This window comes from Glutamicibacter sp. NPDC088483, from assembly GCF_044753145.1.
Lineage (GTDB): Bacteria > Actinomycetota > Actinomycetes > Actinomycetales > Micrococcaceae > Glutamicibacter.
In genome coordinates this window covers 112,663-169,032 of record NZ_JBIVMP010000001.1, presented here as the reverse complement: position 1 = coordinate 169,032, position 56,370 = coordinate 112,663, and the positions used below count along the sequence as shown (strand labels likewise).

Genomic DNA, 56,370 nt, shown 5'->3' with positions numbered 1-56,370 from the left:
CAAAACAAGGTGATCGGTGTTACAGTTGCAGAGACAGAATTTGTTGCTGGCAAGCGCCTCCCGAAGCCTGGAACCGAACGCGTAATCAAAGCGGATCTGGTTCTGCTTGCCCTCGGGTTCACCGGTCCGGAAGTTTCCGGATTGGACGAACAGGTCAGTATCGAATTCGACAACCGGGGCAACGTCGCCCGAGATGGCTACTACATGACGAACACCGAATCGGTATTCGTCGCCGGAGACGCCGGTCGGGGACAGTCGCTGATCGTGTGGGCTATCGCCGAAGGACGCGCTTGCGCGGCCGCGGTCGACAAGTTCCTCATGGGTTCGACTACCCTTCCTGCACCGGTTGCTCCAACCGATAGGGCCATCAGCATCATTTGAGTGACATAGGCTTGAATGCGGCGCACCCGGATGCCGGGTGGGCCGCATTTTGCCTATGTGAACATGAAAGGCATTTGGCTGACGGAATGAGACGCGCAAAGATTGTGGCAACCTGGGGCCCGGCCCTGGCAAGTTATGAAAATACTGTAGCGGTACTGAAGGCGGGCGTAGACGTAGCCCGCCTGAACATGAGCCATGGAGACCACTCCATGCACGCACAATCCCTGGCGAATGTGCGCAATGCGGCCGCGGAGATCGGCCGCGCGGTTGGCATCTTCGCCGACCTGCAGGGTCCGAAGATCCGCCTTGGCCGCTTCAAGGACAACGCCAAGTACATCCTCGAGGCTGGTGAGGAATTCACCATCACCATCGAGGACATCGAAGGTACCCGCAACCTGTGCTCCACCACCTTCAAGGGCCTTCCCACCGATGTCCAGCCGGGCGATTTCCTGCTGATCAACGACGGCAAGGTCAAGCTCAAGGCGCTGGCAGTTGACCAGACCTCGGTGCGTTCCGAGGTCGTCGTCGGAGGCGAGGTGTCCAATAACAAGGGCATCAACCTGCCAGGCGTCGCGGTGAACGTTCCCGCATTGAGCGAAAAGGACGAGGACGACCTGCGTTGGGCACTGCGTGCCGGCATCGACATGGTCGCGCTGTCCTTCGTGCGCAACGCCGAGGACATCGAGCGCGTGCACGAGATCATGGACGAAGAAGGCCGACGCGTGCCGGTGATCGCCAAGATCGAGAAGCCGCAGGCCGTGGCCGCGCTGGAAGAAATCATCAATGCATTCGACGCCATCATGGTCGCCCGCGGGGACTTGGGCGTGGAGCTGCCGCTGGAAGAAGTTCCGGTCGTGCAGAAGCGTGCCGTGGAGCTGGCACGCCGCTGGGCCAAGCCGGTCATCGTCGCCACCCAGGTGCTCGAATCGATGATCGAATCGCCGACCCCGACCCGCGCCGAGGCTTCGGACTGCGCCAATGCGGTGCTCGACGGCGCCGACGCGGTCATGCTCTCGGGGGAGACCTCCGTGGGCGCGTACCCGGTGGAAACCGTGGAGACCATGTCGCGCATCATCTCCTCGACCGAGCAGCACGGCCTGGATCGCATTCCCCGCTTGGGTTCCCAGCCGAAGACCCGCGGCGGCGCGATCACCCGTGCCGCGGTGGAGATCGCCGATCAGCTCGACGCGAAGTACATCGTCGCCTTCACCCAGTCCGGCGACTCGGCACGGCGCCTCTCGCGCCTGCGCCCGAAGAAGCCGGTCCTGGCTTTCACCCCGCTGCAGCAGACCTACAACATCATGACCCTGATGTGGGGTGTGCAGGCACGCCTGGTGGCCTACGCCGACCACACTGACAAGATGACCGCCCAGGTGGACGAGGCGCTGCTCTCCGAAGGCCTGGCGGAGCTCAACGATATCGTGTGCATCGCCGCCGGGTCCCCTCCGGGACAGGCAGGGTCCACCAACTCGCTGCGCGTGCACAAGGTCGGCGACCTCGCCGATGCCGGCCAGCTGGTCAATGGCAAGCCGATGCCTGCTCGCGAGAAGGTCGGTCCGTGGGCACCGGAAAACGTCTCCACGCCGAAAAACCTGTAGACGCTCTTTCGCGCACTAGCTGAAGCAAGAAAATCTGCCCTGCTCCAGAATTCTGGAGCAGGGCGGATTTTTTGCCTTGGCGCCCGCAAAGCGCGATTGTGAACTCGAGCACGTGCCCTGTGGTTGCGCGCGCAAAAAAGGCCGTTGAACCGGAAAATTTCCGATCCAACGGCCTTCATGCTGGTGCCCAAGGTGGGACTCGAACCCACACATCTTTCGATACCGCATTTTGAGTGCGGCGCGTCTACCGATTCCGCCACTTGGGCTGGCACTTTGACTACTTTACTAGAGGTTTTCCAGATTTCCTAATCAGGAACCTCGCGTCTTCGCCTCAACAAGAGTACATGCCAGTAGGCTTAGATGTGAAACCGAGGCAACGTGGCTTCGCTGAACTGAAACCATCTAGATACTGCCCATTCAGCGGGCAGGATTTCTGACCATGGAGGAAGGCGCCAATGAGCGAACTACCTGAAATCACCCGCATCCCATCCGAGGTGCAATCCACTCCGCGTCGAGTGGTCGTTGCCGAGGATGAAACCCTGATCCGCTTGGATATCGTCGAAATTCTCCGTTCCGAAGGGTACGACGTCGTCGCCGAAGCCGACAACGGCCAGACCGCCCTGGAGAAGGCGCGCGAATTGAAGCCCGATCTGGTGCTCATGGACGTGAAGATGCCGGTCATGGATGGCATCACCGCCGCCGAAGCCATCGTCAAGGAACGCATCGCCCCGGTCGTCTTGCTGACCGCCTTCAGTCAGAAGGAACTGGTGGAGCGTGCCCGAGAAGCCGGTGCCATGGCCTACGTGGTCAAGCCGTTCACCCCGGCAGACCTCACCCCGGCCATCGAAATCGCGATTTCCCGCAATGACGAGCTGCGCGCGCTGGAGGAAGAAGTCAGCAACCTGGCCGAGCAGTTCGAAACCCGCAAGCTGGTTGATCGCGCCAAGTCGCTGCTCATCACCAAGATGGGCTTGACCGAGCCGGAAGCGTTCCGCTGGATCCAGAAGACCTCCATGGATCGCCGCCTGAGCATGCGCCAGGTAGCCGAGACGGTCGTCGACCAGGTCAAGTAGGGACCGCCAAGCACTGGATTGTGCGCCAAGCCACTTATGGTTTGGCGCACATTTTTTATGCCTGCGATGCGCCGATACCGCGCTTGGAGGCTAGTTAACCCTCTGGTAACCAGTTGTTCATCCGAGTTTTCCCCGGATGGGGTTGAAGTTCCGGATTGACGTACTGCGCCGTACGCCTAAGATGGAAATTGCGCTTAGAACGAAGTCCTGCACGCCAATGCCTTTCGCAGGATCCTATTTCTGGCCCGTTCTCTTTTTCCTTGCCGTTCGACCCCTCAGGCTGGTATTCAATGGATTTGACGCTTATCGTCGTCCTGGTCATTGCCTTGGCGTTGTTTTTCGACTTCACCAATGGTTTCCATGACACGGCCAATGCGATGGCCACCCCAATCGCAACCGGAGCAATTTCCCCTAAGAAGGCAGTTGCCCTCGCCGCAATTCTGAACCTGGTTGGCGCATTCCTCTCCACCGAGGTAGCGAAGACCATTTCAGGTGGCATCATCAACGAAGACCCGACCTCGGGCGTGGCTATTGGGCCGGCGATGATTTTCGCCGGCCTGATGGGCGCCGTGATCTGGAACCTGTTCACCTGGTTGCTGGGACTGCCTTCGAGCTCCTCCCACGCATTGTTCGGCGGCCTGGTAGGCGCCGCGATCGTCGGTGCAGGCTTCGCCTCGGTGAACTACAGCGTGCTGCTCTCCAAGGTGCTGCTTCCGGCCCTGTGCGCGCCGGTGATCGCCGGCATCTCCGCGTACCTGTGCACCAAGCTGGCCTACGCGATCACCAAGCGCGAGAATGGCGCGGCGCCCAAGCGCGGCGGCTTCCGCTACGGGCAGATCTTCTCTTCCTCGCTGGTCGCGCTGTCCCACGGCACTAACGATGCGCAGAAGACCATGGGCATCATCACCCTGACCCTGGTGGCTTCTGGCCTGCAGGATTCCGACTCCGGCGTGCAGTTCTGGGTTGTTGCCACCTGTGCCTTCGCCATCGCGCTGGGTACCTACACCGGCGGCTGGCGCATCATCGCCACCATGGGTTCGGGCCTGACCGACGTGAAGCCCGCGCAGGGCTTCGCAGCCGAGATGTCCACCGCTTCGGCGATCCTGACTTCCTCGCACCTGGGCTTCGCGCTGTCCACCACCCAGGTAGCTTCCGGCTCCGTGATCGGTTCGGGCATGGGCCGCAAGGGCGGCGAAGTCCGCTGGGGCACCGCGGGACGCATCGCGTTGGGCTGGCTGTTCACCCTGCCAGCAGCCGCGGCCGTCGGCGGCGTGGCCGCAGCGATCACCCACCTGGGCACCATCGGCATCGTGATCGTCGCGATCGCCGGCACCGGCGCCATGCTGACCATCTGGTTCCTCTCGCGCAAGCAGCCGCATGACCACGAGTCGAACATTTCCGACATCGATAACTCGGGTGCAGCGGTGAACATCCTGACCAAGAAGGAGCGCCGCGCCAAGGCCAAGGCGGAAGCCAAGCTGGCCAAGGCTGCCGCAGCGCAGAAGGAAGCCGATAATTCATGATTGACTGGACAGCCTTTCTCATCGTCGCCGCCATCACCTGGTTTTCCGCGATGGCGATCGTGGCGGCCTACTCCTTCGGCGTCCGCCTGTTGGCAGTTGCCAAGGACGAGGGCCGCAACCAGAGCCTGAGCAATGCCGGAGCCTACGCCTGCTTCGCGATTTGCGGCCTGATCGTCCTCTTCGGCGTGGTGCTGATCGTGCCGCAGCTGAGCGAAGCGATCCTGGGCTTCTCCTCGAGCCACTAGGAACTGCTCGCGGCTGCGGGCGGATCCGACACGATTTTCGGGTCCCTCGACAACTTGATATTGCCTTCGATGGAGGCACCCCTAGACTGGAGCCATGACTAGCTTCAAGTACTACGTGGGTGCCTCCATCGATGGTTTTATCGCCGATCGCAGCGGAAGCGTCCAATGGTTCATCCCCTATGCCACGCAGCCGGGAGTGAAAAAGCATTTCGACGAGTTCTTCGGGAGCGTCGGCGCCGTAGTGATCGGAGGCAAGACCTACGAGAACATCGTCCGCGATGCTGCCGAGGGAACCGTGCCGTGGGTGTTCGGCGAGAAGCCGGTGTGGGTCTTCACACACCATGAACTGCCGACACTGCCCGGAGCGGACCTGACCTTCATCCGCGGCGAGGTGGGCTTCTGGAGCCGGGACATCGCCCAGAGCGCGGGGGCCGGGGACGTGTGGGTGGTTGGCGGTGCCGACCTGGCTGGGGCGTTCGTCGAAGCCGATGCGCTCGATGAGCTGCTTCTGGTCACCGTTCCGGAGGTGCTGGGCGACGGGGCCAATATCTTTGGCCGCGGGATCAGCACGCGGCTCTCGGCCCTGGGGATCACCGAGCTCGGCGCGGATATCTTCCTCTCGCGCTACGCGATCGGCTAAACGGCCAGGGGGACCTGCTGGCCAGGGCCAGCGTTCCGGAAAAGCCGGATCCGCCGCGCTTGGCGCGAACGGCGCCTGCGGGGATCAGTTTTCGACCGGCAGCAGCATATTGGTGATGCGAGCGGTCGCGACACGCTGGCCCTGCTCATTGCTGATCACGATCTCATGGCAGGTGCTGCTGCGGCCCAGATGCACCGGCGTGCATACCCCGGTGACCAGCCCGGTGCGCCCGGCCTTGTGGTGGGTGATGTTCAAATCCACGCCGACCGGGTTGGCCCGGCCGGCACCGTGCAGCGCAGCGGCCATCGAACCGAGGGTTTCGGCAAGTGCCGCCGAAGCGCCGCCATGCAGGATGCCGTAGACCTGGGTGTTGCCCGCCACCGGCATGGTGGCGGCAACGCGCTGGGGTTCGAACCCGGTGAAGATGATTTCCAGTTTCTCCACGAGTTCGCCCACGCCATTGTGGAGCAGGTAGGGCCACATGGATTCGGGAATACCGTGGCGGGCCAGCTGCGCGTCAAACGGATGTGCCGAAGATTGCGTGGTTCGAGAAGTGAAATTGTCGCTCATGGCAACTAGGCTTTCAGGTGTGAGCGAAACTACCAAACCGACTGCCTCGTCGGACAAGAGACTGCTGATTATTGACGGACACTCCATGGCCTTCCGCGCGTTCTATGCGCTGCCTGCAGAGAACTTCGCAACAAGCACCGGCCAGCACACCAATGCCGTGCACGGATTCGTATCGATGCTGCTGACGATGATCCGCCAGCAAAAGCCCACCCACGTTGCGGTGGCCTTCGACTTGGACACCCCGACTTTCCGCTCGCTGGAGTACACCGAGTACAAGGGCGGACGCAATAAGACGCCCGAAGAGTTCTACGGGCAGATCGATCTGATCCAGGAAGTCATGAAGGCGATGAACATCCCTTCGATCACCCTGGAGAGCTTCGAGGCCGATGACATCCTGGCCACGCTGGCCACCCAGGGCGAAGCGGCCGGTTTCAACGTGCTGGTGGTGTCCGGCGACCGCGACGCCTTCCAGCTGATCACCGACAAGACCCTGGTGCTGTACCCGAAGAAGGGCATCAGCGATATCCCGCCGATGGATGCCGCAGCGGTGGAAGCCAAGTACTTCGTGCGTCCCGAGCGCTACTCGGATTTGGCGGCTCTGGTCGGCGAAACCGCGGATAACTTGCCCGGTGTGCCAGGTGTGGGGCCGAAGACCGCCGCCAAATGGATCAACCTCTACGGGGACCTGGCTGGCATCCTGGAGAATGTGGAGAACATCAAGGGCAAGGTCGGCGAGTCGCTGCGCGAGCACGTGGACAACGTGACCCGCAACCGCCGGTTGAACCAGCTCAAGCACGACCTGGAACTCCCGGTCACGCTCGATCAGATGGAACTCGAAGCCCCGAACCGCGAAGAGATCGAGAACCTGTTCGACGCGCTGGAATTCAACACCCTGCGCAAGCGCCTGTTCGACCTGTTTGCAGCCCAGGAAGAGGAAGCGGCACCCGAAGTTGCCGAATTCTCCCGGGTGCTCGGCGCCGATGCCGACGCACTGGACGGATTCATCGGGGCCGGGAAGGGCGCGCCGATCGCAATCCAGCCTGCTGCGGTTGACGGCGAAGCCGTGGGTCTGGCCCTTTTCCGCGGGTCGGAAGCCCTCTGGCTGGAACTGGCCGAACTCGATGAAGCCACCGAAGGCGTGCTTGCGCAGTTCCTGGCCGATGAGAACGCGCCGAAGCTCTTCCACGATGCCAAGGCCGCCATGCACCTGCTCATCGAGCGCGGGCTGCGGATCGCCGGCATCAAGGACGACACCTTGATCAGCGCCTACCTGATCCAGCCCGATCGCCGCAGCCACGACCTGGTGGACGTGGTGCAGTACCACCTGAAGTACGCCGTGCCGGTGCATCAGGCCAAGAAAGGCGAACTGGATCTGGGGCTCACTTCGGATCTTGCCGAGCCAACGTTGGCCCAGGCGCAGGCCATCCACGACCTCTCCGCCTACCTGGCTACCAAGCTGGCCGAGAAGCACGCGGACAAACTGGCTGCCGAGATGGAGCTGCCGCTGATTCCGGTGCTCTTCGAGATGGAACGCGCCGGCGTGGCAGTGGACGTGGATCGCCTGAACGAACTGCGTGCCCACTTCACCGAGCAGGTGGACCAGGCCACCAACGACGCGTTCGCCGCGATCGGCCACGAAGTCAACCTCTCCAGCCCGAAGCAGCTGCAGGTGGTGTTGTTCGAAGAGCTGGATCTGCCGCGCACCAAGAAGATCAAGACCGGTTTCACCACCGATGCCGAGTCGCTGCAGGATCTGCTGATCAAGACCGGGCACCCGTTCCTGGTCGCGCTGATGGCCTACCGCGACGCGATCAAGCTGCGCCAGACCGTGGACGGCCTGCTCAAGGCCACCCACGATGATGGCCGGATCCACACCACCTATGCGCAGACCGTGGCCGCGACCGGGCGCCTCTCCAGCCTGAACCCGAACCTGCAGAACATCCCGGTGCGTTCGGAAGAGGGCCGGCGCATCCGCGACGTCTTCATGGTCGGGGCCGGCTACCAGAGCCTGCTGACAGTGGACTACTCGCAGATCGAAATGCGCATCATGGCGCACCTGTCCGAAGACGAGGGGCTGATCGAGGCCTACCAGAACGGCGAGGACCTGCACCGCTATGTCGGTTCGCGCGTGTTCAACGTCGAGCCGGAAGAGGTCACCTCGGAGATGCGCTCGAAGGTCAAGGCGATGAGCTACGGCCTGGCCTATGGGCTGAGCAGCTTCGGGCTGTCCAAGCAGCTGAAGATCGGCGTGGACGAGGCCCGCAAGCTGATGAAGGACTACTTCGACCGCTTCGGTGCCGTGCGCACCTACCTGCGTTCGGTCGTCGACCAGGCCCGCAAGGATGGCTACACCGAAACCATTTTCGGACGCCGCCGCTACCTGCCGGAGCTGAACAGCTCGGATCGCCGGCTGCGCGACATCGCCGAGCGTGCCGCGTTGAACGCCCCGATCCAGGGTTCGGCCGCCGACCTGGTGAAGGTGGCCATGCTGCGCATCGATGAGGGACTGCGCGCCGGGCAGTACAAGTCCCGGATGCTGCTGCAGGTCCATGACGAACTCATCCTGGAGATCGCCGAGGGGGAGCTGGAGGCAGTGCAGGAGCTGGTGACCCGCGAAATGGGACAGGCCGCAGATCTGCTGGTGCCGCTGGACGTCCAGCCGGGCATCGGCCGGACCTGGCACGACGCCGCGCACTAGGGGCGGCAATCGAAAGGGGCAGGGGCACCGCGGGTGTTCCTGCCCCTTTCGGCAGGATCGAATGGGCTTGGGGAAAGAGACGAACTTGGAGCACTACTCGCGCCGTTGGGCGCTGAAAACCGGAAGCCTGGGGCTGGGGGCGCTGGCCGCCGCGCTGGTCTCCGGTTGCAGTACCGGCGGACCGGCGGAACGAGCCGGGTCCGCGTCGGCCTCGGGAACGGCGAGTCCTTCGCCCACCGCCACTGCTTCGCCCCGGCCTACCGCCAGCCTCCAGACGGTGTATCCGAGCCGGAGCCAGGTCATGGCAAAGTTCAAGAATGTTCCTGCAGGGCAGTTCGGGCTGGAAGTCCCGGGCATCGAGCTGGGCCTGCCCAAGGGCAATGCCGCCGCGGCGTTGACCTTCGATGCCTGCGGGGGACCCCGGGGCTCGGGGGTGGATGGGGCCCTGCTGGACGCGTTGCGCGCCAAGCAGGTGCCCGCGACCCTCTTCGTGAACCAACGCTGGGCACGCGCCAATGCGCGGCTGATGGACGAGCTGGTAAGCGACGAGCTGTTCGAGATCGCCAACCACGGAACCAGCCACGCCCCGCTGGCCACTTCCGGGCAGGCAGCCTACGGCATCGGGGGCACGGAGTCGATCGGCCAGGCCTACGACGAGGTGATGGGCAACCAGCGGTATCTGGCCGACCAGTTCGGCATCACCGCGAAATTCTTCCGCTCCGGCACCGCCCATATGGACGAAGCCGGCGCGGCAATGTGCCGGGACCTGGGCGTGGTGCCGATGAACTTCACCGTCAACCTGGACGCCGGGGCGACCTTTGGCGCGCAGGCCGTGGCCGCCCAGGTCCGCCAGCTGGCCGCCGGGGACGTCGGCATCGGGCACTTCAACCAGCCCGCCTCGGGTACTGCCAAGGGCGTGGCGCTCGGGCTGGGGCAGGCGCTGGATTCCGGCCTGCGGTTCACCACGCTCTCCGAAGCCTGGTGAATGCACCCCTTGCGCCGGCCGGACAGGCGCATAGACTGTGATCAGCCGATTTCCTCGCCAAGGAGCACGATGAGACCAGAGACCCCGCCGCAGCTGGAAACCCGGACCTGCCAGGCTGCGATCCGCAGTCCTGAACTCGACGAATCGATCAAGTTGTTCCATCAGGCCACCGGGATCGGCTTCTACGAGCAGCTGCCCGAAGAGCCCAATTGGACGCACTACCTGGACCTGACTTATGCGCAGAAAATGCGCTTCTCCCTGGTGTTCGATCAGCAGGCCGAACCGCACTCGCGCCATGCAACCTACCCGGTGCACACCTATGGAGCATTCCCCGGGCTGCTCAATGCCGGCGGCGAGGCGCCGGTGGCAACGCACAAGATCTCCGCGGTCACCGTCGCGCCGAGCTATCGGCGCCGCGGCATCCTGTCCAGGCAAATCACCGCAGACCTGGCCTATGCCCAGCAGGCGGCTTTCCCTATTGCGGCTTTGACCGCGTCGGAAGCGACGATCTACGGGCGGTACGGCTTCGAGCCAGCTACCTACCAAAGCCGGTTCACGCTCAAGTGCGCCCACGGGGTGAAGCTGCGCGTGCAGGTACCCGGCCGGGTGGTGGACGCCGATCCGCAGCATTTCGGGCCCGGCTATGCCGCGCTGGCCGTGCGCGCGCTCGAGCAGACGTTCGGATCCGTGGACAGCACCGAATTCGACAATGGCTTTGCCTTGGGCCGCTGGGACACCTGGGAGACTCTGGAGAAGCCGAAGAACCTGCGTTTTGCCGCCTACTACGATGACGCTGGCCAGCTCGGCGGATTCGCCACCTACAAGTTCGGCGGGTGGGACGAGCCCAAGGCGAAGCTGGTGGTGCATAAGCTGGTGGCCACCAGCGACGCCGCGCGCATCAAGCTCTTCGAGTACCTGGGCAACCATGATCTGGTCGAAGAAGTGCATGGCCAAGGCCCGGTGGCCGATCCACTGCGCCAAGTGCTGGAGAACGTGCGGGACTACCACGTGCGTTCCATTGACGATGTGCTGTGGCTGCGCGTGCTCGATGTTGTTGCCGCCTTCCAAGCGCGCGGCTACCAGCGCGATGCCCGGCTGCTATTGAGCGTGAGCGACCGGCTGGAGCTGATCTCCGGAACCTACCTCTTCGAGGTGTCCGATTCCCGCGCCACGGTGAGCCGGATCGAGGACGGGCAGGCCGACTCCGGGCTGCCGCGTGTGGCGCTTTCGGAGCGGGAGCTGGCGGGACTGTACCTGGGCACCGTGCAGCTGGACCAATTGCTGGATTCGGGACGCGCCGAACTGGTCGGCGGGGGAACTGCGGGGGACTGGGTGCACTTGTTCAACGTGGCTCGCGAGGGTTTCACGCCGCACGGTTTCTAGTGGGACGGGTCGCATTATCCGGTTGATATGACGAAGTTCACAAAATGCTGGCGAGGATGTTAGCGGGTTACGCTTTGACCCGCGGTGTGCTAGGCGCGTAGACTTGAACAGCGTGCCATGGCTTCGTCATGTCCGCATTCATGTTCTACCCCCTTCGAAATTCCGGGACTTCCGGGGTTTCGACTGATCAAATCTATCCACATCGGAGTCCCTACTACATGACCATCACCTCGAACGAGAACAACAGCGCACCAGTCGTCGCAATCAACGACATTGGATCTGCTGAGGACTTCTTGGCCGCAGTCGACGCCACCATCAAGTACTTCAACGATGGTGACCTCGTCGAAGGCACCGTCGTCAAGGTTGACCACGACGAAGTTCTGCTCGACATCGGTTACAAGACCGAAGGTGTCATCCCTTCCCGCGAGCTTTCCATCAAGCACGACGTTGACCCAGGTGAAGTTGTCACCGTTGGCGACAGTGTCGAAGCCTTGGTCCTGACCAAGGAAGACAAGGAAGGCCGCCTGATCCTGTCCAAGAAGCGTGCGCAGTACGAGCGCGCTTGGGGCGACATCGAAAAGATCAAGGAAGAGGACGGCGTCGTTACCGGTACCGTCATCGAGGTTGTCAAGGGTGGCCTCATCCTGGACATCGGCCTGCGTGGCTTCCTGCCAGCATCGCTCGTCGAGATGCGCCGTGTGCGCGACCTGGCTCCATACATCGGCCAGGAAATCGAAGCCAAGATCATCGAGCTGGACAAGAACCGCAACAACGTTGTGCTTTCCCGCCGTGCATGGCTCGAGCAGACCCAGTCCGAGGTTCGCTCGACCTTCCTCAACAAGCTGGAAAAGGGCCAGGTTCGTCCGGGCGTTGTTTCCTCCATCGTCAACTTCGGTGCATTCGTGGACCTGGGCGGCGTAGACGGCCTGGTACACGTTTCCGAGCTGTCCTGGAAGCACATCGACCACCCATCCGAGGTTGTCGAGGTTGGCCAGGAAGTAACCGTAGAGGTTCTGGAAGTCGATCTGGACCGCGAGCGCGTTTCCCTGTCGCTGAAGGCTACCCAGGAAGATCCTTGGCAGACCTTCGCCCGCACCCACGCACTGGGTCAGGTTGTACCGGGCAAGGTTACCAAGCTGGTTCCATTCGGTGCGTTCGTACGCGTCGAAGACGGCATCGAAGGCCTGGTTCACATCTCCGAGCTTGCAGTTCGCCACGTTGAACTGGCTGAGCAGGTTGTCTCCGTTGGCGACGAACTGTTCGTCAAGGTCATCGACATCGACCTGGAGCGCCGCCGCATCTCGCTGTCGCTCAAGCAGGCTAACGAAGGTGTTGACCCAGAGGGCACCGAGTTCGACCCAGCACTCTACGGCATGGCTGCAGAGTACGACGAGGCCGGCAACTACAAGTACCCAGAGGGCTTCGACCCAGAGTCGAACGAATGGCTCGAGGGCTTCGACACCCAGCGCGCTGCATGGGAAGCACAGTACGCTGCTGCCCAGGAGCGTTGGGAAGCACACAAGAAGCAGGTTGTTGCCGCTATCGCTGCCGACGCAGAAGCAGAGCCTGCTGCTGCCGGTGGTTCCGAGCCAGCTCCAGCTTCGTACTCCTCGGAGGCGCCAGCCACCGATGCAGGCACCCTGGCTTCGGACGAAGCACTGGCTGCACTGCGCGAGAAGCTGACCGGCAACTAATTCCGGCTTCTGCCTCGTGCAGAGATCGTGATTAGCTTTAGCTGATTCACGAAGGTCCAACCCTGCAAGGGTTGGACCTTCGTTTGTTTAACTGGTTTTTTGCTTGCCGGCATGGCTGGCGCGTCATTATTTCTGCTGACATCCGCCGGGCAGGAATAGCTCCGAAGGAGCACTGCTCTTAATACTTGCTGAGGTTAGACTAAAAGTGCACCGATCAGGTGGACTCACTAACGGCAGGTAGTAGCACATGGCAACGACAGGAAATTCGCCGGCAGACTATGCGGCAGGCGCAACTGCCGGGCAGCAGATCCCGGTGCGCCAGGTCAGCCACGAGGAGTGGGAGACTGTACCGCGCACTATTCCCAATTTCTGGGTTGCCGCAGCGACCTGGCTTCCGCTGGTTGCACTGGTGGTCCTCGTCCGTTCGGATCTTCTGCATTCCCCGTACCTGGACAAGGGCTTCATGGACATCCTCTCCTTCTCCATGGTCGCTACCGTCCTGGCCATGATCTTTGGCGGCGGACGGCAATCACCCTGGATGGGCTTGGGCGTAGCCGCCGGAATCTATTTCCTGCTGGCTCCGGCCGGGGACCTGCAAAGGATCCTGATGCTGGCGCTGGGCTATTTCCTGCTGCTCGCACTGTCCGTAGGTCTCATGGACGCACGGTTTCGACGCCTGCTGAGAACCTGGAAGCGTGAAGCCTCAGGAGGCATCGCCTTGGCGCCGGGGCAAGAGAGCGATTTTGGAATCACCAAGCAAATGTCGCCCATGGTATGGGAGCTTGCGGTAGGAGCACTGATCTACCCGCTGCTCCGGCTGGGCTGGGAATTGGTCAGCACGGAAGTTCATTCGCTGCATGACTTGGATGAAGGCTACCGTCTTGACGTGTACGCCGCGGCCGTTCTCCTGGGCATCAGCCTGCTGCTGAGCATGCTGCGCTGGATGCGCTTGAAATCGATGGGACTTTTCGCACTCGAAGTTCCAGCGGACCACCGAATTGGTCCAACGTCATTGCGGGCCTATGGCAACGCGATCCTCATCGAAACGGAAGAAACCGGGGCCTGCCTGTGCCGCAACGACGACAAGAACGGGTCCAAGCAGAAATTTGAGGATCCGCGATTCATTTTCTGCTCAGAGGTGTGCCCGGTGCACGGGGTGCATGCGGTCAACCAGCGCTCTGCCGAAGAGTTCCTGGGCATCGCGTCCCAGCCCTGGGTCTATGGGGAGAACCTGAATGGGAAACTGCTAGAGGCAACCGGCCAGCGCTTGGTCATTGCAGGGCTCAGCGGCTGGGGCTCACGCCCGGTCGCGGTGCGCGCTTCATGGCTCTACGGCGGAGGGAAGCAGGCCAGCGCCTACTACGTCCCGGCATCGGCACGCGAGCCTCTGGCCAGAACCAAGCGCCGCCTGGCGGTCCAGACCCCTGCCGGTGATTCGGTTACGGCTGATACTTTCGAGAATAATGAGCGGGGCGAGATCGACCGGATCAACCTTCGTCCATTGGGGATCAACGCCCAAGCCGTCCGCGTGCACGGTGGACGCCCTTTCTTGATCTAGCCGGATGGCCCCGGCGCATTGCCGCGAACTAGGCGGCCTTGGCCATGTGGTAGATGTTGCGCACCGGGGTCTGGGTGGGATCGACGAAGCTGGGCAGGATGACCTTGGGTACGCCATCGTCGGCAATGACCTTGATCAACCCGGCATGAACGTCATGATGATGCGTGTCGCAGAGCATCGCGCTCCAGTAGACCGCAGTGACACCGCCCTCGGACCAGAACCAGATGTGGTGGATGTTGCAGCGTTCGGGATCCATGGTGCACCCGGGAACTATGCAGCCGCGATCGCGCACCGCAACACCCAGGCGCATGTAGTTCGGATGCTTGCGCTGGCTGCGCCCGATATCAAGGAGCTCGCCCCTGCCGCCGAGCACCATCGGGATGATGCGTGCCCTGGCCAGGGTCTGGCGCAGGTCAGTTGCATCGAGCTTGAAACCGTGCTGGGTGATGCCATGGGTTCTCGCGCGGCCTTCCAACTCGTCCAAGGTCAGCATGACCACGACCTGCGGGGTGATGGTGGGGACATCCACGGTGCCTGCATCATTCCCATCGGCGCCCTTGGGGGTCCCGCCATTGCGCGCGGCATCCAGCAGCTCCTGGAGCCGCTTCGTGTTGATCTCCAGCAGATTCATCAGGCCATTGAGGCGGCGTGCCGCGGGAGAAAGCGGTGGGGAAACAGGATCTTCGCTGGCGGCAGCTTCCTCATCGGTCAAGAAGTCCGGATGGCCTCCGGCGTCGGCCTGGTAGGAAGTGCCAGGGGCAGCATCCTGCTCTGTACGCTGTCCCGGAGACTGGGCAAAAGCCTCCCGTGCGGCTTGGCCGGAACCGGAGCGGGGATTGTCGCTTTGCGAAATGCCCGATTCGAAGAGTTCTGCCCGCGTAGGGCGCAGGGCGAGGTCGTAGTGGACCAGGCCGCCGCGTTCGCCCCGCCGGTACAGGCCTTCCTGGGCTTCGGGCCGCTTCTTGCCCAAGCGTTCCTTCTGGGATTTCAGGAAGCTGTTGACCAATTGCCTGCGGGTGCCGGGGTCGGGCTGGTCCAATTGCTGGTTGACGATGGATTCAAGCAGCTCGCCATCTTCGGTGAGCGCCGAGGCGGTGGCCGGTGCGGCGTATTCGTCGCGTTGGGGTTCCAGAGCGCCCAGGCGGCGGGCCGCGCTGAGCACTTCGGCTGGCGGCTGGCGCAGATCGGCAAAGCGCCGCGCCAGCAGCGGGAACTGTGCCTGGTGCCGCTGATGCTGGTAGTCGTATTGCGCGAAGACATGGTTGGCGGACTGGATGCGGCGCTTGGCCTCGAAATGGTCGGTGCGCAGCCAGGATGCCAGCAGTGCCGCAGGGCCGGTGAAGCTGGGCCGCTTTCCGGTGCGCTGGGCAGGGACGGAGAAATCGGTGGTGCCCTGGCGGGCCGCGGCGAGTTCAACCTGGGCCAGGGTGTGCGCCGCGGTGTCATCGACCAGGTGGGCTGCGTAGATCTGGGTGCGAAGGGCCTGGTGGGCCGAAGCTTCAGCCGCGGTGGCCAGGGCCAAGGCGTAGCGCGGATCGTGCAGGTAGTGGGACTCGGGGCCGGTGGCTGGATCGGCGCAGAGCAGGGTCTGGTGCAGGACGGGGATGAACGCGGCGACGGCCAGGGCGTCGTCCACCGCGAGGGCCGGCGCGTCCTTCATCGCTTGGGCAAGCCCGGCTAGCGCCTGGCTGACAGTTCTGTTCATGGCCCCAGCATGCGCCAGGCGGTGCGCGGCGTGCCGGCCGGCAATACGGCCTGTGGAAAAGCCTAGTGCGCGCGGGTTGATGCAGTCACGGTGAAGGTCCTGTCGCGGGCCAGCTGTTCGGTGGGGCCAACGCGGCGGGCCAATTCGCTGCGGTAGCGCAGGTGCGAGTTGAACACGCACAGCAGGGTGCCTCCGGGAGCGAGCACGCGGGCGGCGTCGTCGATCAGCTTGAACGCGATGTCGGCGGTGACGGTGTTGCCGATGTGGAAGGGCGGGTTCAGCGTGACCAGTGTGGCGCTGGCGTCGGGCAGGCGGCCCAGGGCGTCATCCTGCACGGCGGTGATGCGACCGGCCAGGTTGTTGCGTTGTGCGGCGGCCAGGGTGGAGGCGACCGCGGAGGCCGAATGGTCCGAGGCGTCCACGCGCAGCTGCGGGTTTTCCAGTGCTGCGCAGATGCCGATCGCGCCGTTGCCGCAGGCCAGATCGACCAGCGTGGCGTGCCCGGAGAGATCCGGAAGGTTTTCCAGCAGCAGCCGGGTGCCCGGATCCAGCCGGGCGGCACCGAAGGTCCCGGCACCGGCATGCAGCGTGAAGCTGGTGCCGCGCACCTGGTGGGTGGCAGAGGCCGGGAAGCTGCTGACGGGCTGTTCGGCGCGCGGGGTGCTGGCGGTGAGCACCCGGGATTTCTGCCGGGCCAGCGAGACATCGACGCGGGTGAAATGCGCCGCGAGCACCTCGTTCATGGAACGGCTCATGTGCTTGATGCGGCCACCGGCGAAAAGCTTCGCGCCGGGATCGGCGACGGCAGCTGCCGCGGCGGCCTGTTCTCCCAGCACGTCCAGTCCGCGAGGCAGGGCCAGCAGGATCGAACTGGCGCCCTGGGCGACCTGTTCCAGGGTGCAGAATTCGAGGTCTCCGGCCCGCTCGGGCATGAGCCGGGCGAGGTTGGCCTCGATGGCCCGGCGGGCGGTGAGCGAATCGGTGTGCACGCGCACGCTCGTGCTGCCTAGTGCCAGCGCGCCCAGGGCCAGCGCGCCGTAGTGGTCGCCGATGACCGCGATGGCGGCCGGCCAGCGGTCCGAGGGGCCGGCCGCGGCGGCGCAGGTGTCCAGGATGAGCCGGTCGCAGGCGTCGGCGGCGTAGAGGTTGGCGGCTTCGACATCGGGCCAGCGGCGCAGGGCGGGGAGCAGGGCCTGGAGGCTGCTGGCGGCAGCGGGCGTGCCTTCGGGATTGGCGGCGGAGTTCAAATCAGATCAACCCATTGCGTGTTGGCGGCGGCCAGTTCCCCGGCGCCGGAGGTGAGTGCGGCGATGCCGGTGCGCAGCTGCGCGGCGGCTTCGGGAGTGTCCGGGATGCCGATCTGCACGATTGCGGCATCGGCCTGCCAGAGGGTCGGTTCGACCTGGTAGCCGGCGGCGCGCAGCTCGTTCTCGTAGCGGGCCGCGTCGGCGTGGGCGGCGGCGAAGGTGAAGATCCGCATGCGCTGGCGCAGGTGCAGCTGCGCATTGTCCAGCCCGGAAGATACCGCCTCGGAATATGCGCGGACCAGTCCGCCGGCGCCAAGCTTGATCCCGCCGAAGTAGCGGACCACCACGGCCAGCACGTCCGAGAGCACGCTGCCGTCGGCGATTTCGCGCTTGGCCAGGGCATCGAGCATCGGGATGCCGGCGGTGCCCGAGGGCTCGCCGTCGTCGTTGGAGCGCTGGGCCATGCGATCGGGGCCCAGGATGAACGCGCTGCAGTGGTGGCGGGCATCGAAGTGGGTCTTGCGCAGGGCCGCGATCTGCGCGCGGGCGGCGGCCTCGGTTTCGACCCGGTAGAGGTAGGTGATGAATCGCGAACGCTTGATTTCCAGCTCGTGCACGCAATCGCTGGTCAAGGTCGTGTACCGTGTCGCGGCCGAGTCGTTGGTGTTCATCCCTCTTAGTTTATAGGGTGGGAACATGATGCATGTGGGACTGACCGGGGGAGTGGCCTCCGGAAAATCTGCGGTCGCGGCCAAATTGGCCGCCCTGGGAGCCGTAGTCATCGATGCCGACGCGTTGGCGCGCAAGGTGGTCGAACCCGGCACGCCCGGGCTGGCTGCGATCAAGGACACGTTTGGCGAAGCCGTTTTGCTGGCCGACGGGTCGCTGAACCGTCCCGCATTGGGCGCGATAGTCTTCGCCGACGAGGCGGCGCGGGCCAAGCTCAACGCGATCGTGCACCCGCTGGTGCGGGAGCAAGCGGCGAAGTTGCGCCAAGGAGCGCCAGCCGGCTCGCTGGTGGTCGAGGACATCCCGCTGCTGGTCGAGACCGGCCAGCTGGACAGCTTCGACGCGGTGGTCGTCGTGGCCGCCCCGCACGCCGAACGCATTCGCCGCATGGTCCAGGACCGCGGCTGGACCCGGGAAGACGCCGAGGCCCGGATGGCCGCGCAGGCCACGGATGACCAGCGGGCGGCCGTAGCCGACTACCTGCTGGATAATTCCGGTACCTTGGAAGAACTGGAGGTGCAGGTTTCTGCCCTCTACCGCCAATTGGCGCCAGCACAGGAGTAGGAATGTACAAGATCTGCAAGTGGAGCACCCTGATCGCTTTCGCCGTCGCCTTGGTGCTGTGGCTCGGTTTTGGCGGCCGCGCCGAATTCGTTGCCAGCGAATCCGGGCCGTATTCGCCGGTGGTCTACATTTCCGGCTGCCTGGCCTTGCTGGGGCTGATTGCCGCCACCATCATGACCGTGGGATTCTTCGGCAGCAGCATCCAGCGCACCGTCAAGCGCAATGCGATCCGCTACGGGATGCGCAAGTAGCACCCCGGATTTAAGCTGAAAGCTGGCTAGGGCGCAGCCCCAACGGTCGGGGCAAGTGGATATGCTGGAAGCATGAGTCTTGCACAGCCGATCAAGCGCGTGGTCGCCCCCTTCGAAGTCATCAGCGAGTACCAGCCTGCCGGCGACCAGCCGCAGGCCATCAAGCAGCTGACCGAGCGGATCAACGCCGGCGAGAAGGACATCGTGCTGCTCGGTGCCACCGGTACCGGCAAGTCCGCGACCACCGCCTGGCTGGTGGAGCAGGTGCAGCGCCCCACCCTGGTGCTGGTGCAGAACAAGACCCTGGCCGCCCAGCTGGCCAACGAGTTCCGCGAGCTGATGCCCAATAACGCGGTGGAGTACTTTGTCTCCTACTACGACTACTACCAGCCCGAGGCCTACGTCCCGCAGACCGATACCTTCATCGAGAAGGACTCCTCGATCAACGAGGAAGTCGAGCGCCTGCGGCACTCGGCCACCAACTCCCTGCTCACCCGCCGCGACACCATTGTGGTCGCCACCGTCTCGTGCATCTACGGCCTGGGCACTCCCGAGGAATACGTGGCCGGGATGGTCACCGTGCGCACCGGCGAGGAACTGAACCGCGACGCGATGCTGCGCCAGTTCGTGGCCATGCAGTACACCCGCAACGACATGGACTTCCACCGCGGCACCTTCCGCGTGCGCGGGGACACGGTGGAGATCATCCCGATGTACGAAGAGCAGGCCGTGCGCATCGAGTTCTTCGGCGACGAGGTGGAAGCGATCCACACCCTGCACCCGGTCACCGGCGAGGTGATCCGCGAGGAGACCGAGATGTACATCTTCCCGGCCAGCCACTATGTGGCCGGTGCCGAGCGGATGCACAAGGCGATCAAGCGGATCGAGGACGAGCTGGCGGTGCGCCTGAAGGAGCTGGAATCGCAGAACAAGCTCGTCGAGGCCCAGCGGCTGCGCATGCGCACCACCTACGACCTGGAAATGATGGAGCAGATGGGTTTCTGCAACGGCATCGAGAACTACTCGCGCCATATCGACGGCCGCGATGCCGGCAGCGCCCCGCACTGCCTGATCGACTATTTCCCCGATGACTTCCTGCTGGTGATCGACGAGTCGCATGTCACCGTGCCGCAGATCGGCGCCATGTACGAGGGCGACATGTCCCGCAAGCGCACGCTGGTGGAACACGGCTTCCGCCTGCCAAGTGCCATGGACAACCGCCCGCTGAAATGGGATGAGTTCCTTGAGCGCATCGGGCAGACCGTGTACCTTTCGGCCACCCCGGGCAAGTACGAGCTGGGCAAGTCCGACGGGTTCGTGGAGCAGATCATCCGCCCCACCGGGCTGATCGACCCCGAGATCATCGTCAAGCCCACCAAGGGCCAGATCGATGACCTGCTCGATGAGATCCGTACCCGTGTGGATCGCGATGAGCGCGTGCTGGTCACCACGCTGACCAAGCGCATGGCCGAGGACCTGACCGACTACCTCACCGAGCACCAGGTGCGGGTGCAGTACCTGCACTCCGATGTGGACACGATCCGCCGCGTGGAGCTGCTGCGCGAGCTGCGCATGGGTTCCTTCGACGTGCTGGTGGGCATTAACCTGCTGCGCGAGGGCCTGGATTTGCCCGAGGTTTCGCTGGTCGCGATCCTGGATGCCGACAAGCAGGGCTTCCTACGTTCGGCCACCAGCCTGATCCAGACCATCGGCCGTGCCGCGCGTAACGTCTCGGGCCAGGTGATCATGTATGCCGACAAGATCACCGATGCGATGGACCAGGCGATCGAGGAGACCAATCGCCGACGGGCAATCCAGGAAGCGCACAACAAGGAGCACGGGATCGACCCCACGCCGCTGCGCAAGAAGATCGCTGACATCACCGACCAGCTGGCGCGTGAGGATGCCGACACCCAGGAACTGCTGAACAACAACCGGTTGGCGAAAAATGCCAAGCGCACCAAGGCCTCGTCCACCGTGCGCAAGGACGGGCTGGCCGCCGCCCCGGCCGAGGACCTGCTGGCCCAGATCGGGGAAATGACCGAGCAGATGCACGCCGCGGCCGCTGAGTTGCAGTTCGAGCTGGCCGCCCGGATCCGTGATGAAGTGTCCGAGTTGAAGAAGGAATTGCGCCAGATGAAGGCTGCCGGGCACGCGTAGCCCTGCTGCTGTCCAGCGCAGTTTTGGGACATGCGCCAAGCCTGTGCAGTTCCTGTGCGCTACACTTGATCACTGGACGTAGGGGAGTATCCCAATGCTGTGGACGTCAACACGCGAACCAATGATGTTTCGCCGGGCACAGCAGCCGATCACTGAGCCAGCTATCGAAGTGTTTCGAATTCTGGTGTGGCGGCGGAGAGACTTGCGACGATTTTCCATACCCTCCAACGAAAGGTCGCTCGTCCGTGGGCACTAATGGGTTAACTATTCAATTCGAGATCATCGCGCTGATTGTTCTGTGCGCGGTGCTCATCGCAGACCTGCTGTACGTCACCAAGCGTCCGCACATTCCTTCCATGAAGGAAGCAGGCATTTTTGTCGGCATCTACATCTCCTTGGCATTGATCTTCGGTGCCGTGATCTGGACGCAGGCTGGACCCCAGCTTGGCCAGGAATTCTACGCCGGCTGGGTCACCGAATACGCGTTGTCGGTGGACAACCTGTTCGTCTTCATCATCATCATGGCGCGCTTCTCGGTACCGCGTAAGTACCAGCAGGAAGTGCTGATGTTCGGCATCATCATCGCGTTGGTCCTGCGCGCAATCTTCATTGTGCTCGGCGCCGCGATCATCGAGCAGTGGTCGTGGGTCTTCTACATCTTCGGCGCCTTCCTGCTGTGGACCGCATGGAACCAGCTCAAGGACGACGATGAGGACGAGGAAAGCGGCTTGGTTAAGAAGCTGACCTCCAAGCTGCCGATTTCCAAGGACTTCGATGGCGCCAAGCTGCGCACCGTGGTCGACGGCAAGAAGCTGTTCACCCCGATGGTGCTGGTCTTCGTGACCATCGGCATGACCGACCTGCTGTTCGCCTTCGACTCGATCCCGGCCATCTTCGGCCTGACCAAGTCCGCGTTCATCGTGTTCACCGCGAACATCTTCGCGCTGATGGGCTTGCGCCAGCTCTACTTCCTGCTCGGTGGCCTGATGAACCGCCTGGTCTTCCTGAAGCACGCACTGAGCTTTATCCTCGCTTTCATCGGCGTGAAGCTGGTCTTCCACGCCCTGCACGAGAACAGCCTGCCGTTCATCAACGGCGGCGAGCCGCTGCATTACGCGTGGCTGGACATTTCCGTAGGTGTTTCGCTGCTGGTCATCCTGGGCGCGATCGTTATCGCAACCGTGCTGTCGCTGTGGAGCCCATGGGGCAAGCGCGCCGCTGCTTCGGCTGAAGCCGCGGAGCTCGCCGGCGCAGCGGAAGCTGCAGAGCAGGACGCCGTTAAGTAATCCGCACAATTACCCGCCGGGACCAGTTGCTTCCAACTGGCCTCGGCGGGTTTTCCGTACCCGCATAGTGTGCCTATGCTGTTCTGCTAAGGTATTTTCCATGAGCGACCTATCGACAGAAGCCAGTGGCATTGCCACCGGCGTAGCACTAGCGTCGGGCACCATGTCCCGGCTGCTTGGACGCGCGGCCGGGCAAGGCCGATCGGTGACCGCTTGGCGGGTGCTTTCCACCCTGGACCGGTTGGGTCCCCAGCGCGTGGGCGACTTGGCCATCGAGCAGCGCGTGGCCCAGCCGACCATGACCGGTCTGGTCATCCGCATGGAAAACGACCAGTTGGTCCAGCGCCAACCGGACCCTGGAGACGGGCGCGCCAGCCTGGTGAGCCTGACCGGCGACGGCAAGGAGGCCATTGAAGCCTACCGGCAACGCGCGATTTCCTCGCTGGCCGGCGGCATCGATTCCTTCAGCGCCGAGGAACGGCGGATTCTGGCGCAGGCTGTGCCGCTGCTGCAGCGGTTGAATGACCAGGTTGCCGCGAAGCTGGACCATTAGCAGCAGAAGGCTTAACGCGCAGGGCGCTTGAATCCCCGGGGGATTCAAGCGCCCTGCGCGTTAACCTAGCCGGTGCGCGGGCTAGCTGTCCTGGGCCGCGGCGTCCGGGTCTTCGCCGTTGGCCATGGCCAGCAGCCGGCGGAAGATCGCCGGGCCGTCGTCGCCGATGCCGTCATGGTGGAATTGATCGGTCACCCAGGTCTGCAACCCGGCCACCTGCGAGGCGGTGCGCAGCGAGAGCTCGCGGTCCACGTAGACGTCGTCATGGTAGACCGCGGCGGCCACCGGCACGGTGTTCTTGGCCAGGACGTCCAGATCGTAGAGCGGGCCGAAGCCTTCGTGCTCGGCCAGGATGCGGGCCACGTCCTCCAGGGGGCGCAGGGCAGGATCTTCGGCGAAGTGCCAGCTGTAGATCATCTCGCCGGTCAGCAGCGGGGTCGCCGCGTGGCGGGTGAAGTCGGCGAATTCCGGCAGGACTTGTTCGGCCGCGAAATTGGTCGGCGCGCCTTGGGCGTAGATGGTTTCATGCATCAGCGCATAGAGCGGGTTCGAGGCGAAAGAGCTCTGGGCCAAGAGCGCTTCGAGGAAGTTATCCGAGAGGCGGTCGCCGCCCGGGGTGTGGCTGAAGGCCTCCTCGAAGATGTGATGCAGCAGGTGCACCCGGGTGTTTCCGCCCAGGTACATGCCCAGCATCTGCACCAGCGGCACGGTGACGCGCTGGCCGTTGGGCAGCAGCTCATCGTCATTGGTGCGCACATGCTCGTAGATCCTGTGCAGGGTCTGGAAGTCCTCGGGGTACCAGGAGAAGTACTCGCGGTTGCGTTCTGCCATCCGCTGGTAGGTGGCGCGGTAGACGGTCTTCGCATCGGCATCCAGCGAGGCCAGCCCGCCGGTGACCAGGCAGCGGGTGAGCGACTGCGGGAAGAGCGAGAGATAGGTCAGGGTGCAGAACCCGCCGTAGCTCTGCCCCAGGGTGCTCCACTGCTCGATGCCCAGGTGCTCGCGCAGGGCTTCGGCGTCGCGCACAATCGAGTCGGCGCGGAAATGCGAGAGGTAGCGGGCCTGGGCGGCCGAGTCCCCGCGCAGCGGCAAGGACTTGCGGTTAGCCGGGGTGGACAGTCCGGTGCCGCGCTGGTCCAGCAGCAGCACGCGGAAGTGCTTGGTGGCTTCGGCCAACCACCCCGACAAGGAACCGGGGCGCGGGGATTTGCCCCCTGGACCGCCCTGCAGGAACAGCAGCCAGGGCTTGGCCGTGCCGGTGCTGATCTCGCGGGCGAAGACCGAAATCTTTTCGCCCTGCGGATCGGCGTGATCCAGTGGAACCTCGATGCGATGGTCGGTGACATCCATACCGCGGTAGTGGCGCATTAGCTCGCTCCTTGCATGCCAAGTTGTTGCAGTGCTTCGCCGTCCAGGCGCCGGGTGCTCCAGCCGTCCATGGAGCTGGAACCGATGGCGTCGTAGAACCTGATGGCCGGCTCGTTCCAATCCAGCACTGACCATTCCAGGCGCTTGTAGCCGCGTTCGACGCAGATCTGCGCCAGCGTGCGCAGCAACGCGGTGCCGGTGCCTGAACCGCGCTGGGATTCGCGCACATACAGATCCTCCAGATGGATGCCGTGCCGGCCTTCCCAAGTGGAGTAGGTCAGATACCACAGGGCCATGCCCCTGAGCGTCCCGGTTTCATCCTCGGCAACATGGGCGAAGACCTGGGGATTGGGGCCGAACAGATGGGATTGGAGGTCTGCTGCGGTGTTGAGCACCGCATCAGGTTCCCTTTCATAGTCGGCCAATTCCTGGATCATCGCCAAGATCTGCGGGCAGTCGCCCGGAACAGCTTCACGCACAATACTCATGTGTTCCAGCTTACCTCCGTCGCACCGCTAAAACGTCGGTGACCAGACCTAAGGTTGAATGCATGATGGGTGGACACCACGCGGTGAGCGGCGCAGCCGCATGGTTGGCAATTACAACTGACGTCACCGTGGGTTCGGTGAACCTGGGGCTGGGAACTTTCCAGATGGACCGCTGGGAAACCCTGGCCGGCGCGATCGTCTGCGCTGGCGCGGCCCTGCTGCCCGACGCGGATCACCATGGGGCCACGATCGCCCGCTCGCTGCCCCCGTTCTCCAGCATTTTCACGCGGATTGTCGGTTCGGTTTCGGGCGGGCACCGCAACGGCACCCATTCGCTGATCGGCATCGCCTTCTTCATCTTCCTGGCCTGGCTGGCCAACGGCTGGGATGTGCAGACCGCGGCGTTGGGCACGGTCTACCCGGCCGCGGCGCTGTTCGCGATCCTGCTGATTTCCTTCGCGGTGAAGACCATGAAATTCATGCCGCCGCTGCTGTGCTGGATTATCGCCTTGGCCGCCGGGACTTTCGTCGGGATGAATGCGCCGGAGCAGAACCTCTGGTTCCTGATGGCAGTCTCCCTGGGCGCGATCGTGCACGTGCTGGGCGACATGCTGACCATCGGCGGCTGCAATCTGCTGTGGCCGATCAAGATCGGCTCGCCGCGCTGGTTCCGCCGGCTGCCGCTGATTGGCGGCTGCTGGAAGTCCAATGGGCGGGTGGCATTGCCGATTCTGGCCGAGACGGGCTCCACCGCAGAATGGCTGCTCGCGACGCTGCTCACTACCTATGTGGGCATCGCGCTGATCGTCGCCTGACGGCCCCCGGCCCGCTGCCGGCTCGCCGCAGTGCAACGCGCTTTGGCTGGCAGCCGGTGATCTGGCATGATCCGAACCATGCAGTTTCAATTCACCCGGCGCATCACCTGGGATCAGCTTCCCGGCGAACTGCGCGCGCGGATCGAATCGCACCTTGGATCCCGGGTGATCCGGGCGCTAAGCCAAGCCTCGGGGTTTTCCCCGGGCAGCGCCGATCGGCTGCTCACCGCCGATAGCCAGCGGGTCTTCGCCAAGGCGGTGCATCCGGGCCTCAGCGCCCCGGCCACGGCATTGCACGCCCGCGAAGCGGCAATAGCGGCCAAGCTCCCGGCGGCCTTGCCGGTTCCGCAGTTCCTGGGGCGCATCAGCTAGCAAGGCTGGGAGGCCTTGGTCTTCGCTGAAGGCCCAGGGGCCAGCCCGCAGCTTCCCTGGCCGGCCGGACAGCTGGAACGGGTACTGGACACGCTGGCGCAGCTGGCTCATCAGGCCCCCGATTCCCTGATTGAGCTGCTGCCGCCGCTGGAGGAGGAACTGCGCGAGGACGTAGCCGGTTTTGGGCGGATCATGCAGGACGGCTGGCTTCCAGCTGATCCCTGGGTGGCACAGAACCTGGAAGAACTCCATGGGCTGGCCATGGACGGTATCGGGGCGCTGGCCGGAGACCAGCTGGTGCATTCGGATCTGCGCTCGGACAACATCCTGCTGGGAGACGGCGGAGAAGTGCTGCTGGTGGATTGGCCCTGGGCTTCGCGGGGCGCCGCATGGTATGACGCGTTGACGGTGCTGGTTGAAGCGCGGATCTTCGACCCGGCGCTGGATGCGGATGCCATTGCCGCCTCCCACCCGATCTTCGAATCGGTGGGCGCTGACGCGGTCAGCGCGGTCTTAGCTGGACTGGCCGCCTACTATGTGGACGCGGCGCGCAGGCCCGAGGTTCCCCGGCTGCCCACGCTGCGCAGCTATCACGCGAAGCAGGCGGCCGCCACCGTTGGGTGGCTCAAGGCGCGGCTGGCCTAGCTGGCTATTGCAGGGGCTAGCTGAACCGGGCCGGCGTGGCATTTTCCCCGCGGTAGACCAGGGCCAGGCCCAGGACCAGCGAACCGAGCTGGACCAAGGTCGCCAGCCACGCGCCGGAAGCAAAGAGCTCGGACCAGCCGCTGAGCAGCCCGACCAGGACCAGCAGCAGGAGGCCTGCCCCGAGCAGGCGAAGCTTGTGCCCGTTCATGGCCATACCCTACGGCACTGTCCGCGGCATTGCCACCGGACTCCGGGAAGATGCCTCGGGCATCGAGTGCGCGACTAGCCTCGATGCCGGGGCTGGTCCAGCGCCGTGCCGGATCCCATGCAGATAATTGGCGGCAAGCCGGAATCCAGCCGGGAAAGTACCAGCTGTTCCTGCGCAACGAGGTTCTGCGGCAGGGCATCGAGCGGGAACCAGCGAAGCTCGCGGGCTTTCTCCGGTTCCATGAGGCGTGGAGTACCGTCCCACTGGCGCGCCAGGAAGAAGAAATCCACAGGGGATTGGGCGCCGCTGCCCGCTTGCAGGTAGCGGTGCACCGTGCACAGCGGCTGGAGCTGGTCTGCCGCGATCCGGATGCCCAGTTCCTCACGGGCTTCGCGAACGGCGGCGGCAACGGCAGCCTCGCCGGGCTCAACGTGCCCGGCGGCCGCCGTGCTCCAGAACCCGTCCATGTAGCCGGTTCCCGACCTCAGTTGAAGCAGGACTTCGTCGGCGCGCCGCAAGATGGCGTAGCTGATGGCGGGCATCAGGAGTCCAGGCGGCCCACCGAAGTCACCTTGACCACAGGTTCGCCGGCCTCGTCCGAGTCATCCAGCGAGATGGTGGCGGTGATGCCCCAGTCGTGGTGCTCGGATGGGTCGGCGAAGATCTGGCGCACCTCCCAGGTGCGCTGGGGCATGTCCTTGATGATGAACAGCTTCGAGCCGCGTCCGGCGGGACCGTCGTCGATGTCCTCGTGCTCGTCGAAGTAGTCGTCCATGGCATCGGCCCAGGTGTCCGCGTCGAAGCCGCTATGCCCGTCGAGCTCGCCTAGGGCCTTGTCCTGCTCGTCGGCGAACAGCTTCACGCGGCGGAACATCTCGTTGCGGACCATTACGCGGAAGGCGCGCACATTGCTGGTCAGCTTTTCCGGTGCCGGAGGCGGTGCGGTTTCGGTTGCCTCGCTCAGCTCGCCGCGGGAGAGCTCTTCCCATTCGTCCAGCAGCGAGGAGTCGATCTGGCGGATCATCTCGCCGAGCCATTCGATCAGGTCTTCGAGGTCCTCGCGCAGCGCGTCCTGGGGAACGGTCTGTCGCAGGGCCTTGTAGGCATCGGTGAGGTAGCGCAGCAGCACGCCCTCGGAGCGGGCCAGCTGGTAGTACTGGACGAAATCGGAGAAGCCCATGGCGCGTTCGTACATGTCGCGCACGATCGACTTCGGCGCCAGTTCGAAGTCCGAGAGCCACGGCGCGCCGGAGCGGTACTGCTCGAAGGCGCTTTCCAGCTTCTCGGCCAGCGGCATCGCATAGGTGATTTCATCCAGTGCGTTCATGCGGTCGTTGTAGTCCATGCCTTCGGCCTTCATCGCGGCGATGGCCTCGCCGCGGGCCTTCTTCTCCTGGCCGGAGAGCACCTGGCGCGGCTTTTCCAAGGTCGCCTCGATCACCGAAACGACATCCAGCGCGTAGCTGGCCGAATCCGGATCCAGCAGGTCCAGGGCGGCCAGCGCGAAGGGCGAGAGCGGCTGGTTCAGCGCGAAGTTCTGCTGCAGGTGCACGGTCAGCTCATAGTAGTTGCCGTATTCGTCTGGCTCATTGCGGCGCACGACCACCTCGGTGGCGATCAGTTCGCGCAGGATTCCCAGGGCGCGCAGCTTCAGCTTGCGCTGGGACGCCGGGGTCTCGTGGTTTTCGCTGAGCAGGCGCTGGGCGGCCTCGAACGAATTGTCCTCGCGCTCCAGCAGGTTCAGCAGCATCGAGTGCGAGACCTGGAATGAGGACTTCAGCGTCTCGGGGGCGGCCTCGACGATCTTCTCGAAGGTCTTCTCGCCCCAGGTCACGAAGTTCTGCGGCGGCTTCTTCTTCGGGATCTGCTTGAGCTTGGAAGAGCCCTCGCCGTGCTTCTTCAGCGCCTTTTCCATGGCCTTGTGGTTCTCGATCGCATGCTCCGGAGCCTGCACCAGCACGGTGCCTGCGGTATCGAAACCTGCGCGGCCCGCGCGCCCGGCAATCTGGTGGAATTCGCGGGCGTTCACGATGCGCGTACGGGTGCCGTCGAACTTGGACAGCGCGGTGATCACCACGGTGCGGATCGGCACGTTGATGCCCACCCCCAGGGTGTCGGTGCCGCAGATGACCTTGAGCAGGCCGGCCTGCGCCAGCTGCTCGACCAGGCGGCGGTACTTGGGCAGCATGCCGGCGTGGTGGATGCCGATGCCGTGGCGCACCAGGCGGTTCAGCGTCTTGCCGAACCCGGCGGCAAAGCGGAATCCGCCGATCATCTCGGAGATCTTTTCCTTCTCCTCGCGCGTGGCCACATTCACGCTCATCAGCCCGGTGGCGCGGTCGATGGCATCGAGCTGGGAGAAGTGCACGATGTAGATCGGCACCTGCTTGGTCTTGATCAGTTCCTCCACGGCCTCCTGCACCGGCTCCATGGAGTAGTAGAAGTGCAGCGGGATTGGGCGCTCGGTGTGCGCGACGGTCACCGTCGGGGTGCCGGTGCGCTCTTCGAGTTCCTGCTCGAAGCGGGTGACATCGCCCAGGGTGGCGCTCATCAGCAGGAACTGCGCCTGCGGCAGTTCGATGAGCGGCACCTGCCAGGCCCAGCCGCGCTGCGGATCGGCGTAGAAGTGGAACTCGTCCATGATCACGCAGCCCACGTCCGCCTTGGAGCCTTCGCGCAGGGCGATGTTCGCCAGGATCTCAGCGGTGCAGCAGATGATCGGGGCGTCGGCGTTCACCGAGGAATCACCGGTGACCATGCCGACGTTCTCTGCGCCGAAGATCTTGCACAGGTCGAAGAACTTCTCGGAGACCAGCGCCTTGATCGGCGCGGTGTAGAAGCTGATCTGGTCTCGGGCCATGGCGTAGAAGTGGGCTGCGATGGCAACCATGGACTTGCCCGAGCCGGTGGGGGTGGCCAGGATGACGTTGTTGCCGCCGGCCAGCGCCATCGACGCTTCGTCCTGTGCGGGGTAGAGGTTGATGCCACGGGTTGCGACCCATTGGCCGAAAGCCTCGTAGATTTCGTCGTCGGATACGTTCTTGGCGTCTGCTGGCAGATAATCGGTGAGCAACATGATGTTCCTAGCCTATCGGTTGAGAACTATGACTGGGGGCTAGTTGTTGCGTGCGCCTCTCGTTTAGGCTCGGGAACATGAAATGGGATCCGACGAAATACACCGAATTCTCCGATTACCGGGGCCGCCCGTACCTGGATTTGCTGGGGCAGCTGGTCTCGGTTGACGCGTCGAAGGTCATCGATCTGGGGTGCGGGCCGGGAAATATGACCCGGCTGCTGGCCCAGCGCTGGCCGCAAGCGCAGGTCACCGGACTTGATTCCTCACCGGAGATGATCGCCAGGGCCACGCAGAGCGAGCACGAGGAAAACCTGGGCTTCGCGCTGGCCGATGCCACGGCCTGGACCCCTGACTCCGACACGGACCTGCTGTTCTCCAATGCGATGCTGCAATGGCTTCCGAGGCACCGCGAGTTGCTGGCCGGTTGGCTGGAGCACCTGAAGCCCGGAGCGAACGTGGCCATCCAGGTCCCGGGCAATTTCGGCTCTCCGTCGCACGCGGTGATGCGCGCAGTTGCCGACAGCCCGAAGTGGTCCGGCCAGCTGGCAGGGGTGCTGCGCCATGACGACGTGGTGGGCGAGCCCGGCGAATACCAGCGGATCTTCCTGGACGCGGGGTTCCAGGCTAATGTCTGGGAAACCACCTACCATCAGCTGCTCGCGGGGGAGGACCCGATCCTGAACTGGGTTCGCGGGACGGCGCTGCTGCCCATTCGCCACACGCTCAGCGACGAAGACTATCGGGAGTTCGAAAACGACTACCGGGCCGAAGTCTCCACGCACTACCCGTCATTTGCTTCGCAGGACGGTACCGTCCTGACGAACTTCCCGTTCCGCAGGATTTTCATGATCGGGCACAAGCTCGGCTGATTTGCTCCAGGCTCGGCATCGGCAGAGCGCTTCGAGGGTGAGCTGGCTCAGCGATTGCGTCCCGCCAGGCACCTTTGCACGATGCCGGGCAGCACGCGGACGCAGACCAGGACAACCAGGATGCCCAACGCCACCCCGGAGAAGACATCGTGGACGAAGTGGGCGCCTACGCCCACGCGGGACAGGGCAATGAGCAAGACGGCCGGTATCGCGTACTTGGCCAGCTTCGGAAGGGCCAGCGTGCAGGCTGCGGCGACGCCGGCGGCGACGACCGAATGCTTGGAGGGCCAGGACCAGTCGCCTGCTTCCGGGCATGCCACTGCGGTGAGAGCATCCAGGGCGCGGCAGGGGCGTTCCTCGGCGGCCAGGATCTTGGCCAGTTCGCTCAGGCCATAGGCCGCTACGGCGCCAATCGCGCCTGAAACCAGGCGCCAAAACGCAACTCGATTACGGAAGCAGCACAGGACGGCGAGCCTGCATGCCTCGGCCATCAGCAGCAAGAGCAAGGTCTCGGAAAAGAACGCAGCCGCTGCGGAGAGCGGTGCCGACATGGCAACAGGTCCTGAAATCCCCAGGTACAAGGCATCACGCAACGGATAGGAGGCCATCGCCAGCACGGCGAGAACCGCGACGATGATGGCTGGCCGCGAGGGGACGACGGAAATTGGTGCGGAGGACCGTGACTTCACAAGTGGTGATTATACGGATCTGATCCGGCGGCAGGCATCAGCTGGAAGAGGTCCCGCACCATTAAACGCTGCTGCCAGCGGCACGGATGCCGCTGGCATTGCAGTCAAAGGGCTACCACCCGCGTTCGCGCCACTGCTCCAAATTCGGGCGTTCTGCCCCCAGTGTCGTCGAATCTCCGTGCCCCGGCAAAACCTTGGTTTCGTCCGGGAAGCGGTCGAAGATGCGTTCGGTGACGTCGGTGAGCAAAGAGAGGAACCGCTGCGGGTCCTTCCATGTGTTGCCCACGCCTCCGGGGAACAAGCTGTCGCCGCTGAGCACCGCCGGCTGGCCGGAGGAATCAACCAGCGCATAGCCGATTGAACCCGGAGTATGCCCTCGCAGGTGGATCGCCTCGATGATCACATCGCCCAGCTTCAGCTGGTCGCCGTGGTTCAGCGCATGGTCGATCTTGACCCCGCATTCTCCAGCGATGCCGGCCACGTCGTCTGCACCGGCGTAGGTTGGCACCGGGTACTTCTCCACGGCTTCGGCCAACGCGCGCACGTGGTCCCAGTGCTGATGCGTCGTGGCGATGCCGATAATGCGCGGGTCGCTCGCGTCTTCGCTGGCCGCCTGGATGAGCCGCTCGATGGCCGGCATGTCATCCGCCGCATCTACCAGCAGCTGTTCGCCGGTCTTCCGATTAGTTACCAGGTACACGTTGTTTGCCATGTCGGATACTGAGACCCAACGGACGGTCACATCGTTCAGCAATAGTTCGTTCATGCAACCAGACTACGGTGCAGATCCCGGCTGACGCGATAGGCTCGGATAAATGCCAAACACAGTCCAAAGGATGGAGTGCAGGATGACCGAACTGGAATTCATCAAGATCGAGCCGAACTCGGGCGTGGCGCCGTATCAGCAGGTCCGTGAGCAGATCCTCTCAGCAATTGCCAAGGGCAAACTAGCTCCGGGCACCAAATTGCCGTCGGTTCGTGCGCTCTCGGGCACCTTGAACCTCGCGGTGAATACCGTCGCCAAGGTCTACAAGGAACTTGAGCTGCAGGGTGCAGTGGTCACCCGCGGCCGCCATGGAACCGTGGTCCAAGCCGCGGAGAATCGTGCAGAGCAGGAAGTCAGCGATGCGGCCGCCGATCTGGCCCGCATCGCCCAACTGTGGTCGGTCGACGAAGCAACCGCGGTAAAGTACCTGCGCGCTGCGTTCAGCTCCCTGCCAAGGTAGCCCGACGCGGTCCTGGAGTCGGTCCCGAATCCCGGCGGGGGATGGAGCCTGGTGAAAGCGAAATGGCATAGGGGTACGTTTTGCTGTGGACAGCTCCAGTATTTCCCGGGGTTGATTAGCTGCCAGCAAGGTAACGGGTGATCGATTTGTCGCATCGCCAACTTTACGACCGCCAGGGTGCCGCCGCTCGCCGTGCCTTCAGCGGGACTCCACCGAATGCTGTCGGGTTGGTGAACCGTAATGGTTCTTGAGTATCTCTATACGGTGTGTCGCGTTGCCTAGTTTGTCAGTTTCCGAAGTCGCCAGCACTGCTGCCCGTAGCCCTCGACACTGCACCTTCCGCAAGCGATAGGGTAAGTGCGAATTACCCACTTTCCCGATGGCGATTCACTTGGAGTTACGGTTGGCGGGTTTTCCCGGTATGACCTTATCGCCGTGCTCAACTCGCAATAGATACAGCTCAACGCCCACGCAGAGCATTTGCTCGGCGCTGCGGTGTTTGGAGATGCCAACAAGCAACACGTTATTAGCCTGGTTGAACGCGGTGTGAGTAACTTAGGCTTGCCAGATGGCGGAACACTTAAGCAAGTATTCGACGCGGCTCTAATGCGCCGATCGAAGCTTTGCCCTCCGACCGCTGGCCCATGTCCCCGTCTAGCTATGGACAAAATCGTCCACACACTTCGTGATGCGTCGACGGCATGCACCTGAACGTTCTTTCACAGTGGCTGCTCCGACGCTTGGCGACGACGATGAGTATCCAAGAGGTTTCTACCTCCGTGCAGTGAATGGGCAGCTCCGGGTTCGAGGCTACTGTTGCGAAGGCCCGCAGCGTTGGTTTCCTGATGACCAATTCATTTTCCACTTGCATCCGTAGCGACACGATTTCCAGGTTCGCCTTGGCATCGACTCCGCATCGATATTTCTCAGATTCTCGTGAGAAGAACAACTTGAGGAGCGCCCGCAAGTGGAACGACCAACGGGACTTAGGATTGCTAGCGACCGCTAGACCTAGTATTCACTCTGGTAGAACGGATGCATGCGATGGCTTGCGAAATGGTTCGACGAAACTGACTGGCCGAGGGACCCTCTCCTGGATGAATTCCGCGATTCAGTTTGGGAGCTCACGCTCGCCGGAGAGACCAGAGGGTGGCTGACCACCTCGATCACTATTATGCGATCGTTCCCGTTTTTCTGGGACAAGCAAGAGAACATGTGGTTCCAAGTGCACTGGTTAGAGGGCGAGCATGAATTACCGGAGGAGGACTACGCGCCAGGGTGGTACACAGTCGAAGAACTGCGGTACGGGCATTTCGTCACCGATGACCCCAGGATTGGTCAAGAGACCAGCTTTAGTGCCACCAGAGTCATCGGTACCGAGCGCGACCAATTGTGGAATCAACTGGATCACGGTGTAATTCGATAAACCGTGAGATGCCCAGATTGCTGTCCTGTTCAGGAACCTTCATCGAGACGCCAAGGACCAGATGTTTGCAGAATGAAGCGGGAGCACACTGGACTAGTTGTCATCCGCGCCTAGCGACACGGAGCGGTTGCCCAGTGACTGGAGACACCTCGGCAATAATGGTCTGCATGATCGAACGTGAACGGTGGAGCATGCGATTCCCGAATAAGTACCAGTCAGCTGGTTGGGGCATCGTCAGTGCGGTGATGTGCGCAGGCCTCTTGGCGGGATGCTCCGTAGTCCCGGATTATTCGGGTGATACCTGCGATGGACGTAAACCGGTTGGCTCTCTGGAGCAAGCCGGCAGGGACCTAGTGGCTGCCGCCTACGCCGCCGATCGGGACGGTGTATGCCGAGTGACCGCACCTTTCCCAGGCGGAGTTCTGGACGATTCAATGGTCGCCATGACTCGGGAAATCCTGGCCGAACGGGGCATCACCCCACAGAACGTCACTGTGGTAACTGGAGAACAGATGGGAATTGGTGTGGCCGTCCAATTGACAGACGGCAGCAATAACGCTTCCCGCGCGATCGACATCAGCGACACGGTCGTCCGCGACGATGGATTCACGGTGGGCCTGCCGCCAAAGCTGTATCCCGAGGTTCCGGAGCACCCTGCATCACCGTCTGCATCGACAGATTCTGCTTCCCGATAGCGCCAGTTACACAGTGAAACGTCCAACGCGACGTCAGTAACCGGAACCCGTACCGGCACGTAGAGGAAAGTACTATAGGGGAGGCGTGCGGTGATGTCATGCTTCACTTATCCGAAGCATGACACCAGCGTTGTTCGGTTAGGCCAATTCGCGGAACCCAAGTCGCTTATATAGATTTAGTGCAGCACCGGAAGTTCCATCTCCGATCCGCAAACTCAGGGTGTCCGCCCCATGCTTCTTGCACGCAGACACGGCAGCGGCAATCAAGGTGTGGCCCAGGCCATGCCCTTGATGAAGGGGATCAACGAAAAGATCGATGATGAATGGGCCGAATAGATCCTCATCCCAGATCGATTTCTCGACAACAAAGATCGCCCCAATCGGCCTTCCCTGTCGCAACGCGACAAAAGAAGCATTTTCGAGGAACTGACCAAACTCGTTGGCAAAAGTTTCTTCCATCTCGGATTGCGCTTCTTCAAGAGTCCCGGCCGCAATTCCGGGTGGGTACGCTGCGAAATACGGATCAGCTAGCTCCGTCGCGGATGAAGATTCTGCATGGCAAATTTCTGCGTACGAAGAAACAGCGGGAGCGAAATCTGCGTTCTGAAGAACAGCTTGCAAAACATCAGAGGGCATGGCAAATCCATTCGTAGGTCTTCTGAACTAATTGAGAGAAAACTTCATGAATGGAACATGACTTGAATCTAGCATCCAAAAAATCAGTGGTCTACAGAAAATTTTCCAATACTTTTGACGTGTTGAGTAGGCTCAGCTGGCTTTCGACGAAAGTGTCCCGAAAGCCGGTCACAAATAGGATCGCGCCACGTGCTGACTCGCATCGCAGAAGTTTCATGGATTTACAGGAACACCGGCTGTTCCGTATGCCCCGTCCGTGTAGTGACCGGTGAGGGGGGGCGCGAAACGGAACGGTGTGGCGCTGCCTCATGATGTCGAATGCTTGCACAGAAAACAATTGCTGTCGGATGGCATGCACCGCGGACGATGCCATTGCGCGGAACATTTGGCCAGGTTCGCTATGTTGTTGCATTGCGGATCAGCGGTTGCGGTGCCCCTGGTTGGCGGCGTGAACCGAACGTCGAATTTTATCCGTTTTCCCGCTCGTGCAACACAGAGCATGCGCTCGCCGCTCATTGGCATCTACGAGATAGCTGCGAACTTGGGGAGGGGACGCACACATGACAGGCACAAGCGGGAATCCAAGGGCCCGGTACCTCGAATGGGACGTCGTGGTCCGATCTGGATTCATGGGGACGCCGGCTCACCGGTCGACATTCCGGGTGGATGGACGAGCACGCATTGCGCTCGCCGTGCGCAGGATCAGGGGTTTGGAGAATTAACTGTGAGTTGCGTCCATTCGTACACGTATTCGAAGTAGTTTTCGATTAGTATGGCCTCGTGGCTATTTCATCGCAGAGTAAAAGAACTGATCTGACTCGCCTGGTCGTCAAGGGTGCACGCGAGCACAACCTGAAAAACGTGGACATTGATCTCCCGCGTGACGCAATGATTGTCTTTACCGGCCTTTCCGGTTCGGGCAAGTCCTCCTTGGCCTTCGACACCATTTTTGCCGAAGGCCAGCGCCGCTACGTCGAATCTCTCTCTGCCTACGCCCGCATGTTCCTCGGCCAGGTGGACAAGCCCGATGTGGATTTCATCGAGGGCCTGTCGCCAGCGGTGTCCATCGACCAGAAGTCGACCAGCCGCAACCCGCGTTCCACCGTGGGCACGATTACCGAAGTGTACGACTACATGCGCCTGCTGTGGGCCCGCGTGGGCCGTCCGCATTGCCCGATCTGCCACGAACCGATCTCCAAGCAGACGCCGCAGCAGATCGTCGACCAGCTGATGGAGCTTCCGGAGAAAACCCGCTTCCAGATCCTCGCCCCGGTAGTGCGCTCGCGCAAGGGCGAATTCGTCGACCTGTTCGCGGAGCTCTCTTCCAAGGGCTTCGCCCGTGCCCGCGTTGACGGCGCCACCATCCAGCTGAACGATCCGCCGAAGCTGGCCAAACAGGTCAAGCACACCATTGAGGTGGTCGTCGACCGCCTGGCCATCAAGGAAGATGCCCGCCAGCGCTTGACTGACTCCATCGAAACGGCCCTGGGCATCGCCGAAGGACGCGTGCTGGCCGACTTCGTGGACCTGGACGAGGATGATCCCCAGCGCGTGCGCGCGTTCTCCGAGAACCTGGCCTGCCCCAATGAGCATCCGCTGGCCATCGATGAGATCGAGCCGCGTACTTTCTCCTTCAATAACCCGTTCGGTGCCTGCTCGGCCTGTTCCGGCATCGGCACCAAGCTGGAAGTCGATGAGCACCTGATCGTCCCGGATACCGAGGTCACCCTGGCCGAGGGTGCGATCGCCCCATGGTCATTGGGCAAGGCCACCACCGAATACTGGAACCGCCTGATCGAAGGCCTGGGCCATGAGCTGGGCTTCACCATGGACACCCAATGGCAGGACCTGCCGGCTGCTGCCCGCGAAGCGATCCTGAACGGCAAGGACCACAAGGTGGTCGTGCAGTACAAGAACCGCTTCGGCCGCGAGCGCAAGTACTCCACCGGCTTCGAGGGCGTCATCTCCTACGTGCACCGCAAGCACCAGGAAACCGAATCGGATCACGCCCGCGACCGCTACGAGCAGTACATGCGCCAGATTCCGTGCCCTACCTGCGGCGGCGCGCGCCTGAACCCGGCGTCGCTCTCGGTCTTGGTGGGCGGGCGTTCCATCGCTGAAGTTGCCGCCATGGACCTGCGCAGCGCCGCGGAATTCCTCTCCACGATCGTGCTCACCGCACGCGAGGCGCAGATCGCCGCGCAAGTGCTCAAGGAAATCGACGCGCGCATGAAGTTCCTGCTGGACGTCGGGCTGGAGTACCTGACCCTGGAACGCGCTGCTGGCACCCTGTCCGGCGGCGAGGCGCAGCGCATTCGCCTGGCTACGCAGATTGGTTCGGGCCTGGTCGGCGTGCTCTACGTTCTGGACGAGCCGTCCATCGGCCTGCACCAGCGCGATAACCGCCGCCTGATCGACACCCTGCTGCACCTGCGATCGCTGGGCAACACCCTGATCGTGGTGGAGCACGACGAAGACACCATTGCCGAAGCTGACTGGATCGTGGACATCGGTCCGGGCGCCGGCGAGCACGGCGGCGAAGTGGTGCACTCCGGATCCCTGGAGGGCCTGAAGCAGAACACCAAGTCGCTGACCGGAGACTACCTTTCGGGCCGCAAGCAGATCGACATCCCGTCCAAGCGCCGCAAGATCGACAAGGAGCGCAAGCTCAAGGTGGTCGGTGCCAACGAGAACAACCTGCAGAACGTGTCGGTGGAGTTCCCGCTGGGCGTGCTGACCGCGGTGACCGGCGTGTCCGGCTCGGGCAAGTCCACCCTGGTCAACGACATCCTGTACAAGGTGCTGGCCAACAAGCTCAACGGCGCCAAGCAGGTGCCCGGCCGCCACACCCGCGTGCAGGGCCTGGAACACCTGGACAAGGTGGTCCACGTTGACCAGTCGCCGATCGGCCGGACCCCGCGTTCGAACCCTGCGACCTATACCGGCGTGTTCGACCACATCCGCAAGCTGTTTGCGGAGACCAATGAGGCGAAGCTGCGCGGCTACCAGCCGGGCCGTTTCTCCTTCAACGTCAAGGGCGGACGCTGCGAATCCTGCTCGGGTGACGGCACGCTGAAGATCGAGATGAACTTCCTGCCGGACGTCTACGTGCCCTGCGAGGTCTGCCAGGGCGCCCGCTACAACCGCGAAACCCTGCAGGTGCTGTACAAGGGCAAGAACATTGCCGATGTGCTGGATATGCCGATTGCCGAAGGCGCCGAGTTCTTCAGTGCCTTCACCCCGATCGCCCGCCACCTGCGCACGCTGGTGGACGTGGGGTTGGGCTACGTGCGCCTGGGTCAGCCGGCAACCACCCTCTCCGGCGGCGAGGCCCAGCGCGTGAAGCTGGCTGCGGAACTGCAGAAGCGTTCCAATGGCCGCTCCATCTACGTCCTGGACGAGCCGACCACCGGTCTGCACTTCGAAGATATCCGCAAGCTGCTCAAGGTGCTGCAGGGATTGGTCGACAAGGGCAACACCGTGTTGACCATCGAGCACAACCTGGATGTCATCAAGTCGGCTGACTGGGTCATCGACCTCGGCCCGGAAGGCGGCTCAGGCGGCGGCACGATCCTGGCTGCTGGCACCCCGGAAAAGGTGGCCAAGGTGAGCGAATCGCACACCGGGAAGTTCCTCTCCGAGATCCTGTAATGCCTGGCGGAGAATGTTCGACATATGCGATTTCAGTTATGGATTGCTAACCCGCGTCCGCTTCATGGGAAGATGGCTAGGTGAATATGTCGGTAACAAGTGTGCTCTTCGATCTGGATGGGACCCTCGTGGACCCTGCCGGTGCCATAACTTCGGGTATCCGCCACGCGGTCACCTCCCATGGTTTGGCCGATCCGGGCGAAGCACGAGTTGAAGCGCTGGTAGGCCCGCCCCTCCAAATCGGGCTGCGTACGCTTGACGGCGTCACCGACGAGAACATCGACTCCATCATCGCGGCCTACCGCGCCCGCTATGCCGAGGTGGGCATGGCCGAATCCGTGATCTACCCGGGCATTGTGGCGCTCCTGGACGCGTTGCGCGCGGCCGGGATCTACGTCGCAGTGACCACGGCCAAGCCCATCAACATTGCGCGCCAGCTCATTGCACGCAAGGGGCTGGATGAGCATCTCGATGCGATTCACGGCAACGCGGATGAGCACGGGAGCATGGGTTCGAGCAAGACGCACATTGTCGCTGAGGCTTTGGAGCACGGGCAGCTGGACCCGGCGAGCAGCGTCGTTGTGGGGGACCGGTACTACGATTGGGATGCCGCCCGCGAGAATTCGGTGGCTTCGGTCGGTGTCGCGTGGGGCTTTGCCCAGGACGATGAACTGCAGCAGGCAGGCGCAACTGTGGCGACAACCCGGGACCTTGCTGAGCTCCTGCTCGGAGCACAGCTGGCAAACACGCTGAACCTCGACGATGACCTCATGCAGGAAGGTGCAAAGTAGATGAGCATCTACACCATGACCCGTTCGTCGATTCGGGGCGTCATCCACGGTGTCTGCCGTGCGGAAGTGACCGGGCTTGAGAACGTTCCCAAGGAAGGCGGCTTCATTGTCGCCTCCAACCACCTGTCATTCTTCGACTCCTTGATCATTCAGGCGCTGACCCCGCGCGACGTGGCGTTCTTCGCCAAGGCGGAATACTTCACCACCCCGGGACTGAAGGGCAAGGTGATGAAGACCTTCTTCGAATCCGTGGGATCCATTCCGGTGCAGCGTGGCGAACAGGCAGCTTCGGTTGCCGCCCTCGATTCCCTGGTGGAAATCGTCGAAGGCGGCAAGGGCATCGGCATCTACCCCGAGGGCACTCGCTCGCGCGATGGCAAGTTGTACCGCGGACGCACCGGCGTGGGCTGGCTGGCGCTGACCACCGGTGTACCAGTGGTACCGGTGGGCTTGATCGGCACGGAGAAGCTGCAGCCTGCTGGTTCAAAGGGTTTCCGTCCTGCCAAATTCCATATCCACTATGGCGAGCCGCTGTACTTCGACCAGCTCGGACGCAAGCACCCGTTGCCGCAGCGCCGCCAGGCCACGGACCGGATCGTTGATGCGATTGCCGAGCTTTCCGGCCAGGAACGCGTCGATTCCTACAACCAACTGCCACCGGACGCGAAATAGACCATGGCTGATCCGGCAAGTTACCGTCCGAGAACTTCGGACATTCCCACGAAACCGGGCGTGTACCGTTTCCGCGATGAACACGGGCGTGTCATCTACGTTGGCAAGGCCAAGGTCCTGCGCAACCGCTTGACCTCCTACTTCGCCAATCCTGACCGGCTCACGCCCAAAACCCGGGCCATGGTATTCACCGCCGGCAGCGTGGAGTGGACCGTGGTGGGTTCCGAATTGGAAGCGCTGCAGCTGGAGTACTCCTGGATCAAGGAATACAATCCCCGGTTCAATATTGTTTTCCGTGATGACAAGACCTACCCGTACCTTGCTGTCACCTTGAACGAAAAGTACCCGCGCGCCCTGGTCATGCGCGGGGACAAGCGCAAGGGCGTGAAGTATTTCGGGCCGTTCTATCCGGCCAAGGCCATCCGGGAAACCCTCGATACGCTGTTGCGGGTCTTTCCTGTGCGCAGCTGTGCGCCGGGCGTGTTCAAGCGTGCCGAAGCATCGGGTCGCCCTTGCCTCTTGGGGTACATAGACAAATGCTCGGCGCCCTGCGTGGGGCGCATCAGCGAAGAAGACCACCGTCAACTGGCTGATGACCTATGCACCTTCATGAGCGGTGAGGCTACTAAGTTCACCAAGGCCCTGACAGCCAAGATGCAAGAGGCGGTGGCAGAACTCGAATACGAGAAGGCCGCCCGCTATCGCGATGACATTGCCGCACTGAACAGAGTTTTTGAACGCAACGCCGTGGTCCTTGATGACCGTACCGAAGCTGATATCTTCGGCATTCATGGCGATGAATTGGAAGCCGCCGTGCAGGTATTCCATGTCCGCGACGGCCGTATCCGTTCGCAACGAGGCTGGGTCGTCGAAAAGGTTGCGGATACCACCGGCGCTGAATTCGTCGAGCAGCTTCTCACCCAGGTCTACGCAGATCACGCGGACCGGATTCCCAAGGAAATCCTGGTTCCGACTCTGCCCGAAGACATTGAGGATGTCACGACCTGGCTCACTGAGCTGCGCGGTTCCAAAGTCTCCTTGCGCGTCGCCCAACGCGGCGACAAGGCGGCACTGGCATCCACCGTCGTGGAGAACGCCGAACAAGCGCTGCGCCTGCACAAATCGAAGCGAGCAGGTGATATCACCACGCGTTCGCTGGCGATGCAGGAACTGCAGGATGCACTGGGAGCCGAACAAGCACTGCTTCGCATCGAATGCTATGACGCGTCGCATACCCAAGGCACCAACGTGGTTGCTTCCATGGTGGTCTTTGAAGATGGATTGCCCAAGAAGAGCGAATATCGAAAGTTCTCCATCACCGGTGATGCAGCACGCGATGATACCGCCAGCATGTACGACGTGATCTACCGTCGCTTCAGCCGCTATCTGAAGGAGAAGAACGACCCCAAGAGCTTTGCAACCGGGGAAATGAATGAAGAAACCGGTGAGCAGGAAAAGAAGCGATTCTCCTACCCGCCATCTCTGGTGATCGTTGACGGCGGACCGCCCCAGGTGGCCGCGGCGCAGAAGGCCATGGACGACCTGGGAATCAATGACATTCCAGTGGTCGGCCTGGCTAAGCGCTTGGAAGAACTGTGGCTGCCCGACGATCCGTTCCCGGTGATCCTGCCGCGTGCCTCAGCTGCCCTGTATTTGGTGCAGCGGCTTCGCGACGAGGCGCACCGTTTTGCGATCAACTTCCACCGCGCCAAGCGTGCTAAATCCATGATCGCCTCGGATTTGGACGCGATCCCGGGGCTGGGCAAGTCCAAGCAGGCTGCCCTGCGCAAGCACTTCGGGTCGATGAAGAAGATCCGTGCGGCGAGCATCGAGGAGCTGATGGACGTGCCAGGAGTCGGTGAAAAACTTGCGACTTCCATCAAAGAGTCCCTAGAAGACGCTTCATTAACCGGTGTGAATATGACTACAGGCGAAATTGTCGACTAGCCTTGTGGTATGACCGCTGAGTATGAAGCAGTAAAACCCCCTGAGTCCGAACTCGTGATCGTAACCGGCATGTCAGGTGCCGGTCGCACCACAGTCGCGCATGCTCTGGAAGACCAGGGCTGGTACGTAGTGGAGAACCTTCCACCGGCCATGCTTGGACCCTTGACGGAGATGATGAGCCGTTCGCAGGGCTCCATCCCGAAGATGGCTGTCGTGATGGACGTGCGCTCCAAGGAAATGTTCCCGGAAATCCGCGATGCCTTGGCGAACCTGACAGCCAGCGGGGTGAAGTTCCGCCTGGTCTACCTCGACGCCAGCGACGAGGTGCTGATCCGCCGCTTCGAGCAGGGTCGCCGGCCGCATCCGCTGCAGGATGACGGCCGCATTGTCGACGGCATCAAGCGCGAACGCGGGATCACCGATCAATTGCGTGAAGCTGCCGAAATCATCTTGGATTCCACGACCATGTCGGTGCACGACCTGGCACGTGCAGTCAACGAACTGTTCAGCGAATCCGGGCCGATCATCCTGCGCATCAACGTGATGAGCTTCGGGTTCAAGTACGGCCTGCCCGCCGATGCCAACTACGTGGCAGATGTCCGTTTCATCCCCAACCCCCATTGGGTACCTGAACTGCGCCCGCAGACAGGCAAGGACAAGGAAGTGTCGGACTATGTGCTGAGCCAGGAAGGCACGAGCGAGTTCATCGAGAACTACCTCAAGGCATTGGAACCGGTCTTTGAAGGTTACCGCCGCGAGAATAAGCACTACGCGACTATTGCCGTGGGCTGCACCGGCGGCAAGCACCGCTCGGTAGCAACCACCATTGAGCTGGGCCGGCGCCTGGCGCAGTTCCCGAACGTCAGGGTGAATATCAGCCACCGTGATCTGGGGCGTGAGTAGCCGCCATGGCCTTTGCTACAGGTCCGATCCCGATCCAGGGACTGACTCGAAGTGATGATTACCGCAACCCATCGGTGGTGGCCTTGGGCGGGGGACACGGGCTGTCCTCGTCGCTCTCTGCCCTGCGCCGTCTGACTACCGACCTCACCGCCGTAGTAACGGTGGCCGATGACGGCGGCAGTTCCGGGCGGCTTCGGGGATCCTTCGATGTGCTGCCCCCGGGAGACTTGCGCATGGCGCTGGCTGCGCTGTGCGACGACAATGACTGGGGCCGTACCTGGCGCGATGTCATGCAGTACCGCTTTGAATCGACCGAAAACGCCGACGAGCCATTGAACGGCCATGCTGTTGGCAATTTGCTGATCCTGGCGCTGTGGGAGTTGCTCGATAACCCGGTAGCTGGCCTGCGTTGGGCAGGTGCCCTGCTCGGCGCGCGCGGGCAGGTCCTGCCAATGAGCACGGTTCCGCTGTCCATCCATGGCGAGGTTCTTGAATCCGACCCGGTGAACGACACCTTGGTGCGTCGCCGAATCGATGGGCAGGCCAAGCTGGCTCGTGCCGGTTCCGGCGGCCTGGTTACCCACGTGTACCTGGAACCGTCCGATGCGCCGGCCTGCTCCGAAGCGCTGGAATCCATCGATCTGGCGGACTGGGTGATTCTCGGTCCCGGTTCCTGGTACACCTCGGTGCTCCCGCATCTGCTGCTGCCGGATATGCGCCAGGCCCTGGCATCGACCACGGCCAAGAAGCTGCTGACCATGAACCTGGCCTTTGATACGGCAGAGACTTCCGGGATGGACGCCGCGGCGCACTTGGAGGTGCTGGGACGTTACGCACCCGAGGTCAAATTCGATGCAATTATTGCCGACGAATCAAAGATTCTTAACAGGGATCGATTTGAGCTGGCAGCGCAAAAACTCGGTGCGCGTGTCTTTTTTAGTACAGTAGGAGTATCTGACGGTCGTGCTGTGCACGACCCGTTGCGACTAGCGGCGGCCTATCACGAGGTGTTTACCGCGATCGGGTCTTAGGAAGATCCAAGTAAGGGAGTTTGATTCATGGCATTGACGGCTTCCGTCAAAGACGAGCTGTCGCGGGTAGAGATTCGCAAGCCATCGGTCCGCAAGGCCGAGGTTTCGACCATGCTCCGCTTCAGCGGCGGGCTGCACATCGTCTCCGGACGAATTGTCATCGAAGCAGAAGTGGACCTCGCGGCGACGGCCCGGCGGTTGAAGATTGCTATCGGCGAGCTGTACGGCCACGATGCCGAAATCGTCATGGTTTCCGGATCGGGCATCCGCAAGGGGAGCCGCTACATTGTGCGTGTTTCCAAGGACGGCGAAGTGCTTGCACGCCAAACTGGCCTGCTTGACCAGCGCGGCCGGCCGGTACGCGGCCTGCCCTCGGTGATCGTCAACGGTTCTACCGCCGACGCTGAAGCTGTATGGCGCGGCGCATTCCTGTCCCACGGATCGTTGACCGAACCCGGACGCAGCTCCGCTTTGGAAATCACCTGCCCTGGGCCAGAAGCCGCTTTGGCGCTGGTCGGTGCAGCTCGCCGCCTGGGACTGACGGTCAAGGCGCGTGAAGTGCGCGGTGTGGACCGCGTTGTGATCCGTGATGGCGATGCCATCGCCCAACTGCTGACCCGCATGGGCGCTCACGATGCGCTCATGGTCTGGGAAGAACGGCGCATGCGCAAGGAAGTGCGCGCGACGGCGAACCGCTTGGCGAACTTCGACGACGCCAACCTGCGGCGCAGCGCCCAGGCAGCGGTAGCTGCCGGTGCCCGCGTTGAGCGTGCACTGGGCATCTTGGGCGACGAGGTTCCCGAGCACTTGCGCTATGCGGGACTGCTGCGCCTTGAGCACAAGCAAGCCTCCTTGGATGAGCTCGGCCGCATGGCCGAACCGCCAATGACCAAGGACGCCATCGCTGGCCGAATCCGCCGCCTTTTGGCTATGGCGGATAAAAAGGCGAGCGATCTGGGAATACCAGGTACGGAGTCCAGCGTTCCAGGAGATGAACTGGAACATTAAAATGTCCCCGCGGGAGCCCTCCCGCGGAGATTCAACCAATTGAGAAGATTGAGGAGAATCATGGCTGTTTATTCACTGCCAGAACTGCAGTACGACTACGCCGCACTGGAGCCGAACATCTCGGCTCGCATCATGGAACTGCACCACTCCAAGCACCATGCAACTTACGTTGCTGGCGCAAACTCGGCACTGGAGCAGTTGGCTGAAGCTCGCGAAAAGGGCGAATTCGGCAATATCCCTAAGCTGTCCAAGGACCTGGCGTTCCACCTGGGTGGCCACACCAACCACTCGATCTTCTGGAACAACCTGTCCCCAGAGGGTGGCGACAAGCCTGAGGGCGAGCTGGCAGCGGCCATCGACGACTTCTTCGGTTCGTTCGACGCTTTCCGTGGCCACTTCACCGCTTCGGCCATGAGCCTGCAGGGCTCGGGCTGGGCAGTGCTGGCTTACGACGCACTGGGCGGCCAGCTGGTCATCGAGCAGCTGTACGACCAGCAGGGCAACATCCCAGTGGCAACCACCCCGCTGCTGATGCTGGACATGTGGGAGCACGCCTTCTACCTGGACTACGTCAACGTCAAGGCTGACTACGTCAAGGCATTCTGGAACATCGTGAACTGGGCAGATGTCCAGGCTCGTTTCGAAGCTGCCCGCAACGGCGCAGCAGCGCTGATCCTTCCAGGTAAGTAAGACTTATCTGGTAAGTTAGCTCACATTCTGCGCTAATGTAGCGTAGTATGTTTCAAGTGTGTTGCGGATCCCGGCAATTCGTTGGGATCCGCAAGCACGGCACAACGGAGTGTCCTCTTAAAGAAGGCCACCTCCGCTCGCGTGCGGTCGTGGCATCATCATCCCATTTAGAGGAGATAGTCACGTGACAACCCGTGTTGGAATCAATGGTTTCGGTCGTATCGGACGCAACTTCCTGCGTGCAGTTCTGGCCCATAAGGCAGACATTGAAATCGTCGCCGTCAATGACCTTGGTTCAATCGATTCGCTTGCTCACCTGGTGAAGTTCGATTCCGTGCTCGGCCCAGTGGGCGAGCCGGTATCCGTGGACGGCGATACCATCGTCGTCGGAGAACGCCGTATCAAGGTTCTGTCTGAGCGCGAGCCAGCCAACCTTCCATGGGGCGAATTGAACGTCGATGTCGTCATTGAATCGACCGGATTCTTTACCAACGCAGAAGACGCCAAGAAGCACGTAGCTGCTGGCGCAAAGAAGGTCATCATCTCGGCTCCTGCCAAGAATGAAGACATCACCATCGTGATGGGCGTCAACCAGGACAAGTACGATCCTGCAAACCACGCCATCATTTCGAACGCGTCATGCACCACCAACTGCCTGGCTCCAGTAGCCAAGGTGCTGAACGAAGAGTTCGGCATTGTTGATGGCCTGATGACCACCATCCACGCTTACACCGCAGACCAGCGCCTGCAGGATGCACCGCACAGCGACCCACGCCGTGCCCGCGCCGCGGCGCTGAACGTCATCCCGACCTCGACCGGTGCCGCAAAGGCCATCGGCGTGGTGCTCCCAGAGCTGAAGGGCAAGCTGCACGGTTACGCTATGCGCGTACCAGTTCCAACCGGTTCGGCCACCGACCTGACCGTGAACCTGGCCCGCACCGCAACTGTGGAAGAAATCAACGCAGCATTCGAGAAGGCAGCTGCCGAGGGTACATTGAGCGGATACCTGGAGTACTCCACCGATCCACTGGTTTCTTCGGACATCGTGACCAACCCCCACTCGGCAGTTTTCGACTCCGGTCTGACCACCGTGATGGGCAACAGCGTGAAGGTCGTCGCGTGGTACGACAACGAGTGGGGCTACTCCTCGCGACTTGTTGACCTCGTTGAATTCGTGGGATCCAGCCTCTAGTCGATAACCTAGAGACATGTCTTCTCACACCATTGACGAATTGATCGCTGACAACGGCGTCCGCGGACGGTACGTTCTGGTCCGCAGTGACCTGAACGTACCGCTCGACGGTGCAACTGTGACCGATGATGGCCGCGTCCGCGCGTCGCTGCCAGTCATCGGCAAGCTGGCTGAAGCTGGCGCAAAGGTCATCGTAATGGCCCACTTGGGACGCCCCAAGGGCCAGGTCGATGCCAAGTACTCCATCGCTCCTGCGGCTAACCGCCTGGACGAACTGGCTGACTTCGACGTAGCTGTTGCCGAAGACGTGGTGGGCGACTCCGCTCGCCAGTTGGCGGCAAACCTCGAAGAGGGCTCCGTGCTGGTTCTGGAGAACGTCCGCTTCGATGCTCGCGAAACCTCCAAGGATGATGCGCAGCGCGAAGAGTTAGCCAAGGAATTGGCTGCGCTGACCGGTCAGAACGGCGCTTACGTGAACGACGCTTTCGGTGCTGTGCACCGGAAGCACGCTTCGGTCTACGACATCGCCAGTCTGCTCCCTAGCTACCAGGGCGACCTGGTTGCTACCGAGGTCAAGGTCCTCAAGACCCTGACCGAGGCCCCGAAGCGCCCATACGTTGTGGTGCTCGGAGGGTCCAAGGTATCGGACAAGCTCGCTGTCATCGACAACCTACTGGGCAAGGCCGATCAGCTGCTGATCGGTGGCGGCATGGCCTTCACTTTCCTCAAGGCGCAGGGCTTCGCCATTGGCAGCTCGCTGCTTGAAGAAGACCAGATCGCGACCTGCCAGGAATACCTGCAGCGGGCCGAGAAGCTCGGCTGCGACATCATCGTGCCTAGCGACGTCGTCGTGGCAAGCAAGTTCGGTGCCGACGCAGAGCACGAGGTGCTGGCCGCAGACAAGATCGAAGAAGCCAGCTTCGGCTCCAACGGCCTTGGCCTGGACATCGGACCAAAGTCCGCTGAACTCTTCGCAAGCTACATCACCAGCGCAAATACCGTGTTCTGGAATGGCCCGATGGGCGTCTTCGAGATCCCTGCTTTCGCCGAAGGTACCCGTACCGTCGCGCAGGCTCTGGCGGACTCGGAAGCGTTCAGCGTCGTAGGCGGCGGCGATTCCGCTGCAGCCGTGCGCGCACTGGGCTTCTCGGAGGATGACTTCGGCCATATCTCCACCGGTGGCGGCGCTTCGCTGGAGTACCTCGAAGGCAAGACCCTGCCGGGTGTTGCCGCATTGGAAGGCTAATAATGACCATTTCGCAGAACGGCGCCTTTGTGCGCCAGCCGCTGATTGCCGGCAACTGGAAGATGAACATGGACCACGTCCAGGGCATCACCCTGGTGCAGAAGCTGGCGTGGACCTTGAAGGACCACGAGCACGATTACGATCGTGCCGAGGTCGCAGTGTTCCCTCCCTTCACCGACATCCGCGGCGTGCAGACGCTGACCCTGGGCGACAAACTGGATATTGTTTACGGTGCCCAGGATCTGTCCGCACAGGACTCAGGTGCGTACACTGGTGAAATTTCGGGGCAGTTCCTCAAGAAGCTCGGCTGCACCTACGTATTGGTAGGCCACTCCGAGCGTCGCGAGTACCACAATGAAACCAACCAGGTGATTGCCGCCAAGCTGGCTGCTGCCTACCGCCACGACCTGACCCCGATGCTCTGCGTCGGCGAAGGCCTGGAAGTACGCAAGGCCGGCGAGCATGTGGCATTCACCCTGGACCAGTTGGCTCAGTCGCTGGAAGGCGTAACCGCTGAGCAGGCCGCAAGCCTGGTCATCGCCTACGAACCAGTCTGGGCCATCGGTACGGGTGAAGTTGCCGGACCAGCTGACGCGCAGGAAATGTGCGCCGCAATTCGCGGTGCGCTGGCTGAACGCTTCGGTGCAGAGATTGCCGAGAAGACTCAACTGCTCTATGGCGGTAGTGTTAAGGCAGCAAATGCCGCATCGATCATGCGCGAACGCGATGTTGATGGCGTGTTGGTTGGCGGTGCCAGCCTGGATGCCGAGGAATTTGCTAATATTGTCAGGTTCGAGCATCATCTCGTCACCGACTGAATCTAACTAAGGAACCGTCGACTTGGATATTATCAAGATCATTTTGCAGGTATTGCTGGGCATTACAAGCGTCCTGCTGACCCTGCTGATCCTTTTGCACAAGGGCCGTGGTGGCGGTATGTCCGACATGTTCGGCGGCGGCATGACCAGCTCAATGGGATCTTCGGGTGTAGCCGAGCGCAACCTGAACCGCATCACCATTATTCTTGGTCTGATCTGGGGTGCCGTGATTATCGGCCTCGCTCTGGTCCTGCGATTCAGCATCGAAGCCTAGGCAGTACCGTTCCGTAGCAGTCAATAGGCGCCTTCCACATTATGTGGAAGGCGCCTATTGCGCGTCTCAGGCCAGTTGCCCGAACTTCTCGGTATCGGCAATCGATCCCAGCACGAGGATCTTGTCTCCGGTCTGCAGGACGGTGTTTCCGTCCGTGTTCTTCCATTCGCCGGCCGCATTGGTCGTGGCAGCGATGGTCACCCGGTATTTATTGCGTACCGCGGCATCACTGAGTTTCACACCGTGCAATGTGGCTGGTGCGCTCATTTTCACCATGGCATAGCCTGGATCGACTTCCAGGTAGTCCATCATGGATCCGCGCACCAGGTGGGCGACTCGCTTGCCCATGTCCTTCTCCGGGTAGACGATGTGGTGGATTCCGAGCTGCTCCAGGATCAGCCCGTGCCGATCGTCCTGCGCCTTGGCCCAGATCTGCGGGATCCCCATGCTGACCAAGAGCGAGCAGCACAGGATGGATGACTGCAGGTGGCTGCCTACGGCAACCACGACGCGGTCGAACTCGTGGATCGCGAGCTGTTCAAGGATTTCCCGGCTTGAGGCGTCGGCGCGAACCACCTGAGTCAATTCCCCGTTCAGGGACTGGACGATGTTCTCGTGCACGTCAATGCCCAGGACATGGGTACCGGACTTCATCAGTTCCAGGGCCAGGGATTCGCCAAATCGTCCGAGCCCGATCACGGCAACGGAGTTCGCTTTTGACAGCCCCTTGGCGTCATTTCGAAAATTCAGTAGCTTAGCCAATTGAAGGCCTTTCCTTGGGGAGTTCGTAGAGCGCTTTTCGATCGCGCAGGGCCAGCGCGGAGCCCAGCGAGAGGACCCCGACGCGGCCCAGGTACATCAATGCAACGAGGATGCCCTTGGCAGGGTCCGGCAAATCCGGGGTAATGCCGGTGGACAGCCCGACGGTGCCAAATGCGGAGGTGGCTTCAAAGAGGCAGCGGTCCAGGGAATAGCCGGTCAGCAGCAGCAGGCCCATGGTGCCGACGAATACGGCAGCTACGCCCATCAGCGCCACCGTGATGGCCTGCCGGTGCACCGAGCGGGACAGGCGCTTGCCCAGGACATTGACGGCGGTCTCGCCGCGAAGTTCGGTCATGATGATGAACAGCAGGATCGCAGCCGTGGTGATCTTGATGCCGCCGGCGGTGCCGGCCGGCCCTCCGCCGATGAACATCAGCACATCCATGCCCAGCCAGGAGGCTGGATGCATCGCGCCGATATCGATGGAATTGAAGCCAGCGGTACGCGTCTGCACCGATTGGAAGAATCCAGCCAGGATCCGCTGGGCAGGTTCAAGCTCGCCCAGCGTCTTCGGATTGGACCATTCCATGGCGGTGATGAAGATGGTGCCGCCAAGCAGCAGCAATGCGGTCATGAGCAGGACCAGGCGAGTGTTCATCGTCCACTTCAGCGAATTCCGCCAATGATGCCTGAGCTGGACCAGAACCGGGAAGCCCAAGCCGCCGAGGATGATGGCGATGCTGATGGGGATGCATAGCCATGGATCCGCCACGAAATCCATCAGGTTATTCGTGTAGAGGGCGAATCCCGCGTTATTGAAGGAAGAGACAGCATGGAACAGGCCATGCCAGATCGCCCTGACGGGTTCGTAGTCGTAGGCCAGCCAGAAGCGGAGGGCCAAGACGAGGGCCACTGCGGATTCGATGGCCAGCGACAGCTTGATGATCATCAATGCCGAGGTGCGCACGTCGGTGCCGGAAACGGCGGAGCTTTCGCGCTGGGTGGAGAGCCGGGTCAGGTAGCCGATGCGGCCCATGACCAGCATGCTCAGCAATGATGCGACGAGCATCAGTCCCAGGCCGCCGACCTGGATCAGGACCAGGATGACGATCTTGCCGAAGAGGGTGTAGTGGGTTGCCGTATCCAAGACAGTCAGGCCGGTGACGCACACCGCTGACGTCGCGGTGAAGATCCCGTCCACCAAGGATGTGAAGGTGCCTTGCGTGCTGGCCGCCGGTGAAGACAGGAGCAACCCGCCTATGAGGATTGCGCCGGCAAAGGCGAAGGCCACTGCGCGTGCGGGTTTGGCCAGCACGCTGTGCTGCGCGGCGGACCGCGCATTGGGAAGATTCATGGAGATCGCAATGGTCGAAATAACGTCTCGCGAAACCGTGGGACGAGTAGTACGAATGAAATAATACGCTCGGAAAAGCCGGTGTCAATGGTGATTCCCGTCACCTGGCCCGGTGTTAATAGCGCGCCTGCGGGAGCGATTGGGCGGATCTGCCACAGCCGCGCCGCCGGTTAAAGCAGACCGGCAGCCACGCGGAAAACGCGTGGCTGCCGGTTGGACGCTGGTACTGCTAGGTTTCGAGCAATTCCACGACCCGCTGTGCGGTACCCCAGGAAAGGGTGACCCCAGCCCCGCCGTGGCCGTAGGCCGCAATGACAGGCACCGCGTGCCCGTCGACGCGCTCCAGGCGGATCGTCTCGCGTGCCGGGCGCAGCCCCACCTTGTGCTCCAGGATCTCGCAGCCGGCCAGCTGGGGGACCAGGCCGATGGCACGGCGCAGCATGTCGGTGGCGGTCTGCGGGTCGACCTCGGCGTTGAAGTCGTTGGCCACGTCGGTACCGCCAACAATGATGTCATCGCGGCGCGGAATGATGTAGGTAACGCCCTGGGGATGCTCGTCATAGCAGAGCCAGTGGACCAACCCTGCGGTGTTTGCCAGGCGGATCACCTGGCCTCGGATGGGGTAGACAGTGCCGTCATCCCCGGTGAGTTCGCCGCCACGCAGACCCGTGGCCAATACGACGGCGTCGGCCTCCTCCTGCAACTCGTCGATGGATTCGATGGTGCGCTGGATGAACTTGACGCCCTTGGCCAAGGCTTGTTCATGCAGCCAGGACAGGTAGAGAGGCATAGTGATCACCGGGACGGTGGCACGCATGCCGGCGGCGGCAATGCGCGGGATGTCTTCTGCCGGGGCTTCGGCGGCGTCGGCGACGATCTGCGCCCAAGAGCGGTCTTGCTCCGGGGACGCTTCCAGATTCAGGCCGCGGCGCAGGTCGATGCCGGTTTCCTTGATGCCGGAGAGCTCCTCGAAGCGTGCCAGTGAACGGGCGAGCAGCAGATCGGCGGCAGCGGAGTTCTCCGAGTGGTACGGGAACCAGATGGCTGCGGCCACCGCGGAGACCGTCTGCAGCGGCAGCTGGTCGGCGATGACGGTGACCTGGTGGCCGGCGGCAGCCAGCTCATGGGCGGTGGAGAGCCCGATGACGCCGGCGCCGATCACCGTGACCTTGCGGGATGGCTGCGCGGCATCGGGCAGCGGGGCGGAATGCATGGGAACCTTTCGGGCAGGTGGCGAGGGGAAAGCAAAGGCCGGTGCCGCGATCCTGGAGTGCAGGATCGCGGCACCGGCGATGCGGTGCAGGCTAGAGCAAGGTGGCCGCGGCGCGGTCGATGATCCAGCGGGTCGCTTGGGTGCCGTGCACGGCCGAGGCCGGGACAGCGGTCTCGTTGACCTCGTGCTGGGCCTTGGCCAGCGCCGGCGCCTTGTCGGCACCGGCCACGATCAGCCAGACCTCCTTGGCGGTGTTGATGGTGCCCATGGTGAGCGTGACGCGGTGCGCAGGCGGCTTGGGGGAGTCGTGGACCGCGATGACTCCTGGCTCATCGGACCGGGTGTGGTTCGGGAAGAGCGAGGCGACATGCGAGTCCGGGCCCATGCCCAGCATCAGCACATCGAACGCGGGGTTCAAGGAGCCGTCTTCGGCTTCCCCGGCCAGTTCCTCGGCGTAGGCCGCGGCGGCCTGCTCGGCGGACTCGTACTTGTCGCTGGCGCCCATGGCGTGCACGGTGGCGCGGTCCAGGCCCAATTCATCCAGCGCGTCGAACAGGGCTGCGGCCTGCAGCACGTTGCGATCTGCTGAATCGGTGGCGACAAAGCGCTCGTCGCCCCACCAGAAGTGCACCTGCGACCAGTTGACCGAGGCCTTGGCGGGGTTGGCCGCGACGGCTTCCAGGGCGGCGATGCCCAGCGAACCGCCGGTCACCACCACGTGGGCAACTCCGCGGGCGGCCAGTGCATCGGCGATCGAGGTGATCAGCCGGGCCGCAATGGCGTGGGCGGTAGCTTCCGGGTTCTCATGGATCAGTATTTGCCTAGCGATCACTGGATCTGATGCTCCTCAGGTTGGTCAGGTTCAGGCCCTTGGTGATGACCTCGCCGAAGACGTCATCGGCGTCCAGGCGGCGCATCTCTTCGGCCAGGCATTCGGCCACCGAACGCCGAGGCAGGGAGATGCGCTGCGGGGCCGATCCGGGCAGGTAAAGGTGGGCTACCGCGCCGGAAGGCCGCGAAAGCTCCACGTCGCCGGCTTCGCGCGCCAGCCGGACGCTGGAGAGCCCGCCATTGGACTTGTCCGCGGCGATGGTCACCGGGACGTCCAGGCACAGGGTCAGCCAAGCGGCCAGCAAGGTGGTGGACGGGGAATTATCCGAGCCCTTCACGGTGATGCCCGAGAGCCCCTCGGTGCCGATCAGGTCGATGATGCTCGCCAGCTGGGCACGCCACAGGGTCAGCCGCGTCCAGGCGAGGTCGGTGTCGCCGGCCTGGTAGGTCTCGATGCGGCTGAACAGCGCGGCGGTGGGGTCTTCGGTTTCCGCCGAATCGGTGATGCGGCGGTGCGCCAGCTTGCCCAGCGCGGTGCCGGCCGGATCCTGCGGCACGCCATGCGGCCACCAGGCCACGATCGGCGCATCGGGCAGCAGCAGTGCGGAGATCAGCGCCTCGTCGGCCACGACATCCGGGCCGTAGGTGCGCATCACGATCACCTCGGAGGCGCCGGCGTCCCCGCCCACGCGGATTTGCACGTCCAGGCGGTTGGCCTCGGACTTGCTGCCGCGGACCACCACGATGATCCGGCAGGGATGCTCGCGGCTGGCCAGGTTGGCCGCCTCGATCGCGTTCTCGGCGAACCCCTCGCGGGTGATGACCACCAGGGTCATCACGCGGGAGAGCGCCACCACGCCGTGGGTGCGGCGCGAGGAGATCAGCTTCTTGGCCACCTTGGAGGTGGTGGTGTTGGGAAGATCGATCATCATGGTCGTCTCCAGGTCCTTCCATCCTTGGCCATCAGCTCATCGCTGCTTTCGGGTCCCCAGGAGCCCGGAGCGTAGGGATCGGGCTGGGTGGGCTGCGAGGCCCAGTACTCCTCGAAAGGATCCAGGATGCGCCAGGACTGCTCGACTTCCTCATGTCGCGGGAACAGCGGCGGCTCACCGAGCAGCACATCGAGGATCAGCCGCTCGTAGGCCTCGGGCGAGGATTCGGTGAAGGCGTTGCCGTAGCCGAAGTCCATGGTCACATCGCGGATCTCCATCTGGGTGCCGGGCACCTTGGAGGAGAAGCGGATGGTCGCGCCTTCATCGGGCTGCACGCGGATCACGAACGCGTTCTGGCCGAATTCATCGTCCTTGTGGTCGGTGAACAGCAGGTTCGGCGCCTTCTTGAAGACCACCGCGATTTCGGTGACGCGGCGGCCCAGGCGCTTGCCGGCACGCAGGTAGAACGGCACCCCGGACCAGCGGCGGGTATTGATGTTCAGGCGCACCGCCGCGTAGGTCTCGGTCTTGGACTTCGGGTTGAAGCCCTCCTCGTCGAGGAAGCCGACGACCTCCTCGGCGCCCTGCCAGCCAGAGGTGTACTGGCCTCGGGCACTGGCCGCTCCCAGGTCCTCGGGCAGCTGGACTGCGGTGAGCACCTTCTCCTTTTCGCTGCGCAAGTGGTCCGCGTCGAAGGAAATGGGTTCCTCCATGGCGGTCAGCGCCAGCAGCTGGAGCAGGTGGTTCTGGATGACGTCGCGGGCCGCGCCCACACCGTCGTAGTAGCTGGCGCGGCCGCCAATGCCGATGTCCTCGGCCATGGTGATCTGCACGTGGTCCACGTACTTGTTGTTCCACAGCGGCTCGAACATCTGGTTGCCGAAACGCAAAGCCAGCAGGTTCTGCACGGTTTCCTTGCCCAGATAGTGGTCGATGCGGAACACCGCGTCCGGCGGGAACACGGACTCCACGATCTCGTTCAGTTCGCGGGCGCTCTGCAGGTCGTGGCCGAAGGGCTTCTCGATGACCACGCGTTCCCAGCCCGGGTTCTTGTCCTTGGCCAGCTTGTGCTCGGAGAGCTTCTGGCAGACAACCTCGAACCAGCTCGGCGGGATCGAGAGGTAGAAGGCGTGGTTGCGCCCGGTGGACCGGGATTCGGCCAGTTCGTCCAGGGTCGCGGCCAGCTTCTCGTAGGCGCCATCATCGTCGAAGGCGCCGGAGATGAAGCGCATACCGGCGGCCAGCTGGGCGAACACGGTTTCGTTGAAGGGGGTGCGGGCGCTGGCGAGGATCCATTCGCGGGCCTGGTCGGCGAAGTCCTGTGCCGTCCAGTCGCGGCGGCCGAAGCCGACAATCGCAAAATTCGGGGGAAGCAGTCCGCGGTTAGCCAGGTCGTAGACCGCTGGCATGAGTTTCTTGCGGGCAAGGTCGCCGGTGATTCCGAAGAACACCAGCGCGCCCGGACCGGCAATGCGGTTAAGCCGCCGGTCGCGGGCGTCGCGTAGTGGGTTGCTCATAGTGCCTTACTTCGCTGCCTCTAGCAGGGCAGCGATTCCGGCGGCGCGGTCCGTGAGGTTCACGCGCAGCACTGGGCGGTTATGTTCGGCGTCAGCCAGTACTGCGCCATCGCCGATCGCCTGGGCGGTGATCAGGCCGCCGAAGGTGTACGGACGCTCCGGGATCCCAAGGTCTTCCTTGT

The 56,370-nt window shown here is 62.7% G+C and carries 55 protein-coding genes and 1 tRNA gene (2 of these 56 cut by a window edge); 35 read left to right on the top strand and 21 right to left on the bottom strand.

Features of this window, described 5'->3' with window-relative positions; genetic code table 11:
- Positions 1-381 carry the end of a glutamate synthase subunit beta gene (locus ACIP6G_RS00840; RefSeq protein WP_400288163.1) on the top strand. Its footprint begins 1,089 nt before the window's first position, so only the last 381 of its 1,470 coding nucleotides appear in the window; its start codon lies off the left edge, out of view; the stop codon is at positions 379-381.
- 86 nt (positions 382-467) lie between these two features.
- Positions 468-1,979, top strand: coding sequence for a pyruvate kinase (gene pyk, locus ACIP6G_RS00835; protein ID WP_133834232.1), 1,512 nt, complete (start codon positions 468-470; stop codon positions 1,977-1,979).
- 181 nt (positions 1,980-2,160) lie between these two features.
- Here the strand turns inward: pyk and ACIP6G_RS00830 are convergent.
- A tRNA-Leu gene (locus tag ACIP6G_RS00830) sits at positions 2,161-2,245 on the bottom strand.
- A 189-nt stretch (positions 2,246-2,434) separates the two neighbouring features.
- Between ACIP6G_RS00830 and ACIP6G_RS00825 the strand changes: the two genes are divergently transcribed.
- The 4 genes from ACIP6G_RS00825 (at position 2,435) to ACIP6G_RS00810 (ending at position 5,460) form a co-directional block, all read left to right on the top strand.
- Positions 2,435-3,052: an ANTAR domain-containing response regulator gene (locus ACIP6G_RS00825; RefSeq protein ID WP_105656703.1), complete on the top strand. Its 618-nt coding sequence runs from the start codon at positions 2,435-2,437 to the stop codon at positions 3,050-3,052.
- Positions 3,053-3,342: 290 nt separating this feature from the next.
- Entirely contained in the window at positions 3,343-4,575 is a 1,233-nt protein-coding gene (locus ACIP6G_RS00820; RefSeq protein ID WP_105656702.1) for an inorganic phosphate transporter, read from the top strand.
- Positions 4,572-4,820, top strand: coding sequence for a hypothetical protein (locus tag ACIP6G_RS00815; protein ID WP_105656701.1), 249 nt, complete (start codon positions 4,572-4,574; stop codon positions 4,818-4,820). Before ACIP6G_RS00820 ends, ACIP6G_RS00815 begins: the two co-directional genes overlap by 4 nt.
- 94 nt (positions 4,821-4,914) lie before the next feature.
- On the top strand, positions 4,915-5,460 hold the full coding sequence (locus ACIP6G_RS00810) for a dihydrofolate reductase family protein (RefSeq protein WP_400288160.1): 546 nt from the start codon (positions 4,915-4,917) through the stop codon (positions 5,458-5,460).
- A gap of 84 nt (positions 5,461-5,544) precedes the next feature.
- Here ACIP6G_RS00810 and ACIP6G_RS00805 read toward each other — a convergent pair whose 3' ends face one another.
- Positions 5,545-6,030 carry a hotdog fold thioesterase gene (locus tag ACIP6G_RS00805; protein WP_400288158.1) on the bottom strand — a complete coding sequence of 162 codons (486 nt, stop codon included), beginning with the start codon at positions 6,028-6,030 and terminating at the stop codon, positions 5,545-5,547.
- An 85-nt stretch (positions 6,031-6,115) separates the two neighbouring features.
- Here ACIP6G_RS00805 and polA point away from each other — a divergent pair, with 85 nt between their 5' ends.
- On the top strand, positions 6,116-8,728 hold the full coding sequence (gene polA / locus ACIP6G_RS00800; RefSeq protein WP_400288744.1) for a DNA polymerase I: 2,613 nt from the start codon (positions 6,116-6,118) through the stop codon (positions 8,726-8,728).
- Between the two features lie 93 nt (positions 8,729-8,821).
- Here the strand turns inward: polA and ACIP6G_RS00795 are convergent, their stop codons facing one another.
- On the bottom strand, positions 8,822-9,031 hold the full coding sequence (locus ACIP6G_RS00795; protein ID WP_400288157.1) for a hypothetical protein: 210 nt from the start codon (positions 9,029-9,031) through the stop codon (positions 8,822-8,824).
- Here ACIP6G_RS00795 and ACIP6G_RS00790 point away from each other — a divergent pair.
- From ACIP6G_RS00790 to ACIP6G_RS00775, 4 genes are all read left to right on the top strand, one after another.
- The gene (locus tag ACIP6G_RS00790) at positions 9,030-9,713 is read left to right on the top strand and encodes a polysaccharide deacetylase family protein (RefSeq protein ID WP_400288155.1); all 684 of its coding nucleotides are present in this window, start codon (positions 9,030-9,032) and stop codon (positions 9,711-9,713) included. The two genes, ACIP6G_RS00795 and ACIP6G_RS00790, sit on opposite strands and share 2 nt — an antisense overlap.
- A gap of 69 nt (positions 9,714-9,782) precedes the next feature.
- Positions 9,783-11,096, top strand: coding sequence for a GNAT family N-acetyltransferase (locus ACIP6G_RS00785; RefSeq protein WP_400288153.1), 1,314 nt, complete (start codon positions 9,783-9,785; stop codon positions 11,094-11,096).
- A 218-nt stretch (positions 11,097-11,314) separates the two neighbouring features.
- Positions 11,315-12,790: a 30S ribosomal protein S1 gene (gene rpsA, locus ACIP6G_RS00780; RefSeq protein WP_013349277.1), complete on the top strand. Its 1,476-nt coding sequence runs from the start codon at positions 11,315-11,317 to the stop codon at positions 12,788-12,790.
- A gap of 247 nt (positions 12,791-13,037) precedes the next feature.
- Positions 13,038-14,348 carry a hypothetical protein gene (locus tag ACIP6G_RS00775; protein WP_400288152.1) on the top strand — a complete coding sequence of 437 codons (1,311 nt, stop codon included), beginning with the start codon at positions 13,038-13,040 and terminating at the stop codon, positions 14,346-14,348.
- Between the two features lie 28 nt (positions 14,349-14,376).
- Here the strand turns inward: ACIP6G_RS00775 and ACIP6G_RS00770 are convergent, their stop codons facing one another.
- The 3 genes from ACIP6G_RS00770 to ACIP6G_RS00760 form a co-directional block, all read right to left on the bottom strand.
- Positions 14,377-16,053 carry an HNH endonuclease signature motif containing protein gene (locus ACIP6G_RS00770; RefSeq protein WP_400288150.1) on the bottom strand — a complete coding sequence of 559 codons (1,677 nt, stop codon included), beginning with the start codon at positions 16,051-16,053 and terminating at the stop codon, positions 14,377-14,379.
- 62 nt (positions 16,054-16,115) lie between these two features.
- Positions 16,116-17,300 (bottom strand): class I SAM-dependent methyltransferase, encoded by a 1,185-nt coding sequence (locus ACIP6G_RS00765; RefSeq protein WP_400288149.1) that lies wholly within the window; start codon positions 17,298-17,300, stop codon positions 16,116-16,118.
- Complete coding sequence (locus ACIP6G_RS00760; protein ID WP_332595161.1) at positions 17,297-17,971, bottom strand: YigZ family protein; 675 nt, start codon at positions 17,969-17,971, stop codon at positions 17,297-17,299. Before ACIP6G_RS00760 ends, ACIP6G_RS00765 begins: the two co-directional genes overlap by 4 nt.
- A 25-nt stretch (positions 17,972-17,996) precedes the next feature.
- Here ACIP6G_RS00760 and coaE point away from each other — a divergent pair, with 25 nt between their 5' ends.
- The 5 genes from coaE to ACIP6G_RS00735 all read left to right on the top strand — a co-directional run bounded on the left by coaE (position 17,997) and on the right by ACIP6G_RS00735 (position 22,843).
- Complete coding sequence (gene coaE, locus ACIP6G_RS00755) at positions 17,997-18,593, top strand: dephospho-CoA kinase (RefSeq protein ID WP_400288147.1); 597 nt, start codon at positions 17,997-17,999, stop codon at positions 18,591-18,593.
- A 2-nt stretch (positions 18,594-18,595) separates the two neighbouring features.
- Positions 18,596-18,844 (top strand): hypothetical protein, encoded by a 249-nt coding sequence (locus ACIP6G_RS00750; protein WP_105656691.1) that lies wholly within the window; start codon positions 18,596-18,598, stop codon positions 18,842-18,844.
- 72 nt (positions 18,845-18,916) lie between these two features.
- The gene (uvrB, locus tag ACIP6G_RS00745) at positions 18,917-21,004 is read left to right on the top strand and encodes an excinuclease ABC subunit UvrB (RefSeq protein WP_133834225.1); all 2,088 of its coding nucleotides are present in this window, start codon (positions 18,917-18,919) and stop codon (positions 21,002-21,004) included.
- Between the two features lie 245 nt (positions 21,005-21,249).
- Positions 21,250-22,290 carry a TerC family protein gene (locus ACIP6G_RS00740; RefSeq protein ID WP_400288145.1) on the top strand — a complete coding sequence of 347 codons (1,041 nt, stop codon included), beginning with the start codon at positions 21,250-21,252 and terminating at the stop codon, positions 22,288-22,290.
- A gap of 100 nt (positions 22,291-22,390) precedes the next feature.
- Positions 22,391-22,843, top strand: coding sequence for a MarR family winged helix-turn-helix transcriptional regulator (locus ACIP6G_RS00735; RefSeq protein WP_105656688.1), 453 nt, complete (start codon positions 22,391-22,393; stop codon positions 22,841-22,843).
- 81 nt (positions 22,844-22,924) lie between these two features.
- Here the strand turns inward: ACIP6G_RS00735 and ACIP6G_RS00730 are convergent, their stop codons facing one another.
- Positions 22,925-24,211, bottom strand: a complete 1,287-nt coding sequence (locus ACIP6G_RS00730) for an alpha/beta fold hydrolase (protein ID WP_400288143.1) — start codon at positions 24,209-24,211, stop codon at positions 22,925-22,927.
- The gene (locus ACIP6G_RS00725; protein WP_133834222.1) at positions 24,211-24,699 is read right to left on the bottom strand and encodes a GNAT family N-acetyltransferase; all 489 of its coding nucleotides are present in this window, start codon (positions 24,697-24,699) and stop codon (positions 24,211-24,213) included. The genes ACIP6G_RS00730 and ACIP6G_RS00725 overlap by 1 nt, the downstream gene beginning before the upstream one ends.
- Positions 24,700-24,761: 62 nt before the next feature.
- Here ACIP6G_RS00725 and ACIP6G_RS00720 point away from each other — a divergent pair, with 62 nt between their 5' ends.
- The 3 genes from ACIP6G_RS00720 to ACIP6G_RS00710 all read left to right on the top strand — a co-directional run bounded on the left by ACIP6G_RS00720 (position 24,762) and on the right by ACIP6G_RS00710 (position 26,531).
- Positions 24,762-25,514: a metal-dependent hydrolase gene (locus ACIP6G_RS00720; protein WP_105656685.1), complete on the top strand. Its 753-nt coding sequence runs from the start codon at positions 24,762-24,764 to the stop codon at positions 25,512-25,514.
- Between the two features lie 78 nt (positions 25,515-25,592).
- Positions 25,593-25,886 carry a hypothetical protein gene (locus ACIP6G_RS00715; protein ID WP_400288140.1) on the top strand — a complete coding sequence of 98 codons (294 nt, stop codon included), beginning with the start codon at positions 25,593-25,595 and terminating at the stop codon, positions 25,884-25,886.
- Positions 25,887-25,901: 15 nt separating this feature from the next.
- On the top strand, positions 25,902-26,531 hold the full coding sequence (locus ACIP6G_RS00710) for a phosphotransferase (RefSeq protein ID WP_400288139.1): 630 nt from the start codon (positions 25,902-25,904) through the stop codon (positions 26,529-26,531).
- A 16-nt stretch (positions 26,532-26,547) separates the two neighbouring features.
- On the opposite strand, the gene ACIP6G_RS00705 is transcribed toward ACIP6G_RS00710, so the two are convergent.
- From ACIP6G_RS00705 to ACIP6G_RS00695, 3 genes are all read right to left on the bottom strand, one after another.
- On the bottom strand, positions 26,548-26,739 hold the full coding sequence (locus ACIP6G_RS00705) for a hypothetical protein (RefSeq protein ID WP_400288138.1): 192 nt from the start codon (positions 26,737-26,739) through the stop codon (positions 26,548-26,550).
- A 74-nt stretch (positions 26,740-26,813) separates the two neighbouring features.
- Positions 26,814-27,281 (bottom strand): NUDIX domain-containing protein, encoded by a 468-nt coding sequence (locus ACIP6G_RS00700; protein WP_400288136.1) that lies wholly within the window; start codon positions 27,279-27,281, stop codon positions 26,814-26,816.
- Complete coding sequence (locus ACIP6G_RS00695; RefSeq protein ID WP_105656681.1) at positions 27,281-29,815, bottom strand: RNA helicase; 2,535 nt, start codon at positions 29,813-29,815, stop codon at positions 27,281-27,283. Before ACIP6G_RS00695 ends, ACIP6G_RS00700 begins: the two co-directional genes overlap by 1 nt.
- Before the next feature lie 77 nt (positions 29,816-29,892).
- On the opposite strand from ACIP6G_RS00695, the gene ACIP6G_RS00690 reads away from it, so the two are divergent.
- A complete protein-coding gene (locus tag ACIP6G_RS00690; protein ID WP_400288134.1) occupies positions 29,893-30,684 on the top strand; it encodes a methyltransferase domain-containing protein in 792 nt (263 codons plus the stop codon).
- A 47-nt stretch (positions 30,685-30,731) separates the two neighbouring features.
- Here the strand turns inward: ACIP6G_RS00690 and ACIP6G_RS00685 are convergent, their stop codons facing one another.
- Positions 30,732-31,373, bottom strand: a complete 642-nt coding sequence (locus ACIP6G_RS00685) for a phosphatase PAP2 family protein (RefSeq protein ID WP_400288132.1) — start codon at positions 31,371-31,373, stop codon at positions 30,732-30,734.
- A gap of 112 nt (positions 31,374-31,485) precedes the next feature.
- Entirely contained in the window at positions 31,486-32,139 is a 654-nt protein-coding gene (locus ACIP6G_RS00680; RefSeq protein WP_400288130.1) for an MBL fold metallo-hydrolase, read from the bottom strand.
- Positions 32,140-32,221: 82 nt separating this feature from the next.
- Here ACIP6G_RS00680 and ACIP6G_RS00675 point away from each other — a divergent pair, with 82 nt between their 5' ends.
- From ACIP6G_RS00675 to ACIP6G_RS00665, 3 genes are all read left to right on the top strand, one after another.
- Positions 32,222-32,599 carry a GntR family transcriptional regulator gene (locus tag ACIP6G_RS00675; protein WP_105656678.1) on the top strand — a complete coding sequence of 126 codons (378 nt, stop codon included), beginning with the start codon at positions 32,222-32,224 and terminating at the stop codon, positions 32,597-32,599.
- A gap of 1,039 nt (positions 32,600-33,638) precedes the next feature.
- Positions 33,639-34,025, top strand: a complete 387-nt coding sequence (locus ACIP6G_RS00670) for a hypothetical protein (RefSeq protein ID WP_400288128.1) — start codon at positions 33,639-33,641, stop codon at positions 34,023-34,025.
- Between the two features lie 167 nt (positions 34,026-34,192).
- Positions 34,193-34,720: a hypothetical protein gene (locus tag ACIP6G_RS00665; RefSeq protein WP_400288126.1), complete on the top strand. Its 528-nt coding sequence runs from the start codon at positions 34,193-34,195 to the stop codon at positions 34,718-34,720.
- 138 nt (positions 34,721-34,858) lie between these two features.
- Here ACIP6G_RS00665 and ACIP6G_RS00660 read toward each other — a convergent pair whose 3' ends face one another.
- Positions 34,859-35,356: a GNAT family N-acetyltransferase gene (locus ACIP6G_RS00660; RefSeq protein ID WP_400288125.1), complete on the bottom strand. Its 498-nt coding sequence runs from the start codon at positions 35,354-35,356 to the stop codon at positions 34,859-34,861.
- A 780-nt stretch (positions 35,357-36,136) separates the two neighbouring features.
- On the opposite strand from ACIP6G_RS00660, the gene uvrA reads away from it, so the two are divergent.
- From uvrA to secG, 12 genes are all read left to right on the top strand, one after another.
- A complete protein-coding gene (uvrA, locus tag ACIP6G_RS00655) occupies positions 36,137-39,007 on the top strand; it encodes an excinuclease ABC subunit UvrA (RefSeq protein ID WP_400288123.1) in 2,871 nt (956 codons plus the stop codon).
- Between the two features lie 86 nt (positions 39,008-39,093).
- On the top strand, positions 39,094-39,798 hold the full coding sequence (locus ACIP6G_RS00650; protein WP_332498358.1) for an HAD hydrolase-like protein: 705 nt from the start codon (positions 39,094-39,096) through the stop codon (positions 39,796-39,798).
- Positions 39,799-40,470, top strand: coding sequence for a 1-acyl-sn-glycerol-3-phosphate acyltransferase (locus ACIP6G_RS00645; RefSeq protein WP_105656671.1), 672 nt, complete (start codon positions 39,799-39,801; stop codon positions 40,468-40,470).
- A 3-nt stretch (positions 40,471-40,473) separates the two neighbouring features.
- Positions 40,474-42,417, top strand: a complete 1,944-nt coding sequence (gene uvrC / locus ACIP6G_RS00640; protein ID WP_400288121.1) for an excinuclease ABC subunit UvrC — start codon at positions 40,474-40,476, stop codon at positions 42,415-42,417.
- Between the two features lie 9 nt (positions 42,418-42,426).
- On the top strand, positions 42,427-43,320 hold the full coding sequence (rapZ, locus tag ACIP6G_RS00635; protein WP_105656669.1) for an RNase adapter RapZ: 894 nt from the start codon (positions 42,427-42,429) through the stop codon (positions 43,318-43,320).
- Between the two features lie 5 nt (positions 43,321-43,325).
- Complete coding sequence (gene yvcK, locus ACIP6G_RS00630) at positions 43,326-44,351, top strand: uridine diphosphate-N-acetylglucosamine-binding protein YvcK (protein WP_105656668.1); 1,026 nt, start codon at positions 43,326-43,328, stop codon at positions 44,349-44,351.
- Positions 44,352-44,378: 27 nt separating this feature from the next.
- The gene (gene whiA / locus ACIP6G_RS00625; protein ID WP_105656667.1) at positions 44,379-45,359 is read left to right on the top strand and encodes a DNA-binding protein WhiA; all 981 of its coding nucleotides are present in this window, start codon (positions 44,379-44,381) and stop codon (positions 45,357-45,359) included.
- A 60-nt stretch (positions 45,360-45,419) separates the two neighbouring features.
- Positions 45,420-46,049 carry a superoxide dismutase gene (locus tag ACIP6G_RS00620; RefSeq protein WP_105656666.1) on the top strand — a complete coding sequence of 210 codons (630 nt, stop codon included), beginning with the start codon at positions 45,420-45,422 and terminating at the stop codon, positions 46,047-46,049.
- A gap of 184 nt (positions 46,050-46,233) precedes the next feature.
- On the top strand, positions 46,234-47,241 hold the full coding sequence (gap, locus tag ACIP6G_RS00615) for a type I glyceraldehyde-3-phosphate dehydrogenase (protein ID WP_400288118.1): 1,008 nt from the start codon (positions 46,234-46,236) through the stop codon (positions 47,239-47,241).
- 16 nt (positions 47,242-47,257) lie between these two features.
- Entirely contained in the window at positions 47,258-48,487 is a 1,230-nt protein-coding gene (locus ACIP6G_RS00610) for a phosphoglycerate kinase (RefSeq protein ID WP_400288116.1), read from the top strand.
- A 2-nt stretch (positions 48,488-48,489) separates the two neighbouring features.
- Positions 48,490-49,305 carry a triose-phosphate isomerase gene (tpiA, locus tag ACIP6G_RS00605; RefSeq protein ID WP_105656663.1) on the top strand — a complete coding sequence of 272 codons (816 nt, stop codon included), beginning with the start codon at positions 48,490-48,492 and terminating at the stop codon, positions 49,303-49,305.
- A 22-nt stretch (positions 49,306-49,327) separates the two neighbouring features.
- Entirely contained in the window at positions 49,328-49,579 is a 252-nt protein-coding gene (gene secG, locus ACIP6G_RS00600; RefSeq protein WP_105656662.1) for a preprotein translocase subunit SecG, read from the top strand.
- A gap of 66 nt (positions 49,580-49,645) precedes the next feature.
- Here secG and ACIP6G_RS00595 read toward each other — a convergent pair whose 3' ends face one another.
- The 7 genes from ACIP6G_RS00595 to ACIP6G_RS00565 form a co-directional block, all read right to left on the bottom strand.
- Entirely contained in the window at positions 49,646-50,341 is a 696-nt protein-coding gene (locus ACIP6G_RS00595) for a potassium channel family protein (RefSeq protein WP_400288113.1), read from the bottom strand.
- Positions 50,334-51,695 carry a TrkH family potassium uptake protein gene (locus ACIP6G_RS00590; RefSeq protein ID WP_400288111.1) on the bottom strand — a complete coding sequence of 454 codons (1,362 nt, stop codon included), beginning with the start codon at positions 51,693-51,695 and terminating at the stop codon, positions 50,334-50,336. The genes ACIP6G_RS00595 and ACIP6G_RS00590 overlap by 8 nt, the downstream gene beginning before the upstream one ends.
- A 229-nt stretch (positions 51,696-51,924) precedes the next feature.
- Entirely contained in the window at positions 51,925-52,908 is a 984-nt protein-coding gene (locus ACIP6G_RS00585; protein ID WP_400288109.1) for an FAD-dependent oxidoreductase, read from the bottom strand.
- Positions 52,909-52,999: 91 nt separating this feature from the next.
- Entirely contained in the window at positions 53,000-53,740 is a 741-nt protein-coding gene (gene pgl, locus ACIP6G_RS00580; RefSeq protein ID WP_400288107.1) for a 6-phosphogluconolactonase, read from the bottom strand.
- Positions 53,730-54,671 (bottom strand): glucose-6-phosphate dehydrogenase assembly protein OpcA, encoded by a 942-nt coding sequence (locus ACIP6G_RS00575; RefSeq protein WP_400288105.1) that lies wholly within the window; start codon positions 54,669-54,671, stop codon positions 53,730-53,732. Before ACIP6G_RS00575 ends, pgl begins: the two co-directional genes overlap by 11 nt.
- A complete protein-coding gene (gene zwf, locus ACIP6G_RS00570) occupies positions 54,668-56,188 on the bottom strand; it encodes a glucose-6-phosphate dehydrogenase (RefSeq protein WP_332594699.1) in 1,521 nt (506 codons plus the stop codon). Before zwf ends, ACIP6G_RS00575 begins: the two co-directional genes overlap by 4 nt.
- Before the next feature lie 6 nt (positions 56,189-56,194).
- Positions 56,195-56,370, bottom strand: the 3' end of a protein-coding gene (locus ACIP6G_RS00565; RefSeq protein ID WP_400288103.1) for a glucose-6-phosphate isomerase. Its footprint extends 1,399 nt past the window's final position; only the last 176 of its 1,575 coding nucleotides appear in the window; the start codon falls outside the window, past its right edge — the gene reads right to left on this strand; its stop codon occupies positions 56,195-56,197.

Bases quoted from the DNA above. Each gene is read 5' to 3' on its own strand.
- ACIP6G_RS00770 (WP_400288150.1), bottom strand. From the start codon at position 16,053: ATGAACAGAACTGTCAGCCAGGCGCTAGCCGGGCTTGCCCAAGCGATG.
- ACIP6G_RS00675 (WP_105656678.1), top strand. From the start codon at position 32,222: ATGACCGAACTGGAATTCATCAAGATCGAGCCGAACTCGGGCGTGGCG.
- ACIP6G_RS00725 (WP_133834222.1), bottom strand. From the start codon at position 24,699: ATGAGTATTGTGCGTGAAGCTGTTCCGGGCGACTGCCCGCAGATCTTG.
- ACIP6G_RS00650 (WP_332498358.1), top strand. From the start codon at position 39,094: ATGTCGGTAACAAGTGTGCTCTTCGATCTGGATGGGACCCTCGTGGAC.
- uvrC (WP_400288121.1), top strand. From the start codon at position 40,474: ATGGCTGATCCGGCAAGTTACCGTCCGAGAACTTCGGACATTCCCACG.
- rapZ (WP_105656669.1), top strand. From the start codon at position 42,427: ATGACCGCTGAGTATGAAGCAGTAAAACCCCCTGAGTCCGAACTCGTG.
- ACIP6G_RS00705 (WP_400288138.1), bottom strand. From the start codon at position 26,739: ATGAACGGGCACAAGCTTCGCCTGCTCGGGGCAGGCCTCCTGCTGCTG.
- ACIP6G_RS00760 (WP_332595161.1), bottom strand. From the start codon at position 17,971: ATGAACACCAACGACTCGGCCGCGACACGGTACACGACCTTGACCAGC.
- ACIP6G_RS00620 (WP_105656666.1), top strand. From the start codon at position 45,420: ATGGCTGTTTATTCACTGCCAGAACTGCAGTACGACTACGCCGCACTG.
- ACIP6G_RS00775 (WP_400288152.1), top strand. From the start codon at position 13,038: ATGGCAACGACAGGAAATTCGCCGGCAGACTATGCGGCAGGCGCAACT.
- ACIP6G_RS00590 (WP_400288111.1), bottom strand. From the start codon at position 51,695: ATGAATCTTCCCAATGCGCGGTCCGCCGCGCAGCACAGCGTGCTGGCC.
- ACIP6G_RS00575 (WP_400288105.1), bottom strand. From the start codon at position 54,671: ATGATGATCGATCTTCCCAACACCACCACCTCCAAGGTGGCCAAGAAG.
- ACIP6G_RS00660 (WP_400288125.1), bottom strand. From the start codon at position 35,356: ATGCCCTCTGATGTTTTGCAAGCTGTTCTTCAGAACGCAGATTTCGCT.
- ACIP6G_RS00805 (WP_400288158.1), bottom strand. From the start codon at position 6,030: ATGAGCGACAATTTCACTTCTCGAACCACGCAATCTTCGGCACATCCG.
- ACIP6G_RS00700 (WP_400288136.1), bottom strand. From the start codon at position 27,281: ATGCCCGCCATCAGCTACGCCATCTTGCGGCGCGCCGACGAAGTCCTG.
- ACIP6G_RS00680 (WP_400288130.1), bottom strand. From the start codon at position 32,139: ATGAACGAACTATTGCTGAACGATGTGACCGTCCGTTGGGTCTCAGTA.
- ACIP6G_RS00810 (WP_400288160.1), top strand. From the start codon at position 4,915: ATGACTAGCTTCAAGTACTACGTGGGTGCCTCCATCGATGGTTTTATC.
- ACIP6G_RS00815 (WP_105656701.1), top strand. From the start codon at position 4,572: ATGATTGACTGGACAGCCTTTCTCATCGTCGCCGCCATCACCTGGTTT.
- rpsA (WP_013349277.1), top strand. From the start codon at position 11,315: ATGACCATCACCTCGAACGAGAACAACAGCGCACCAGTCGTCGCAATC.
- ACIP6G_RS00790 (WP_400288155.1), top strand. From the start codon at position 9,030: ATGGCAAAGTTCAAGAATGTTCCTGCAGGGCAGTTCGGGCTGGAAGTC.
- ACIP6G_RS00720 (WP_105656685.1), top strand. From the start codon at position 24,762: ATGATGGGTGGACACCACGCGGTGAGCGGCGCAGCCGCATGGTTGGCA.
- yvcK (WP_105656668.1), top strand. From the start codon at position 43,326: ATGGCCTTTGCTACAGGTCCGATCCCGATCCAGGGACTGACTCGAAGT.
- ACIP6G_RS00820 (WP_105656702.1), top strand. From the start codon at position 3,343: ATGGATTTGACGCTTATCGTCGTCCTGGTCATTGCCTTGGCGTTGTTT.
- ACIP6G_RS00730 (WP_400288143.1), bottom strand. From the start codon at position 24,211: ATGCGCCACTACCGCGGTATGGATGTCACCGACCATCGCATCGAGGTT.
- ACIP6G_RS00785 (WP_400288153.1), top strand. From the start codon at position 9,783: ATGAGACCAGAGACCCCGCCGCAGCTGGAAACCCGGACCTGCCAGGCT.
- zwf (WP_332594699.1), bottom strand. From the start codon at position 56,188: ATGAGCAACCCACTACGCGACGCCCGCGACCGGCGGCTTAACCGCATT.
- ACIP6G_RS00585 (WP_400288109.1), bottom strand. From the start codon at position 52,908: ATGCATTCCGCCCCGCTGCCCGATGCCGCGCAGCCATCCCGCAAGGTC.
- ACIP6G_RS00715 (WP_400288140.1), top strand. From the start codon at position 25,593: ATGCAGTTTCAATTCACCCGGCGCATCACCTGGGATCAGCTTCCCGGC.
- ACIP6G_RS00690 (WP_400288134.1), top strand. From the start codon at position 29,893: ATGAAATGGGATCCGACGAAATACACCGAATTCTCCGATTACCGGGGC.
- uvrB (WP_133834225.1), top strand. From the start codon at position 18,917: ATGAGTCTTGCACAGCCGATCAAGCGCGTGGTCGCCCCCTTCGAAGTC.
- ACIP6G_RS00665 (WP_400288126.1), top strand. From the start codon at position 34,193: ATGATCGAACGTGAACGGTGGAGCATGCGATTCCCGAATAAGTACCAG.
- ACIP6G_RS00610 (WP_400288116.1), top strand. From the start codon at position 47,258: ATGTCTTCTCACACCATTGACGAATTGATCGCTGACAACGGCGTCCGC.
- coaE (WP_400288147.1), top strand. From the start codon at position 17,997: ATGATGCATGTGGGACTGACCGGGGGAGTGGCCTCCGGAAAATCTGCG.
- ACIP6G_RS00795 (WP_400288157.1), bottom strand. From the start codon at position 9,031: ATGACCTGGCTCCGGCTCGGATACACCGTCTGGAGGCTGGCGGTAGGC.
- ACIP6G_RS00645 (WP_105656671.1), top strand. From the start codon at position 39,799: ATGAGCATCTACACCATGACCCGTTCGTCGATTCGGGGCGTCATCCAC.
- polA (WP_400288744.1), top strand. From the start codon at position 6,116: ATGGCCTTCCGCGCGTTCTATGCGCTGCCTGCAGAGAACTTCGCAACA.
- whiA (WP_105656667.1), top strand. From the start codon at position 44,379: ATGGCATTGACGGCTTCCGTCAAAGACGAGCTGTCGCGGGTAGAGATT.
- ACIP6G_RS00825 (WP_105656703.1), top strand. From the start codon at position 2,435: ATGAGCGAACTACCTGAAATCACCCGCATCCCATCCGAGGTGCAATCC.
- ACIP6G_RS00695 (WP_105656681.1), bottom strand. From the start codon at position 29,815: ATGTTGCTCACCGATTATCTGCCAGCAGACGCCAAGAACGTATCCGAC.
- pyk (WP_133834232.1), top strand. From the start codon at position 468: ATGAGACGCGCAAAGATTGTGGCAACCTGGGGCCCGGCCCTGGCAAGT.
- ACIP6G_RS00735 (WP_105656688.1), top strand. From the start codon at position 22,391: ATGAGCGACCTATCGACAGAAGCCAGTGGCATTGCCACCGGCGTAGCA.
- ACIP6G_RS00670 (WP_400288128.1), top strand. From the start codon at position 33,639: ATGCGATGGCTTGCGAAATGGTTCGACGAAACTGACTGGCCGAGGGAC.
- ACIP6G_RS00750 (WP_105656691.1), top strand. From the start codon at position 18,596: ATGTACAAGATCTGCAAGTGGAGCACCCTGATCGCTTTCGCCGTCGCC.
- tpiA (WP_105656663.1), top strand. From the start codon at position 48,490: ATGACCATTTCGCAGAACGGCGCCTTTGTGCGCCAGCCGCTGATTGCC.